Genomic DNA, 57,671 nt, shown 5'->3' with positions numbered 1-57,671 from the left:
ATCGCACCTTGGGGAGTCACCCGCACCATGAACGACGCATTGTGCATCTCGGGGCCGCTGCTGAATGAATAAGAACGCTCCGCGTCGGTTCCGGGGACCTTGAGGTTGACATACTGGCCCGGAAGGAATGCCAACCCATCCCGGTTTTCCACGTCCAAGGTAAAGGAGACCGTGGTTTCCGTGTGCTTGTTGAGCTCCTTCACAGTGGAGATGAAGGTGGTGGCCCCGGTTTTCGCCGATTCCGATGTGGCAGGGATTTGAATGGCCATATCGGACTCAGGCACTGCCTGGCAGGTGAGCATGTAGCCCTTTTCGAGCTCCTCCTCCGTCATGGCGTCGTCAATGTAGTCGCCCGGATCGAAGGAACCGGAATCGCAAAAGGCCTTGCAGGTGCCGCAGGCACCGTCACGACAGTCCGACGGAATGTTGATGCGTGCCTTGTACGCGGCGTCCATCACGGTCTCGTAGTCGCCGACCTTGATGACTTTGGTGACGCCGTCCTCGAAGCTGAGGGCTACTTTGTGGCCCATGATTTCCTCCTGGCTAAAGATCGCGCCGTCGCGACCCTGGAAAGTGTTGATGTGCCCGACGGGCACGGTTTTTGGAACGGTCAAGGCCGGTGCCGGGGAAATGCCCGGCACCGGCACAGGTCCGTCAGATCATGTAGACGTCCACCACGTGGTGGATGTAGTCGTTCTTGAGGACGACCTTCTTCTTCATGATTACCGGCTCCCCGCCGGCAAGATCGATCGTGTAGAAGCTGGTCCCGAAGTATGTGTCCGTAGTGTTGTAGCGGAAGTACAGGGTGAACCAGTTGAAGCGCACCTTAACCTGGTCGCCGTCGCGGTCCACGATCTCGATGTCGGTGATGTTGTGCCCGGTGCGGGGCTCCGGGAGGGAGGTGGCCGAGGACCGGTCCGTTTTGATCCGGAAGACCCGGTCCTCAATGCCTCCGCGGTTGTCGTAGTAAATGAGCGAGATCTCGTTCTGCGGGTCCTCGGTCAGCCGGTCGTCGACGTCCCATGCGGGCATCCAGAACTCGGAGTCCGGGTGGTAGCACTGGAGCCAGTCATCAAATCGGCGCTCATCCAGCAGCCGGGCCTCCCGATACAGGAAGGCGCGGACGGTTTCGAGGGTGGCGATCTCCTCGGCGGTCTTGAGCGCCGCAGCAGGTTTTGTCAGGTTGGTCATGGGTTATGCACTCTCTCTGGTTCGACGTGGACGCGGTCAGGCAGTGACGGGAACGGTATCCACGGCGGAGAGCTCCGCCTCCGTCAGGGCCCGGTCCATGACTTTCTTCCAGTACCCGTGCTGGATTGGGTAGAGCCCCTCGTCCTCGGTGCGCACCCCGGACGCGATCACCTTGGTCATGCCCAGGGCCTGGGCCTGCTCGTCGGGGCCCGCGATCTCATGGGTGGATCCGCGCGTCATGTCGTTCCAAGGCGCGGAGGTTGCCCAGTAAGTCTTGTTGCAGGATCGGAATTCTTCGAGGTCGTCGGGGGTGGCCATGCCCGTGGCGTTGAAGAAGTCCTCGTACTGGCGGATGCGCTTGGAGCGGTTCTCCTGGGATTCGCCCTTGGGTGCGATGCAGTAAATGGTGACCTCGGTCTGGTCCGCGGAGATGGGGCGGAAGTGGCGGATCTGGGAGGAGAACTGGTCCATGATGTAGACATTCGGGTACAGGCACAGGTTCCGCGAGATGTTGATCATGAAGTTGGCCATCTCCTCGCCGTACTTCGCCACAAGCTCCTCGCGCCGGTCCCACAGCGGGCGGTCCTCGGGGTTGGTCCACTCCTGCCACAGCAGCAGGTGGCCGTGGTCGTAGGAATAGAAGCCGCCCTTGACCTTGCCCCATTTGCCGGCGTCCATGGCCTTGGTCTTGTTGGCGGAGTCGCCTGCGCTGCGGCGGGCGGTGGTGGCAGCGTAGTTCCAGTGCACGGCGGTGACGTGGTAGCCGTCGGCGCCGTTCTCCGCCTGCACCTTCCAGTTGCCGTCATAGGTGTAGGTGGATGAGCCGCGCAAGACTTCGAGTCCCTCTGGGGACTGGTCCACGATGGAGTCGATCACCTTGGTGGCGTCACTCAGGTGCTCTACGAGCGGGAGCACGTCCGCCTTCAAGGAACCAAAGAGGAAACCGCGGTAGGAGTCGAAGCGGGCAACCTTGGTGAGGTCGTGGGAGCCCTCCTTGTTGAAAGTCTCCGGGTAGCCGGCGTTGCGGGAGTCCTTGACCTTCAGCAATTCACCGGAGTTCTTGAAGGTCCAGCCATGGAACGGACAGGTGAAAGTGGTGCGGTTGTCCGTCTTGCGGCGGCACAGCATCGCGCCGCGGTGGGAGCAGGCGTTGACGATGCAGTTCAGGTTCTCGTCCTTGTCACGGGTGATCACAACCGGAGTACGGCCGATGTTGGTGGTGAAGTAGTCCCCCACATTGGGGATCTGGGACTCATGGGCGAGATAAACCCAGTTGCCCTCGAAGATGTGCTTCATCTCCAGTTCGAAAATATCCTCATCGGTGAAAATTTCGCGCTTGGCCCGGATGACACCGTTCTCACGGTCATCGATAACGGCGTCGGAAAGGACCCCACGGACATGGGTCAGATTCTCGGTCATGGCTGCTCCTTCATTGGAGAGTGCTGGACAAATTTGGCGGGACGTCCGGGCAGGCCGGGGGCACCGATGTGGGACGTGGTCAGGCAATCCTGTCCCATCGTGACCGCACTCACATCAGGCAAATACCTAGGTTCGACCAAGGGTGTCATTATGTAGGCTTCATGACTAAAAAGCGGCCTAATCGATATTTGTGGCGTCCTTATCGGGAGGCCTATCATGAGACAGACATCACGCGTGGCCAAGTCACCGCGGGATAGAACCCTGGCGCACGGAGGCTCGCACCGGGTACAGGAACCCTTCCTCCCCTGTTCAACGAAGAGTATGGAGATCACCATGACTGACACCCAAACGGACGCCCGTAAAGAGGACGAGGGCACTGCCGTCGAAGCCGGCTCAAAGGCCACCGAGCGCTTTACCGCCTCAGGAAAACTCGCACAGCTGGATGTGCCGAAGGAAAGGGTGAGCCTGCTGGCAGGGGCACTTATCAAGGCCGCCAACGACATCGTCGTCGAACACGAGGTCACCTACGAGGAATACAACGCACTCAAAGCCTGGCTGATCAAGGTGGGCATCGACGGGGAATGGCCGCTGTTCCTGGACGTGTGGCTGGAACACACTGTCGAGGACGTCAACTCCCAGGACCGTCCAGGCACTGTGGGTACCATCGAGGGACCCTACTACGTGCCCGGCTCCCCGGTGCTCCAGAGCCCTGGCACCGTGGAGATGCGCGAGGACGAGGAGGGCACCCCGCTGCACTTCACGGGCCGCTTCACTGATACCGAGGGCAATGCAATCCAGGGTGCCCAGGTGGAAATTTGGCATGCGGACAGCGCCGGGTTCTACTCCCAGTACGCCCCGGGCCTCCCCGAATGGCTCTTCCGCGCCACGGTCAAAGCAAACGACGACGGCCGCTTCGAAATCAACACCATGCGTCCGGCGCCTTACCAGATCCCCACGGACGGAGCTTGCGGTCAGCTGATCAACGCGGCCGGGTGGCACGCCTGGCGCCCGGCGCACATCCACATCAAGGTCTCCGCGCCCGGCTTCCAGCCGGTGACCCAGCAGCTGTACTTCCCCGGCGATCCTCATAACGCCGATGACATTGCCTCGGCGGTCAAGCCCGAGCTGATACTGGCCCCGCGTCCGCGCACGGACGGCCAGGCCGGCGAAGAAGTGGTCTATGACTACGTCCTCGCCAAAGAAGGCCAGCACAAGTAGAGCCAATGCCCGCAATCAGTGCACGCGCCCCGGCTCTTGCACGGACGACGCCCCGGAGTGCCAACTCCGGGGCGCCGGTTTTCTTCCGCCGTTCCCAGGAGCCAGAATGCCGCGATACCGCCAGATCCAGCCCGCCATGCCCCATGCGGAAGCCGCTGCGGCTCCGGAGTCCCAACCGCGGCTGGAACGCCCGGGGGTTCGCCCCGCCGGGTTGCGCCAATTCCTCCGTGATCTGGGCACGCCCTATGTATCGAACGGGTTAATCGGACTCATCTTCGCCGGCTCCGGCCCGATAGCGGTCACACTGGCCGTTGGAACGGCGGGCGGACTTACTGACGGCCAGCTCGCGTCCTGGGTGTTTGCCATCCTATTTTCAGGCGGGGCAGCGACGGTCTTCATGTCGCTCCTCTATCGCCAGCCCCTGGGCTTCGCTTGGTCCATTCCCGGCACGGTACTCCTCGGCCCGTCGCTGCAGCACCTCTCCTTTCCGGAGGTGGTCGGCGCATTCTTCACGTCCGCCATTCTCATCCTCGCCCTGGGTGCCACCGGAATCGTGCGCCGGATCATGGCGGCGGTCCCGATGCCCATTGTCATGGCCATGGTGGCTGCTGTGTTTTTGAAATTCGGCACAGACATAGTCGCCTCAACGCAGGCGAACCCAGTGGTGGCTGCCCCGATGGTGGCCGTGTTCCTGGTCCTCACAGCCGTGCCCACCCTGGGCAGGATTCTTCCTCCGGTGCTCGGCACCCTTGTGGTTGGTTGCCTTGCTGTGGCGGCAAGTGGCCAATTTGCCCTCCGGGAAGGGGGACCGATTCTGGCCACCCCGGTCTTGACCCTTCCCGAGTTCACCTGGGCTGCCCAGCTCGAGCTGGTAGTTCCATTGGCCCTCACCGTGTTGTTCGTTCAGAATGGCCAGGGCGTCGCCGTCCTCCGTGCCGCCGAACACAATCCGCCGATCAACGTCTTCGCCATCGTTTCAGGCGCGTTTTCGTTTCTCAACGCTTGCTGCGGCGCTGTTTCAGCCTGCGTGACCGGCCCCACGAACGCCCTCATGACCTCCTCTGGAAGCCGGCAGCGCCAGTACACAACTGCCGTGGTATATGGCGTCCTGGCCATGGCGTGTGCTCTCCTCGCGCCAGCCCTTACCCGGCTCATGCTCGCAACACCGAAGGAATTCATCCTGGCCCTGGGCGGCATTGCGATGCTGCGCGCTCTCCAGCAGGCTTTTGTGACCGCGTTCGCCACAGCCTTCACCCTGGGGTCCCTGGTGACATTCGTCGTGACAATGTCCGGCATGAGCCTCTACAACATCCACCCGGCGTTCTGGGGTCTCGTCATCGGCTACATGGTGTCCCGACTGCTTGAAAGCGCGGACCACGCCAAGTCCTAACGCCAAAATCACCCGCGGCACGCCTGACTCCTACAGCACCTGTTCCCCGATCTTCGCTCCTAAGTCCTGCTAGGCATCTTCATACAATTACAGCTCAGGTGTTGATCGCTTGCGGAGATCCAAAAACTTGCCAGCCAGCGCCAGGTCATGCCGTGAGCGGCACTATCCGCCATGAACAGGTAACGAGCGACACCGCTACCCACACCCGAAAGGAGGCAACCGGCCGCCAACAAAAATGAACCCCCGAAGGGGCCCATATGTGAACAGTTTGTGCACACTCAAAGGCCCACAAGCCCCTGAACAGGGAAAACACGTGCCCGAGGTGGGACTCGAACCGGGTTCCAGGCCTTGAAATCCGCCGCTCCCCCGAGAACCTCCGCAATCCGGCCCAGTCCGGCGCCGGTACCACCCGATCCGAGGCCCAGGGTGTGCACATTGTGCACACCCTCTTTTTGCGCATTTTGTTGCCGCCCAAAAAGTCTGCTGTGATATTGCGGGCCACGACAATTCCACACTGTGCGTGATGTGGCTGCGCTCCGGCCTAGTGTTTTCTGAAGCGTCCGTGACGACTGCTATCAAACAGCCACAGAGGTGGCATTGCACAGTTTGGGAGTCGACATAGGTCATGGCTGTTCGTTCCTCTTTTCCGAAGATCTCATAGGCAAACGGGTACGTAGCGGCATGACCGACTCTCAATGGCCGCCCGTGCAGAAGAGGGGCACCCAGGGCTCTGCGTTGCGCTGTTGCGCAAGCTTTGGCTGAACCAGTCCGGGGGTTTCGGCCCGCGCCACTCGGCATGCCCAGTTGCTGCCCTGAAGGCGTCGCGGCCAGCCTGCAGAGCTTGGCAGCCGGGTTTCCAAGCAGGACGTCGTGGACAGCCATACCTTAGAGGCGCAAGCTGACGCGGCCGGCCCAGACCCTTGCTGCGAATGGCAAACTGGCCCTTGCGACCGGTGGCTCACGATTGTCCGTCCAGCAGCGGCACTATGCCCGGACCGATCACCGCCGCACAGTCGCGGCGGCAAGTGTGAGGACCATGTATTCCGTCAGCAAATCCTTAGATGTTCAGTACTCGCCCTTGATCACGAAGTAGGAGCCGCGGATAACGCCTGCCAGCTTTGATTTCTGGCGGGCGAACTTGAAACGGGATGCCAGTTCCTCTGGAATCTCCATGCCTTCGGCCAGTTTGAATCCGACCGCGCGCTTCCCGCCGTCCTCGATGCTGTACACGATGTTGATCGACAGCCCCGACTCGTAGAACACGTAATCCATCCGCAAACCGTCGACTTCGAAGGCGGATGCTTCGAGCGGGCGGGAGCCGATGACAATGTCACGGTCTTCCCTGAGGATGCGGTTCACCCGCTCGACCACTTCCGGAAGCTCGCTGGCTGGGCGAACAGTGAAGACGTGGTCGTACTTGTTGCGGTAATACCGGGCTTCGTTGGCGCGTAACCCGGCGAGCGACTCAGCGACCGGAGACGATTCCAGCCCGATAGAAGAAACGTTCTCGGAGTCAACAACGTACGGCATGCGGCCTCCTGACTACTGTGTTGGACCGACGATAGCGTGACGACATGGTCTCGCCGGCGTCCGAATGCTCGTGGGCCGCCACTGGCCCTAAGCGACCCGGCAAAGGACCGGTTATCAGCGTTCCAAATGCGCTCCCGTGTAATGAGAGAATCGCGCATCGGATCCCGTCTTCTTCGGTCCACGTTCGGTGCCGCAGGTGGCAGCGGCACCTACCACGACCTGGCCGGGCACGACGGCGCAGCTGGCCAGGTCAGCGGCTGCCGGTGACTTCTGCGCCCGCCTCAGGGCTAGCCGCCCGGCGGCTGGCTGGCTGGCATGTTCGTCAGTACAGAGCCATCTGCCGGTCAGGTCAGGCGACTTGCAGGCCGTGCCCGAGAACGGCGGCAGCTCCCACCTCGCTGTCCAGCAGAGGCGGACCACAGTCTTGTATCTTATGCGCGGGACCTGCCGCGAACGAAGTGAATGATCAAGACGACCACGGCGATCACCAGAAGTATGTGAATTACCCCGCCACCGATGTTGCCGAGCAGGCCGAGAAGCCAGAGAACTGCGATAATGATAGCTATCCAGAGCAGCATGAGAGTCTCCTTTAATTCCCGCACGGTAATCGTGTGGTGCATATCACCCTATGTCAGTATCGGTGTAGGTAGAAGTCGCAGAGAGATAATGCGTAGGGCACGACCGGTCGGCACCCTGAAGCTTATGCGCGTGTGGTTAGGTTGGCGGAATCTCCCCCAGATAATGCCCAAGTTACCGCGGCGCTTCCGGCAATGGAGTCCTTGGCCCCGCGATCGCACCCATGTCGGCCTACCGGGCCGTGCGACGGGTGAAGATCCGGTGGAGAACAGGTGGAGAACTCCGGATGGGGAAGGGGTCGCTTCGATGTCGAAGCGTTGTTCGAGTCCTTCGAGTCCATCCCAGAGCCGTTCGCCCCGGCCCAGGACGATCGGCACGAGGACGATGTGCATGTGGTCGATCAGATCGGCCTCGAGGAACTGTCGAACCGTGCTGACGCCGCCACCGATCCGGACGTCGAGGTCGCCGGCTAGGGCGCGGGCCTGCGTGAGCACGGAGACGGGATCGGCGTCAACGAAATGAAAGGTTGTTCCGCCTTCCATCTCGAGGACCGGCCGGGGATGGTGTGTCAGAACAACGACAGGGGTGTGGAAGTCAGGGTTATCACCCCACCATCCCTTCCATTCCTTGTCCTCCCAGGCACCGAATTGAGGGCCAATCTTGTTTCGCCCCATGATCTCCACACCGATCCCGGGCCTTCACGTGCCGGCGAACGCCTCGTCGACGCCGAAGGATCCCTCCGACTCCCCGTGGATGCCCATCTCGCGGAAGGTGCTCGTCTCGAAAGCCCTCTCCATTAGCCGTGAGCCTGCGTGACCGAACGGAGCGTCGAGTTGCTGGCCCTCGCCGGTACCGAAGCCGTCGAGGGAGACCGAGAAGTTATGCACGCGGACGAGGGACATGTCATCTCCTGAGCTGCTTGCCGTTCGCAATCTAACGGACAGCAGCAAAAAAGAAACAGGGAAAATGCTTGTGCTGCCCGAGCGCAGCGAGGCCCGATTGCGGGCTTTGTATCGTCTGCACCGCACCCGGGGAAGAGCGCCTCATGCGAAATGGATGACTTGCCGGTCCTCACAGGTGATAGCGGTGTGCGGCGTTCGTCCCACGATTCTTCATGAGCTGGCCGAAGGTTATTCGGGGCGGGGAGGAATCCCGTGAATGTGGCCGGATCCTTCTCCTCGTCTCATCCGTGGAGGATGCGGTGCCGGGCGAACGCCACAGAGGCAACCCAATGTGAAGTGCACTGTTCAGGCCCGGGATCCGGCCGCCGGACGGCTCAGTCTCGTCGATTCACGGGAGTGCATCTGTCGACCGGCCGACCGCTGGCCCCCTACCGCCTCCAAACCCCAGTTTGACCAGCAGAGTGGAAACGAACTCCCGTACACTCGTCTCAGCCAGACCCAATGCCTCACTGATCTGCCGGTTGCTCAGACCCTCGGAAATCCCTGCCAGCACTTCCCTCTCCGCACCGGCCAGGTCACGAAATCCCGGCTCCGCCGCCGCGTTGGCGAACCACGCCCTCGCCCTGTCCACCACGTCAGGGCCCAGGAGCGATTCCCCCGTGGCGGCACGACGGATGGCCCGGGCCAGATGGTTGCCGCGGACTTGCCGGAGCGCATATCCGGCCGCTCCGGCAAGAACGACGCCGCGAAGCACCTCGTCATCGACATAGCTGGTCATCATCAGGCACTGCAGGTCCTTTTCAGCGGAGCGCGCATACCGGCAGACTTCAATTCCGGTCCCGTCAGGCAGACGCCCATCCAGTACCGCCACGTCCGCGCCCTCTTCCACGATCCTGCGGCTGGCCTCGGCCACTGACCAGCAGTCACCGACCACCTCGAGGCCTTCCGCCTCGAGCAGGTCCCTCAGCCCTTGCCGGGCGAGCCCGTGATTATCGACGACAAATACGCGCACCGAACCCTGGGACCGTTCCCGCGCAGCAGCGGCGTCTAAAGGCAAAGCCATCGACAGACTCCTGTTGTTTGAGCGCCACCGACCCGCCACGTCGTGCAGGTCCCTCCCACCCGGGGGTCACCTACGGACAATCGTTCCTCCTGGAAGACCCCGAGGCTAGGGCCAAAGGACCGCGACCGGCCAGAAAGAGCCGTGGTGACGGGCACAGGAGGTTCTGCGTCGCGGCTAACCCGGGTCTGGCCACCTGGATCCGGAGTGGGCTGTCGATGTTGAAGGTTCCGCCGAGGGATGCTGCGCGCTGTTCCATGTTGGCCAGGCCGCTGATTCGTTCAGGGTTTTGGAAGCCGCAGCCGTCGTCGGTGATGAGTAGCTCCGCGTTGTCCTGGTTGGCTGTGAGGCTGATGCTGATGTTTTCGCTCCGGAGTGTCTGATGGCGTTGCTGAGTCCGAACAGGGCACTGGATTCCAGATCGGACCGGGGGTAGGGGTCGGCGCCCCCCGGACGGACCAGAATGAGCAGGCCGATATTGGTTCCGGTGTGGCCCAGGGCGGCGATAAGGACGGGGCCCATCTTCCCGGAGGCACCAAGACCGAAGAGCTGTCCGGGGTCCGGAACCACCGCCGTGTCCCCTGTCTCCAGTACGCCTGTGATGGCCGCGGAGACCGGGATTTCAAATCCGGCCGGCAGCGATTGCTCCCCCAGGGACGCCCGGCACCGGAGGACGCCGTCCGGGCCGGGAACCGCGATGACAGATAACGTGGAGCCCGAAACCGCCCCGGCGCGTTCGGCGACCAGATCGAGGTAGTCCGGGGCGCCCGGATGTGCCGCGGTGATCAGTTTGCCGCTGGTTTCCTTGCTGGCCTCCGGCCAGCCCTGCCGGCGGCGGCTGTCCTCGAACATGCCGGCGTTCTCGATGGCGATGCCGGCGGCCGCGGCCAGTGCTACGGCGAGTTCCTCGTCCTCCTCGGTGAAGTCTGCCCCGTCCTGCTTCTCCGTCAGATACAGGTTCCCGAAGACTGTGTCCCGGACCCTGACGGGGACGCCGAGAAACGTCTTCATGGGCGGGTGGTTGAGCGGGAATCCGGCCGCCGCGGGGTGCCCGCCCAGATCGTGCAGCCGCAACGGCTGCGGATCCCGGATCAGATAACCGAGAAACCCCATTCCCGTGGGAGGCGCACCGATCATCCGGATGCCGTCCCCGTCGATGCCGACGGTGATGAAATGACTCAGCACCTGGTCCCCGCCGATGATGCCCAGCGCCCCGTACCGGGCACCGGTCGGTGCGCACGCCGACTGCACGAGCCGATCCAGGACGGCCTCCAGGCTCAGATCCTCGGTCAGGGACACCACCGCAGAAAGCAGACCCCGCAACCGGTCCTGGGTATGGAGCAGCTCCTCGGCCCGTCCCATGGATTCCCGCAGCAGATCCCCGGCCCGGGGCTTCAGCGGGTTACGCCACTTCAACGGCCATTCCTTGGGCAGCGAGGGGGTCCGGGGCCCCGGCAACCCGCCGGGGGTGTCGTGCTCCGGACAAACCGGCGACATGGCCCGGCTCAGTCGCACCTGCGTCCTTGACCGTCTGCAAGGCCAAGAGTGAGGAACGGGCCGGCAGGTCCTGGCCGTGCTGGCTTCGGGCCCCGCCGCGGGGAAAGGGGTTCGTTCACGGGCCGGCCGTCCGGCCGGAGACGGGTGGCTTCGGAGTGAGGGCCGGTCTGGTCCGAGATGTGAGAGGTGGCAGCGTATTCCCGCAGAGCCTCAGCACCTTCCAGCGCGGCAGCCGTATCCGGAAAGGACGGTGAGAGGGCAAGTACCGCTCCGGTCCCGTCCAGGATCCGTATGAGGATTCTGCCACCCTCGACCCGGACGAGTTCAAGGGCGCCGGCCCCGGAAGGTGCCTGGGCCAGGGCGGCGCTTTGGCGGGCGGGTGCGCGCTGGGCGGCGGAACGAGGAGGGGAAGATTCAGGCACGGCAGCTCCACGATAGAGTTCCATGGCCGCGTCTTGACCGTCTGCTGGCTATACGCCAAGTGCCGTGGACTTCTGTTCAGGGATGGGACGCCAAGTAATGTTCCGTAAAGCGTCCCATCCTGTGTTTTGGCCCAGGTGGTTTTCCCTGGGATCCGGTCTGTAGTCGACCAGCTCGAACCGGTCATCGCCTCTGCTTACCGGTCCGGGCGGCAGCCCTCGTTCGGCGATGAGGCCCCGTCTTTGCCCGCTCTAGAACCGCGCATCTCCGCAGGCTTCCCACACCCGCGCGCGATAGCGGAGCCGGCAGTCCTCGACCCGGGACAGCCTCAGTCGCTTCAGAACCTGTCAGCGGTCCGGGCATGGGCAGAATCCTACACAACATGGTGCCGCTCGCGGACGGAGATCTGCTGATGGCCCAGGACAGTGAAGCCGCCGCGGCCGGTCGATGCAAGATCATCGTCAGGCCGGGCAACCGGATATGAAAAAGGCACACACGGGACCCCGTGCGTCGTATTCTGAGGCCATGACAAGTCCTTCCGATGAATCCGCCGTCTCAGAACTCCAGGACCTCATCACGGAGTCCGGCACCGTCGGGGAGTTCCTGGACGAACTAGCGCTCTTCGCGGCCCGGACCATCAGCCCGGCCATCGGCCATCCGGTCGAGTGCGCCGTGGCGTTGCGGCGGCGCCGGCGCACCATCACGATCGCCGGAAGCAGCGAGGAAGCCCGCGCCCTGGACCAGATCGAGCAAGCCCTCGGTAGCGGCCCCTGCATGCTGGCATTGGAAACCAACACCACGGTCCTGCTCAACGACGTCAACGGCGACCCGCGCTGGCCCGATTTCCAACGCGAACTCACGGCCCGTGGCTACCACGCCGTCCTCGGAATCCCGCTCGAGCTCGGCAAAGATTCCTGGGCCGCGCTTGACCTGTTCGCTCCGGCCGCCGGGGCCTTCACCCCGGCGTCCATCGCCATCGCCGAAGACTTCGCCAGGATCGCCGGCGACGCGTTGCGCCTGGCTGTCCGGATAGGAACAGAACAGCTTCTGGCCGAAGACCTCAAAGCCGCCATGATAAGCCGGTCAACGATTGACCTCGCCTGCGGAGCCATCATGGCCCAAAACCGCTGCAGCCAGGAAGCGGCCTTCGCCATCCTGACCCGGGCCTCAAACAGCCGGAACAAAAAACTGCATCTCGTCGCCGAAGAACTGCTACTCGGGCTCTCCGGCAACGTCCCGCCAGGCGCCCGGTTCGAACCCTGAAAGACAACCCTGACTTCCCCGCTCTTCCAAACAACACGCACCGGGTGTCCCCACGAGTCACCCTGCGCGAGATTTGCCCTCGCCCCGGCCGGCTCTCCCAGGACCCGCGCCGCGGAGAAGTGCGCCATGTCCGGTCAGGGCGGCCGTCGCCTCCCCGGTGTTGACGCAGCGTTGCAGGGATCGCGCCGAGGCGAAGCCCCGGGGATGGTCTGGTGTGATCGCGTACGGTACCTCTGCCCGCGAAGCAATCCGGGCCGCGGCCGGGAAACCGACGATGGTACCGGCTGTCTTCGCTGGCTCAGACCGGGCCTGTGTGAGCGTGGGCTCACGTGACAAAATGGTCGTGTTACACACCACGGCATCTGCGCGCGCTTGCATGAAGGATCGGGAAATGAAGAAGGAGCTGGACGACGCCGCGGACGCGGTCGAGGAGGCATCGAATTCCAGGGCTCTTGTGATCGCCGCCAGGGCAGGTTTTGCCGTCAGCGGCCTGTTGCACGTTCTGACCGGCTCCGTCGCCATCCGGTTGGCCTTCGGCAAGGCCGGGCAGGCAGACCAGGGCGGCGCCGTGGCCCAACTCGCCGGACAGCCCGAGGGACTGCTGCTGCTGTGGACCGGATTCGCCGCCTGCGTGGCTCTGGCGCTCTGGCAAACCGGCAACGCCGTTTACGGCTACGGTCAGCTGGAAGCCAAGAAGAAGGTGGGGAATAGACTTTCCGCAGGCGGCAAGGCGGTCGTGTTCGCCGTCATGGCGCTGACGTTCGCTGCCTCTGCGAGCGGAAACAGCAGGAACAGCGGACAGTCCACCAGCGATTTCACGGTCTCCATCATGAAAGCACCCGGGGGTCCGTTGCTGCTGATCGCCATCGGGGCCGCGGTCGCCGTCGTCGGCATTGTCTTCATGGTCCTCGGATTCAAGGCATCGTTCAAGAAGGATCTGCGGCTGCCGCCCTCGGGCGCCGGCCGGTCCGTTATTACGGGGCTGGGCGTTGTCGGCTACATAGCCGAGGGCATAGCCCTCTTTCTGGTGGGATTGCTGTTCATCATGGCCACCGTTTCCGCCCGCCCCCAGGAGTCCACTGGCCTGGACGGCGGGTTGAAGGCGCTACGCGAGCAACCCTACGGGGTATATATGCTGTCCGCCGTCGGCGCCGGCCTGATCTGCTACGGCCTTTACCTGATGGTGAAGGCCAAATTCGCGCGGATGTAAACCGCCCCGGCGCGGCCGGCTCTTGCGTCATCGATGTGAGGGGGAACGGCCGGGCCGCCCGGGACGGCAACAATCACGAGACCGCCGACAGCCGACGGGGCCGGGCGGCCGGAAGGTCAGCAGGCCTCACCGGAGACGATCTTCGCGATGCAGACGTGAACCGTGCCGATCTTCCGGAACACCGCTGTTCACGCCCCGGATTCAGATCAATGCGGCCGCCGGTGATTCCAGGACGAAGCGGCCCGCATTACTGATATGAGCCGGGCACCGGAAATCTGACAACCGCTCACCTTCGCACTGACATGGACGACTCGACGCCGCACCGTGCCGCACTGGATTCGCCCGTTTTACGGCCCCCGTCATGCGTTCGGATGATGGGCCACCTGGATGAAGGGTGCTAGTCCGGACCGGCAGTCCGTCACGGTAGTCGTATGGGAATGAGCATCGTCGCCCGATTTCCGGTCCGAGGAGTGAATGAGTATCCGGAAGACCCCTGTGACCGCCGCACACATTCAACGCCAGCGGCAGGTCAGGGCGGACCAGCCGCATGCAACTCTTCGCAGACTTCCGCGGCCCGGGGGGTCCCTATGCTTTTGGTCAAGCGGTTTGGGGAGCTTTTTCCTCGTAGAGTGTGCCGTTGCGGAGCATGGCGTGGATGACGTCGCAGCGGCGCCGGGCGAGGCAGATGACGGCGGCGTTGTGTTTCTTCCCTTCGGCGCGTTTCCGCTCGTAGTAGGCCTTGGACACGGGATCGTGGCAGGACGCTATCCAGGCGGATCGGAAGAGTGCGTTCTTGAGTGCTTTGTTGCCGGAGCGGGCAGGGAATTCGCCACGAATGGACGTTCCGGACCGTCGAGTGACCGGTGCGATGCCGGCGTAGGCGGCGAGGTGGCCGGAGGTGCGGAAGCTGCTCCCGTCGCCGATGGTCAGGAGTATGGTGGCGGCGGTCTTGATGCCGACTCCCGGCATGGACATCAAGACTCGGGAAAGAGGGAAGTCGTCCAGGAGCTTTTCGACTTCGTCGGCGACGATCGTGCGCTGGTGTTTGAGTTCCTTGATCTGGGCGGCCACGCGCGGGATGACCAGCTCCACGGCCTCGGTCCCGGCGACGGTTACCGGTTGCTCGCCCAGGACGGCGAACACGGCGTCGATGAGCGCGGCCGGGGCTTTGCGGCTGTGGTTGCGGGCCCAGCGCAGCACGTTCCCACGTCCCGCGGCACGAAGACCGGTCGGGCCCGCATATTTGATCAGCAGTTCTAGGACCAGGGAACGGTCAAGACTGTCCCGGGAAAGGCGCGTTCCAAGGCCGGGAAGATCTGCAGCAGCAGGGACCGGAGCCGGTTGATCGCGCGCGTGCATTCGTGGGTCAGATCCGTATCAAACCCGCAGAGGACTTTCAGTGCGGAGAGGACCTCGCTGTCACGGTCGACCGCCCGCAGGGTGTGCGGCATCGCCCGGGCCGTCTCGGCGATGATGAACGCGTCCCGGGCGTCCGTTTTCGATTTCCCGGGATACAGGTCCGCAGCTTTGCGCATGGCCAGCCCGGGCAGATAGGCGACTTCGCAGCCGCAATCCCTGGCCACTGCCACGGGCAGCGCGCCAATGGTGTTCGGCTGGTCCACGATCATCAGCACGTTCCCGTGCTGCTGCAGCGTCATGAAAAGCTCCCGCAGCCGGGCTTCGTCCTGCGGCAGCGGCTTATCAAAGAGGCGTTCGCCGGCGCGGTTCAGCGCGGTGGCGTGGTGGTCGCTCTTGCCGACATCGAGTCCGCAGCAAACGTCGAATCCCTCATCCATATCGGCGCTCCTTTGCATCACCATATGGCCGCAGTCACGACACCCGATGCCGGCACCCACGTTACAAAGAGACCTGGACCGTTGGTCCGGCCTTGTCCCTATCAGCGGTCAACAAGTGTCTCCGAACCCGGCGACAACACCCCCCGGGTCATCAGTGACAGGGCGAGAAAGTCATACCGGGTCCAGCGACCATGTCCCCGGCGATCGGGGACCCAATAAATGTAACGGGCCGGGCAAAACCTCTGTTCTTGCAGTTGGCACCATCATTTTCGGCACCTCGACGATCCGATTTTCGTTGGGCAACGGGGTGAGTACTGGCGGGACGCGGCCAAGACCCTAAGCATCCCGAACGCTTGCACAACCGCCCGAGTACGTGAATGCGGCTATGGACCTCGTTGAACGCGAACGTTCTCACCAAAGTCTCAGCAGGTCTCTGCCGAAGTTGGCCGGGCCGTTTCCGTAGTCCCCGATTCGTTGCTGCCTTGGGAGCAAGAGCGGGTTCCTCAATGACAGCTATTTCGGCGCCGGGTGGAAGTACCGTCCACCGCAGGCGCGAAGATCGCACCGCGGCCTAGTTTTCCCGTCTGCTCGCCAGTTGCCGTGCGATCAAGCGAATGGATATGCCGACACCGAGTCCAACCGGAACCAAATAGAGTGGGCCTGACCGTGGGAAGAGCTGACCCAATAAGGCGCCGACGACTGCCGCGGAGACAATGATGACGAGGATGTTGAGTGTTAGCGTCAGCTCAGTCACTATGAATTTCCCTTCCAGTGGTGCTCCCCCGGACCACACCCGACCGTCGGTCACGTCGATGGTACGCGTGTCACCTACCGGCCCGCGGACCGGACTGCTCGGCCGGCTCAGAGCCGCGGGTGTACGGCGTGATTGCCCCCGCGAGGCTCCCGAGGCGATATCGGCGAGCTCGCTGACACATCGATCAGCACCTTGCCGATGAAGCTCTCTTCCACCGCCGCGTGGGCAGCAGACGTGTTAGCCAGGTCAAAGCGATGCAGCGGCAGACCTGCGGCTTCTCCGACCGGAAGGGCGCCGTCGGCGATGGCCGCATTGATATTCATGGCGGCGTCGTACACCGCCGCCATGCCGACGGTGTAGAGCAACACGAATTGGTAGCGGACGTTGAGGCTGAAGTGCCTGCGCACGTCCAGGGTCACCTGATCGCCGCCGTTATTGGCGTAGACCGCGATGGAGCCGCGGTTACGGATTACTGCCAGGTCGAGTTCCGCGTTCTGCGCGGGCGCCACCTCCACGATCTGGTCGACGCCCTCGGGAGCGATCCGACGGATCTCCGCGGCCGCGTGGCTTTCCCGGTAATTGACGACGTGATCAGCGCCGGCGGCCGTGGCCAGCGCAGCCTTCGCCGGTCCACTCACGGTCGTGATCACAACGGCGCCGGCCCACTTGGCGAGCTGGATCGCCGCATGGCCCACGGCGCCGGCCCCTCCAGTAACGAGAACTACCTTGCCGTCCAAGGCTCCCGGGCGCAGCCGCCGCGGGCCGTCCTCGGCGATGGTCAGGGCCCTGTGGGCGGTGACCGCGGGAACGCCCAGGCTTGCGCCGACGTCGAACCCGGCATTCTCCGGCAGCGGAAAGACCCGTTCGGCCGGCAGGACGGCGAACTCTTGGGCTGTCCCGCCGTCGGCGCGCTGGTAGGCGGCCAAGGCCACCCAGACCCTGTCACCGACGTGGAGATGCTCGACGCCGGGTCCGACGGCGTCCACCATTCCGGCGCCGTCCTGGTTCGGCACGACCTCCGCGAAGGGCAAGGGCTAGCCCGGCCTGGCGCCGCGGCGCGACTTCCAGTCGGTGGGGTTCACCGCAGAGACCATGATCCGCACGCGCACCTCCCCGAGCCCCGGGTCGCGGATCTCGCGGTCGACGAGTTCGAGAACAGACGGATCACCCGTGGCACAGTACACGATTGCTTTCATACTCAGATCTAACGCCGGCCTCGACCGAAAATTCCCGCATTGTCGCGATAAACTGGACCGATAATGATAGGTGCCCTGCTCCGTATTTTGGCCTGGTTCGTCATCCTAGCGACCCTCCTCTCGGCCTGCGCGCCAACGATCAGACTCGATGAGGCCACCGCCGATCCAACGATCCAGACCTCCTCGGCCCCGCCGGCCGCACGCGATGACGTCCCCGCTCCTCACCGGCCCCCACCCCCCACCCCGACGCCGGTTCCCACGCCGCCCCCGGTGCCCCAGCCGTTCGCCCTCAACCTCTACCAGGAGGGGGACTTCGTGCCGCAGTACACCTTTGACTGGTGTGTGGCGGCCAGCATCCAGATGATGCACAACCTCATCGACGACACCGAGGCCGGCACGTGGACCGATCGCGTCCAGCAGGGGGAGCTCTGGGAGATGGCCCGGGCACGGTCGTTCAACTCGTTCAACGGCGCCAACCCCTTGGGCTGGGCGGAGGTGCTAACCGAGGTCGGGATGGGGCCGTACGCCGTCGTGAGCGTCGCCGACTATGAGGAAGCGCTGCAGACCGCGGCGCGCGCCATTGCCGACACGGATCGGCCGGTCGGGCTGGTCATGTGGCGCGGCCGCCACGTATGGGTGATGAGCGGCTTCGAGTCACTCGGCGATCCCGACCAGTTCCCGGAGTTCCCGGTCACCGGCATCCGTGTCCAGGATCCGCTCTACCCGTACGGCGACAACAAGTGGGGACCGTCCCCCGCGCCCAACGCCCTGCTCACCCCCGAACAGTTGGCAACGCAGTTCGTCGTCCGCGAGCCGCGACGCTGGAGCAGCGATATGCCGACCGGCTACATGCTGGTGCTGCCGATCGCCAAGGCCTGATCAGCCCCAGATAGCCCTAATTCCCTGATGCTGACCCATGAAGGTTCCAAGGACCAAGCGGCCGCTCTTGAAATCTGAAGGGCGCTGGGCGTAGATGGTCGCAGACTAAACACCCGAGGAGGTCACCATGACGGTTACTTTCAACCACACCATCGTCTACGCAACGGACAAACACCATTCGGCGGAGTTCCTGGCCAACGTGCTCGGACTGCCGAAACCCCACGCCATGTGGGCTTTCATGACCGTACCCCTCGACGACGGAGTGGTCCTCGATTTCGCCACGGCAGACCGGCCCATCTCCCCGCAGCACTACGCCTTCCTGGTCAGCGAGGAGGACTTCGACCGAATCTTCGAAAGAATTCAGGCCCAGGGCATCCCCTACTGGGCAGACCCGGGACGGTCCCGCCCGCAGCAGATCAACCACAACGACGGCGGACGCGGCGTCTACTTCGCGGATCCCGACGGACATTTCCTCGAAGCGATCACACGTCCGTACGGATCGGGTGCTGCATGAAGTCCTGGGTACCCAGACGGCCGCCTTGGCAACTCGCCCTATCTTCTGGGAGCAGAGCGCCGTAGTTGCTGCCAGATCTGCCTGATGGGAACGGCCCGAAGACCCGCATCTGTCGTCATTAGGGAAGGCTACGCGCCTGATGCTTGTGTGTAGGGAGACTCTTCCGCGCAGCGCGGGTTGTCCTAAACATTGGATTAGGTACGCGTTGGTCGCGAGTCATGCAGTAGCCCCACGAAAGTCGCCATGAACCTGTGTGCGTACAAGAACCAACCACCAGCAACAAAGGACCTCGGTCCCCTCGCAAACCTGGTCATGTCGCTTGGGCCAGTCTGGACCATGAAGAAGTGAAAAGCGAGAACATCGCCCAGCCCACGAGAACGGAAGCACCGGCCACACGAACGGCCAGCCACAACTGAACAGGACCCCGGCGGAGCGGTTCGGACGTCCCCCAACAAAGGGTGTGGACAGCGTCCACAGGGCTAGAGGCCCTTAAAGCCCCTGAACAGGGAAAACACGTGCCCGAGGTGGGACTCGAACCGGGTTCCCGCCCTTAAATTTCCGCCACTCCCCCGCAAACATCGCCAATCCGACCCAGCCCGGCAGCAGTACGACCCAATCCGAAGCCCAAGGTGTGCACATTGTGCACACCCTCATTTTTGCCCGCTTCGCCGCGCCCATCCGGGCAGCCCTGACGGCCGACCGGGCGGGTCGCTATTTCGCTCCAATATGAAGAGTTGACCCATTCAACCGAACCGGCCCGAATAAGCACCGCACCGCCAGCCGGGTGCCCGTGTTCCGGGTCGCGGGCACGGAACACGGGGTCTCGGCGTCGAGAATCCGGGGCAGCACACCGGCCTATTCGGCGTCGTGGTCGGTCTCGAGGATCTTCGCCAGAGTGTCCAGAGCATCGTCAGCGCCGGCTCCGTCGCCCCGCAGCACCACGACGTCGCCGTGGGAAGCGCCGAGGCTCATGAGCGAGAGGATGCTGGCTGCGTCCAGTGCCTCGTCGGCGGGCTCACCCTCATGGGCGATAGTCACGTCGATGTCCAGCCCCCTAACGGCTTCGGCAAAGATTGCGGCCGGACGGGCATGCAGTCCGACGCGGCTGGCGATGGTGGCGGTACGTTCAGTCATGGCTGCCATTCGTTCCTGTGATTGATGGGTCGTCGATAGGCTCGTCATCCGGGCAGCAAAAAAGGACCCGATCACCGAGCATAGCGACGCTCGGGGTTCGAATCCTGCCTGGCTGACCAGTTACATATCCGCACCCAGTGTGCAGAACCAGGGTGACCGGCGTCAAACCGACCCGGAGACGTCCGGTTAGGGGCGACCGGGCTTCATCGGTAAGATCCCGAATCATGAGCACTAAGCCGAGCACAACTGGAACTGTCCGCGCTGTCTTCCTCGACGTGGACGGCACCTACGCGGACTACGGCGTCGTTCCCGAGGGCCACGTGCGCGCGGTGCGCGCAGCACGGGCAGCCGGCCACAAGGTCCTGCTGTGCACCGGGCGTCCGGTGTCCATGTTGCCCGCCAGCATCCTCGCCGCGGGATTCGACGGCCTCGTCGCCAGTGCCGGCGCCTACGTGGAGGTGGCCGGGAGCGTGCTCGTGGACCGGCGCTTTCCGGCGGACCTGGCCGCCAGAACGGTCAGGGCGCTCGACGCGCACGACGCCGTGTATGTCCTCGAGGCGCAGGAGGCGCTGCACGTTCCGCCGGCGGCGACGGAGCGTTTGAGAGCCATCCTGGAAGCGCACTTCCGGCAGTCACCGGAAGGCCCGGTTGGTTCGTCCGCCATTCTCGATGCGTTGCAGACCACGGCAGACCGCGCGGCTGTCAGGTTCGCCAAGGTCTCCGTGTTCGACTCCCCCGTTGCCATGGAGCGCCTGGTCCGGGAAATCGGCGGGGCGATTGCCGTCGTCGCCAATTCGGTGGCGGACGAGGGCCGGCATGCGGGTGAGTTGTACCAACGCGGGATCAGCAAGGCCGACGGCGTGGCGGCCGTTGTCGCCCATCTGGGTATCGCCCGCGAGGACACCGTCGCGGTTGGCGACGGCGAGAACGACCTGGAGATGATCGCGTTCGCCGGCGTCGGCATCGCCATCGAAGGGTCCCATCCTGAACTGGTGGCGATCGCGGACCGCACGGCTGCGCCCCCGCGGCAGGAGGGTCTCGTGGCCGCCTTCGCCGAACTCGGCCTCCTCTGATCCCGTCTGCGGCCGGTTAATTTTCAACTGCCGGCGACGCGGACCGTTGAAGAGTCAAGTTGCTCGTGACCTGAATCACTGCTAGGGTTGCTCCAGCAGGCGATGCAGCCTGAAGGATTGTTACTCGGATACGAGGCAAGACCTGAGCCACACGGAGACGTGCGGCTTGGGTCTTTTTTTGTGCCCGAAAGACGGAACTGACAGAAAGGACTGCCATGGCTTCCGTGGACTACAAGTCATTGGCCGCAGACATCCTGAAAGGGGTCGGCGGCGAGGAGAACATTGTGGGTGCCACCCACTGCGCAACCAGGCTGCGGCTGCGGCTGCGGGACGAGGCGAAGGCGGACACCGCTGCCGTCGAGAAGCTGCCCGGAGTCATCACCGTCATGAAGGCCGGCGGCCAGTACCAGGTCGTCATCGGCAACGATGTGCCCACCGTCTTCACTGAACTCGGCAGGATCAGCCGCTTCGGCAATGAGGACACCTCCGAGGAGGCGCCCGCCCAGGGCAACCTGTTCAACCGCTTCATCGACATGGTGTCTTCAATCTTCTCGCCCATCCTTTGGCCCCTGGCAGGCGCCGGCCTGCTCAAGGCGTTCCTCAGCATGGCCACAACCTTCGGCTGGGCCGATCCCGCCAACCAGACTTTCGTGATCCTGTCCGCCGCCGCGGACGCGCTGTTTTACTTCCTCCCGCTGTTCCTGGCCGTCACGGCGGCCCGGCGGTTCAAGACCAACCAGTTCACCTCCATGGCAATCGCCGGCGCCCTGGTCTATCCCAGCATCGTGGCGCTTTCAGCTGCGGGTGCGCCGGTCGACTTCGCCGGGATTCCTTTGGTGATGATGAACTACACCAGCTCGGTGATCCCCATCATCGTGGCCGTCTGGCTGCAGGGATACCTGGAGCGCTTCCTGCTGAAGATCCTCCCCTCAGCCTTCCGCAACTTCATGACGCCGCTGCTGTCCATCGCCATCATGGTCCCGCTGACGCTCCTGACGGTGGGTCCGATCACCACCTTCGCTTCCCAGGGAATATCCGCCGGTATCACCGCGATCTTCGGCTTCGCTCCGTGGCTGGCAGGCGCGATCATGGGCGGCTTGTGGCAGGTGTTTGTGCTTTTCGGCCTGCACTGGGGCTTCGTACCGATCATGGCCAACGACCTGGCAACCACCGGGTACTCCCTCCTCATGGGCCCGCTGGTTCCTGCCGTCCTGGCGCAGGCAGCCGCGATGCTGGCCGTTGCCATCCGCAGCAGGAGCGCCAAACGCCGTGAAGTCGCAGCGCCAGCAGCGCTCTCGGGCTTTCTGGCCGGCGTCACCGAGCCCGGCATCTACGGTGTGAACCTGCCACTGAAGAAGCCGTTCTACTTCGGCATCGCGGGCGGCACCGTGGGCGGTGCCATTGCCGCAATGGGCGGCAGTGCGGCCAACGCCTTTGTCTTCGCGTCGCTGCTCTCCCTGCCAGCCTACACCACGGTGGGCAGTTTCGCCATGCAGCTGCTGGGTACCGGCGTAGCCATCGCGATCGCCTTCATCCTGACCTTCGTCTTTGGCCCCCGGGAAACTGCAGAGAACGACGGCGACTCCCCCGCCCCGTCCGCCGGTATCGCTGGCACGGCCCCGGCCCCCGCAGTGGCGGGCAGCGTCAAGGTCCTGGCCCCGGTTTCCGGCGCCGTCATCAACCTGGCCGACGTGAACGACAAGGTCTTCGCCTCCGGAGCGATGGGCGCCGGAATAGGCATCGTCCCCGAAGAGGACTCGATCTACGCCCCGATTTCGGGAACGGTGCAGGCCGCCATGAAGACCGGACACGCCTACGGCATCAAGTCCGATGACGGCGTCGAGGTCCTGGTCCACATCGGCATTGACACCGTCCAGATGGACGGCGAGGGCTTCGAAGCTGCCGTGACACGGGGTCAGCGCGTGGAGGCCGGGGACCTGCTGGCAACCGTGGACCGCGCCAAGATCCTGGCAGCCGGATACGACTCCACCACGCTCATGGTCGTCACGAACACCAAGGCCCTGACCGCCGTCGTGCCCCTGGGCGCCGGGCGCCTCACCCACGGCGCCACCGCCCTCGACGTGGAACTTTGAGAACAAAAGCTGAAACGAAAGGACAACACAACATGAGCCAAGCAGTGGCGAAACCATCAACTGAACCGTTCCCGCAGGGATTCCTCTGGGGCGGGGCAACCGCGGCCAACCAGATCGAAGGCGGCTACGCCGACGGCGGCAAAGGTCTGTCCATCCAGGACGTCATGCCCCGCGGCATCACGGAGCCGCCCACCGAGGGCCCGACGCCGGACAACCTCAAGCAGGTCAGCATCGACTTCTACCACCGCTACGCGGAGGACATCGCGCTGTTCGCTGAGCTGGGCTTCAAGGTGTACCGTTTCTCGATCGCGTGGAGCCGGATCTTCCCGAACGGAGACGACGAGCAACCCAATGAGGAAGGCCTGGCCTTCTACGACAAGGTGCTGGACGAGCTGGAGAAGCACGGCATTGAGCCGATGGTTACGATCAGCCACTACGAGACGCCGCTGAACCTGGCGCGCGGCTACGGCGGCTGGACCAACCGGCAGCTGATCTCCTTCTATGAGCGTTATTGCCGTGTGCTCTTCGAGCGGTTCGGCGGCCGGGTCAAGTACTGGCTGACGTTTAACGAGATCAATTCGGTGCTCCATGAACCGTTCCTGTCCGGTGGCATTCCGACGCCCCGGGCGGAGCTGACCGAGACGGACCTATACCAGGCCATCCACCATGAACTGGTCGCCTCCGCCCGCGCCACGCGGCTGGCCCGGGAGATCATGCCGGGCGCCCAGGTGGGCTGCATGATTCTGGCTCTCCCGGTCTACCCCCTGACCCCTTCCCCGGCCGACGTTGTGCGGGCCATGGACACGGCGCATGCGAGCTATGCCTTCGGCGACATCCACTGCCGGGGCGAGTACCCGGGCTACCTGCTGCGGTACTTCCGGGACAACGGCATTGACCTTGACGTCACGGCCCAGGACCGCGAGGACCTGAAAAACACCGTGGACTTCGTCTCTTTCAGCTACTACATGAGCATCTGCGAGACGGCGGATCCGGACAAGCAGGACAAGGGGCCGGGCAACATCATGGGCGGGGTTCCGAATCCCACCCTGGAAGCCTCCGAGTGGGGCTGGCAGATTGACCCGCAGGGCCTGCGCGTCGTCATCAACGACTACTGGGAACGCTGGCAGAAGCCGCTCTTCATCGTGGAGAACGGCATCGGCGCCAAGGACTCCCTGGTCGAAGTTGACGGTGTCCTGACCGTGGAAGACGACTACCGGATCGACTACATGAACGACCACCTGGTCCAGGTCCGTGAAGCCGTCGCCGACGGGGCAAACGTCCTGGGCTACACCTCATGGGGCTGCATCGACGTGGTCAGTGCGTCCACGGCCCAGATGAGCAAGCGCTACGGTTTTATCTATGTAGACCGCGACGACGCCGGATCGGGCACGCTCGCCCGGTACCGAAAGAAGTCCTTCAGCTGGTATCAGGACTTGATCTCCAGCAACGGCGCAACCCTGCGCTAGCATCGACCGGGCGGGGGCCAGAGCGGCTCCCGCCCGGCCCCTCACATCGAAGGCAGGAGTGACAACGACGTGGAAATCCTGCGCGTATTCAACAACAACGTGGTCCTCGCCCGCAACGGCAGCCGCGAGGTAATTCTCACCGGCCGCGGCCTGGGCTTCCAGGCTAAGCCCGGTCAACAGATTGACCCCTCAAAGGTGTTGCGTACGTTCGTACCCGAGGACGGACGCGACCCCGACCAGTTGGGAGCCATGGTCGCAGCCATCCCGCCCGAGCACCTCGTGCTTGCGGAACAGGCACTCGAAGCGAGGCGGACGGAGCTGTCCATCCCGCGAAGCTCCGTGCTGTCCATCGCCCTGGCAGATCACCTGAGCTTCGCCATCAAGCGTCTCCAACTCGGTATGCCCTTCGACTATCCCCTTCGGGCGGAGGTATCCCACCTTTACCCGGCGGAGTTGCAGGCCGCCCGACGCATCCTCGAGCACATCAATGCCCATCTGGAGGTTCCCCTCGCCGACGACGAGGCTGTGCCGATCACCCTGCACCTCGTCAACGCCGGCTTCGCCACCGGCGACCTCTCGTACACCTATCAGATGACGGGAGTATTCACTCAGCTTTTCGAAGTCCTCGAGCAGGCGTATGAACGCCCCTTCGACAGGAATACCGTCAACGCGGCCCGGTTTATCACCCATCTGCGCTACTTTTTCGTCCGCGCCAACTCCGGCAAGCAGCTCGAGGAGAGCGCCAGCAAACTCCGTGAGGCGATCAGGGGCTCCTACCCCGACGCCTACTCCACCGCCCGCAAGCTGCAGGCCGTCCTCGAGCTCAGGCTCGGCGAACCACTGACCGAGGACGAGGTCACGTACCTCACCCTCCACGTGGCGCGCATGGTGGATGAAGACCGCTTGTAGATTTCACGACGCTTACGCTGGCGCGATCTGACAGGATCGGGCGACAGCCGCTTTCGGCGACCTGGCACCATATGTGGCGACCCTGCTCACCGAGCTGAGAGGGTGGACACTCCTGCCCGGCGCCCTGGCAACCTTGGTGGCGCTGGCGGTGCTCCCTTCCCTGGCCCCGGATGCCGGAAACCTCCGGCAAGCGTTTCTGATCCCAGGAGTCGATCCAGGAATACTTGACCGCGAATGATGGTTGAAGCTTCAAGTAGACTCAATTCCAACGAACCGAGCAGGAGCCATCATGCCAGTCCCCGATCAGCCTACGGCTGTGGAAGAACCATCCCAGACCCCATCACATGTGGTGGTAACCGCCGGCTCCTCCGATCCGGCGGCGCCTCTGGTGGTGCTGTTGCATGGCCGCGGCTCAAGCGAGCGAGAGATCATTGCCCTCGCCGATCAGTTGCCGCCAGGCCCCGCCTACGCCGCAGTGCGGGCGCCCATCGCCGAGGGCGGCGGCTTTGCATGGTTTGCCAACCGTGGCATCGGCCGCCCGATTGCGGAGTCGCTGACTGCTTCCATGGCGTGGTTCCGAAACTGGCTCGATACTGCCGCCCCGGACGGACGGCCTGTCGTGCTCGTCGGCTTCAGCGGGGGCGCAGCATTCGCTGGTGGGCTGATTCTTGCAGATCCGCAACGCTTTTCCGGTGCGGCCATTCTGTATGGCACGTTGCCGTTCGACGCCGGGGTCCCCGTCACGCCGGCCCGACTGACTGGCCTTCCGGTCTTCGTCGCCCAGGGCGACCAGGACAGGGTTATCCCGCCGGAGTTGCTGAATCGCACGTGGCAGTACCTGCTGACCGAATCTGCAGCCCCTGCCTATGCCCGCCGCGACCCCGGGGGGCACCAGATTAGCGCTCAGACGCTCGGTGAACTCGGGGGCTGGATTCACGAGCGCTTTTCGTTCCTTACCCGCCCAGAGGCAGATGACCGCAATGCTGACAGCGTTCTCTGGACGGCGCTGCCGGAGGGGCACCTGCCTCTCCGGGCCGGTCAGCGTCCCGCCGTGTCGTGGACAATCCCGCAGGAACAGCTCAATGACAACGCGCCACGGCAGCTCCAGGAAAGCTTGTTCGCCCGGATCCGTTTGCTCGCCGGCGTCTCAACCTCGCAGTCAGCAATCTCCGTCCCAGGTGCGCGGGGCCTCATGGTAAAGCCGGCGCCCGAAGCCCCCGTCGATTCGTTTCTGGTTCCCTCAGCCGGTGAGTTCGCCCACCAGCACCCTTCCCATGACGGTTCGCTCCACCTTGCACTGCCGCCGGACCTGGTCGCGGACGCCGTCGCCAAGGGCTGGGCGACGGCCCACCCGCTGGCCGGGATCCGATTGGCTCGAGGCATGGTCATGGTCTACGGGCCCCGCGACGAGAATGAACTGCACGTGGTTGCCGCAATGGTAGAGACCAGCCACGCATACGCCACAGGGGCCAACGCCGATAGTTTGTAATACCTTCCGGCGTGGCCCCGCGCGTTGCCCCACCAAGTCGTCGTCGCATCTCCGACCAAAAAGCCCGGCCGGGACCCTCCCAGCCGGGCTTTTTGGCATCCACTGCTCGGCATCTGGCCAGCGGACGTCTCAGGAACGCTGGGGACCGCAGGCTCCGAGGTCCCTGTGACTCGTCAGAAGATGATGACCGGCTTGATCGTCTTGCCGCTCCTGGAGTCTTCGAAGCCCTGATTGATGTCGTCAAGCGTGTAGTCACTGACGAGCTTTTCGAACGGGAAACGGCCGTCCTTCCAGAGCTGGAGCAGCCGGGGAATGAAGACCTGCGGCACGCAAGCGTTACCTTCGGCACCACAGCCGACGCCCCGCAAGGTGACATCGTGGTCCTGGCTGTCCCCTTCGACGCCGCCAAGTCCGTCGTTAGCGCTTATGGCGACGCTTTGGCGGGCAAGACCGTCGTCGACATCACCAACCCGGTGAACTTCGAGACCTTCGATTCCCTGGTGGTTGAGCCCGGCAACTCCGCCGCCGAGGAAATCGCACAGCTTGCCCCGGCAGACGCCAACGTGGTCAAGGCGTTCAACACGACCTTCGCCGGCACCCTGGTGGCCGGGGAGTCGGGCGGACAGCCGCTGGACGTTTTCATCGCGGGGGACAACGCAAAAGCCAACACTGCTGTCAGCGGCTTCGTCAGCACCGGCGGCATGCGCCCCCTGGTCGTCGGTCCGCTTAAGCGCGCCCGCGAACTGGAAGGGTTCCAGTTTGTCCTCATGACGATGCAGGCCAACCCGGAGTTTGCCGACTTCAACTGGGACACCGGACTTCAGGTCACCAAGTAGCAGCGGTCCGGCAATAGCCGACACCCGGTTAGCCAAGAGGACGACGGCGGGAACTCTCCCGCCGTCGTCCTCTTTTGTCCAAGATGATCATGGCCAGAGTGCATCCGAGTGAAAACCAGTCGGTGCCTAGTAGACGATGACAGGCTTGATGACGGTGCCCTTGGCTGAGTCTTCGAACCCCTGGTTGATTTCGCTCAGACTGTAATTTTGCATCAGTTTGTCCATGGGGAACCGGCCGTCCTTCCACAACTGGATGAGCTTGGGAATGAACACCTGCGGTACGGAACTTCCCTGGATTACCGTTTTGAACGTCCAGCCTCTTACCAGCGACAGACCGATCTCAAACGAGACCTCGGTTCCGGGTGCTGCGGCGCCAACCAGCGCCAGCGTGCCCCGGAGGGCCAGCGCGTCAGCTGCCTTGCGGAGCAGTTCCGGCCGGGCGGTCGTGTCGACCACGTAGTCAGCTCCACGGCCGTCCGTCAGGCGGAGGATCTCGTCGGTCAGGTCGGCTTCCTTCGTGTTGATGACGTCCGTCGCTCCCAGTTCTTTCGCGAGGTCGAGCCGGGACGTGTGGATGTCGACGGCGATGATACGGGCGCACCCGGCGATCCCGCCGGCCATGATGGCACCCGATCCGACGGCGCCGGTCCCGATGACCACGAGCGTGCTGTTCAGCGTGGGCTTGAGTTCGTTGAGGACGGCCCCGGCTCCGGTCTGGATGCCGCAACCGAGCGGGGCGACGATCTCCAGGGGAACGTCGGAGTCGATACGGACCACGCTTTCCTCGACGACGTTGGCGTAGGTCGCGAACGACGATTGGCCGAAGAAGTGGGAGGAGATCACTTCCCCGTCCCTGCTCAGTGCCGTGGTCCCGTCGGGCCTCCGGCCCCCGAAGTCGGCGGCGAAGAGGTTCTCGCAGTACGCCATCTGGCCGGAGCGGCAGCGGTCGCACTTACCGCAATAGGCGGCCGCGAGGAGGACGTGGTCGCCCGGCTGCACAGTGGTAACCGAATCCCCGATCCTCTCGACAATCCCGGCCCCCTCGTGTCCAAGGACGGCCGGCAGGGGTGTGGGATAAACCTGGTCACGCACGATGGCATCCGTGTGGCAGACACCTGAGGCCACCATTTTTACGAGCACCTCGTTAGGGCGGAGTTCGTCCAGCTCAAGTTCTTCGATTGTGAGGGGTTGCCGTGGCTCCCGGGCCACTGCTGCGGTTACCTGCATAGTCGTTTCATTCCTTTTTTCGGATGCCTCGGGCTCGGATTTAGAAGGGGTACTGCTGGTCGGACTGCTCCACAGTGATCCACTTCAGCTCGGTGAACTCGTTGATGACGGCCCTGCCATCGAACCTGCCGTAGCCACTGTTTTTCATGCCGCCGTAGGGGGCCTGGGCTTCGTTCTGGACGGTTGCCCCGTTGACGTGCACGTGTCCTGCTTGGATTCGCATCGCAACCTGCAACGCCCGGGTGCTGTCGGCGCCGAAAACGGCCGCAGCGAGACCGTACTCCGTATCGTTTGCGACCTGGACTGCCTCTTCGACGCCGGAAACGCGGACCACCGTGGTGATCGGTCCGAAGGTTTCCTGATCGTAGATGGACATTTCGGGCCGCACTTTGTCGATGATGGTGGCTGGCATCGATGCACCGTCGGCACGGGCACCGACGACAAGTTCCGCGCCCTTAGCGAGTGCATCATCGATCAGTCCGTTGATCCTGGGACCCGACTCTTCGCGGATCATGGGGCCGACGATGCAGGCTTCGTCGGTCAGCGGGTCTCCGGCGGCCAGCTGCCCTGCGCGTGCGGCGAACTTGGAAACGAACTCGTCGGCCACGCTCTCGTCAACGACGAAACGTTCGGTCGACATGCAGATCTGACCCTGGTAGAGGAAGGAGCCGAAGACGGCCGCATTGACGGCTCCGTCGATGTCGGCGTCATCGAGGACGACAAACGGTGCCTTGCCGCCAAGCTCGAGCAGCACCGGTTTGAGGTACCGGGCCGCCTTTTCGGCGATGATGCGGCCCACTGCCGTCGAACCGGTGAAGTTGATCCGGCGAACGGCCGGGTGCGCGATGATGGATTCCACGACCCGGTCAGAATCTTCCGCGGTGCTTGTCAGGAAGTTCAGCACGCCGGCCGGAAGTCCAGCCTCGTGCAGGACCTCGGCAATGATCGCATGGGTCTTCGGACTGGTCTCCGACGCACGGAAGACCACCGTGTTGCCGCAAACGATAGGGTACGCAATGGCCCGGGCCGCAAGCACGCCTGCTCCATTCCAGGGGGCCATGCTTAGAACAACCCCGGCGGGCTGCCGGACCGTCATCGAGAGTGTCCCCGGCTTGTCCGTCGGGAGGGTCTCCCCCTGAATCTGGGTGGCGAGCCCGGCTGCTTCGCGGAAGAGCTGCGCGGTGAGGAAGACGTTGAACCCGGCCCAGAGCTGGGCTGCACCAACTTCAGACATCATTGTCTCGATGAACTCCGGGCCGCGCCGCTCCATGATGTCTGCGGCTTTGAGCATCACAGCCCGCCGTTCCGTGGGGCCGGAAGTGGACCAGGTACTGAAGGCCTGTGATGCCGACTCAACAGCGTCGAGTGCGTCGTCGACGCCGGCTGCCGCGCTTTCAGTCACGAGCACGCCTGTCACTGGGTTGCGCCGCTCGAACGTCTTGCCTTCACGGCCGTTCCGGGGCTGGTTGTCAATGATGAGTTGCGTTTGCAAGTGGACTCCTTAGTTGGATTCTGCCGGGTAAGCCGGCAGTCGGGCTTGGCAATACGGTTCTTAGTGCTTGGGCGTGCTGCTGGATATGTGAGGCTCAGACGTCGCTGAAGCGGTGTCCGTGGATGCGGCGCCAGGGAGGCGCGGTACGGTCAGGACCGCGACGACGCCGATTGCTGCTGCTATCGCCCAGACGGAGAAGTTGATGAAGTTGCCCAGTGAGGCGGCCACCAGCACGCCGCCGCCGGAGATGGCCAGGACGGCGCCGATCCGTCCGACGCCGAGTGTGATGCCCAGTGCGGTGGCCCGGGTTGCGCCGGAGAAGTACGTTGCGACAAATCCGTTGACCAGGATCTGGGCGCCCACTGACCCGAAGCCGACGACCGCGACCAGCAGGTACATGACCGGGAGCGGCATGACGCCTGTTCCCATCAAAACCAGCGCTACTCCGGAACTGGCGAAGGCCGTTGCGGTAACGGGCCGGGGGCCGAAGCGGTCGGCAAGGCGGGAGGAAACGAGCACTCCCACGACGGCGCCGATGTTGACTGTCAGGAGGAATGTCAGGGAGGAGGCCAGCGAGTATTTGGCGATGACCATGAGTTGCGGCAGCCAGGTATTGAGCCCGTACACGAGGGTCTGGCCACAGACACCGGCCAGGCTGAAGAGGATCATCGCACGGAGCAGACGCCCGGTCAGCAGGGTGCGGAAACGGCCCTGCACGGGCGCGCCCCCTTGTGCTGCCGCTGCGGGCAGCGGCTCCAACCCGTATTCGGCGGTGATGCGTTCCGCCTGTACCCGGTCTCCCCTGGCGGCGAGGAATGCTGGGGACTCGGGAAGGAACTTGTACAACAGAGGCACGACGGCGATGAGTGGTACGCCACCGAGTGCCAGCATGCCGCGGAATCCGAGCGTGGGCAGGAAGGCGAGGGCGAGGAGCGCGGCGAGGATCCCGCCGACAGCGTATCCGGAGAACATCAGTGCGTTATTGAAGTTACGTTGGTTCGACTTGGAGAACTCCACGGTCAGTGCAATCGCCGTGGGGATCACCCCGCCCAGTCCGAGGCCCGCGAGGAAACGGAACAAGCCGAACAGCTCGGGGGTTGGCGCCCAAGCGGTCAGCAGCATCAGCAGCGAGAAAGAGGCGATGGAAACCATCATGACCTTCCGGCGCCCTACGATGTCGGTCAGGTATCCGATCAGGATGGCGCCAATGAACATTCCGGCCAGCGCATAGCTGCCGATGGCGCCGGTCTGCACCGGAGTCAGGCCCCAGGGTTCGTAGGCCAGGAGCTTGGGGACGATGGCACCATAGACGACCAGATCGTATCCGTCGAAGACGATTGCCAGGAAGCAGAGAAAGATGACAGCGGCTGCCGATTTGCGAGGGCGAACCGGAGATGAGACAGGCGATTGAAAAGCCATTGAGGACTCCAGGTGATATACACGACGTTGTGGCTGTGCAAAAGATGAGGGGTCGTTCGGCTGTGATCTGACCCACAACTGAATGTAACATAAATGTGTTGTGCGTCAACAGTGGTGTTGCACATTCCCCTAGTGGACAACCCGCCCGTGCACGCAAGTATTGGAGAAGCCTTATGCAGTGGAAGCCCAGAGCCCTGATCCTGGATCTTTTTGGGGACTACCTCCGGTATGCCGGGAGCGAAGTAAAGCTCGCTGACATCACGGAACTCCTCGCGGTCTTTGATATTGAGGCGGCCACGGTCCGCGTCAACCTCTCGCGCATGCGCAAGGAGGACTGGTTCACTACCCGGCGCGTCGGGCGGGAAACGGTCTACTCCCTGACCCCCCACATGCTGGAGATCCTCAACGAGGGCCGCGAACGGATCTTCCGGCGGCGGGACGAAATGTGGGAGGGGCGCTGGACCATGGCCATCTACCAGGTTCCGGAATCCGAACGCGCCGTCCGTGAACAGCTCCGGAAGCAGCTCGCCTGGCATGGTTTCGGCCAGCTGTCGCCGTCGACCTGGCTGAGCCCGCACGATCTCATCTCCGCGGTCCGTGAAATCGCCGCCGAATATCCGCTGGCCAAAGTTGATGCCCTCTGGTGCGGGACAGGCGACCTCGAGGAGGACAGGGACCTTGCCGCACGGTGCTGGGATCTCGAGCAGCTCGGCGCGGACTATCGGCAATTCATCCGCACCTATGCCGCCCTTGATGATGAGGCAGCCAACGCCGGCAAGGACGGGCGAACGGCACTCATCGAGCGCATGCAGATTATCGGCGACTTCCGTCGCTTCCCTTTCCGGGACCCCCACCTGCCCCTCGAACTGCAGCCCCAGGGCTGGCCCAGCAGTGAGGCGTACAGCCTGTTTGGTGCAATCCACCGCCAGCTCGGTCCTGCCGCCACGGAATTCGTCTCCGGCATCATTGGTCAGCCCGTCGGGCAAGGCCAGGAGGTCGTCGCTTAACTCGTCGAGGACCGGAAGCCGGCCGTGGTTTGTCGAGGCAATCATCGGAAGGCCCGTTGCCCCGGTCCAGAGGAGGATATGTAACAAATACTTGACGAGGCGCAGGGAACCGTTACATAATGAGAACGAGACGTAGCACACGTCCTCCCCCAAATCTCTAAAAGGTGGCATCGATGGCACTTCGCGTAGCCTGCATTGGCGGCGGTCCCGGCGGACTGTTCTTCTCAACCCTGTTCAAGCAGACCGTTCCCGACGCCGACGTCGTGCTCTTTGAGCGGAACCAGGCAACTGACGCCTTCGGCTTTGGCGTGGTCTTCTCCGACGCAACGCTGAACCGGATCAACGACGCCGACCCCGTAGTCCGCAACGGACTCCGGGACCACGGCACCCACTGGGATGACATCGAGGTCTGGCTCAAAGGCGAACAGAAGTCCTTCGCCGGCAACGGCATGGCCGCCATCTACCGCAAGACCCTCCTGAAGCTCATGCAGGACCGGGCAGCAGAAGTCGGCGTCGATATGCGCTTTGGCCAGTACGTCCCCGACCTGTCCCAGCTCGATGACTTCGACCTGATCGTAGGCGCTGACGGCGCCAACTCCTCCACCCGCGAACAGCTCGGCGACGGCTTGGGTCACACCGCCGAGACCGCGACGGCCAAGTTCATCTGGTTCGGCACCACCTACAAGTTTAATGGGCTCACCTTCGTTCACCGGCAAAGCGAATTCGGCAACTTCGCGGTCCACGGATACCCGATCAGCGACGACCTGAGCACCTTCATCGTGGAAACCGACGAAGACACCTGGCGGAAGGCCGGCCTCGACGAATTTGATGCCAGCCAGCCCCCGGGACCCTCCGATCTCAAGACCCAGCGTTTCCTCGAGAAACTGTTCGCCGAAGACATCGCCGGTGAACCGCTGGTGGCCAACAACTCCCGGTGGGCGAATTTCCGCACCCGCCGCACCCGCTCCTGGCACAAGGGCAACGTCGTCCTGCTCGGGGACGCTGTACACACCGCCCACTTTTCCGTCGGTTCCGGCACCAAGATGGCCATGGAAGACGCCATCACACTGGTCCGTGAAGTCGCGGCGCACCAGGACGACCTCGAACTGGCCTTCACAAATTACGAAGCCGAACGCCAGCCGCAGGTCGCCAAGATCCAGAACCAGGCCCGCGGGGGCCTGAGCTGGTGGGAACACTTCGCCCGCTACTACAACTCCTTCGACCCGACCCAGTTCACCTTCCACTTCTTCTCGCGCAGCATCGACATCGACAAGATCCGCCAGCGCGACCCGGAGCTCGTTGCGTCTGCGGAACACGACTGGCTGGCCAGACACGGCAACTCACCGCTGGAGACGCCGCTGATCGCAGGATCCGTCGAGTTCGCGGGGCGCCAGCTCTCCCTGGCAGAGCAGAAAGGCCAGGTGGCTTTGACCGGCCCCGGCGGCAGTATTGCCCTGAGTACCAACCCGGCCGACGCCGACGCTAACACCGGGCTGCTGCTCACCGCGCCTGATACCGAAGCGGGGCTGGCGGCTGCCTTCGAGCACCTGCCTGCCCGGGCTGCTGCCGTTGTCATCCGGGGCGGCAATCCGTTCACACGGATCCTCCTCTCAGAGGAAGCCCGCCTGGGCCGCGGCCTGACAAGCGTCATCGTCGATGACCGGGGGCCGGTGTCGGCCCTGACCCTGGTGCTCTCCGGCCGCGCCGATGCCGTTGCAACGGCAGGCACGGAGGCAACCAATGCATAGCCTCACTCCGTTGTTCGCACCCCGCGGCATCATCGTCGTGGGCGCCTCGTCCACTCCGGAAAAGCTCGGCGCCGTCATGGCACAGTCGCTGTCCAACTACCCGGCTCCCGTTGAACTCGTCAACAGCCGCGGCGAAAACGGCATGCACACCAGCATCGCCGACGCCGCAGCAGCAATTCCGGACGGTCCCGATCTGGCAGTGCTCTGCGTACCCGCTGCAGCCACCGCCCAGGCCCTACGCGATAGTGCAGCAAGCGGCGCCAAGGCCGCCCTTGTCTGCGCCGGAGGATTCGCCGAAGCCGGCGGTCCGGGCGTCGAATTCGCCCTCCAGGTGGAGGCAGCGATCCGGGACACCGGCATTCGGCTCCTCGGCCCCAACACGTCCGGCTTCTTCGTGCCCCGCCGCAACCTGCGCGCCAGCTTCGTCCCCGGCGTCGCGGAACTGGAACCGGGTTCGGTGGCCGTCGTGGCGGCAAGCGGCGGAGTCAACCACGTCCTGGCATTCCACCTGCAGCGCGCCGGCGCGGGCGTCAGCCTCGCCGTCGGCATCGGCGCGGGCACAGACATCAGCGCACCCGATGTCCTCGACTACCTGATCTCCGATGAACAAACCAAGGCAGTCGCCCTGCACCTCGAAACCGTCGCCGACGGACCAGCACTCCTCGACGCCGTTTCACGCCTCAGTGCCATCAAACCGGTCGTGGCGTTGGTGGTCGGGCGAAATGACGTCTCGGAGTTCGCCCAGTCCCACACGGGTGCCCTGGCCACATCCTGGCGCACCACACGGGCGGTCCTGAAGCAAGCCGGCGCTGTGATCGTCGACGACGAGAACCAGCTGGTGGCCGCTGTCACCGCCTTGGCCGGGCGCCGGCTTGCCCCGGCGGCAAACCCCGGAGTCGGACTCATCACGGGGCAGGCAGGCCCCGGACTTTTGATCGCCGATGCCCTCAACAGCGCCGGCGTGACGCTGCCGCGCCTGGCCCAGGCCAGCCAGGACACCATCGGCACGCTGCTGCCGCCGTTGACCTTCCAGGCCAACCCCGTGGACACCGGCCGCCCCGGTCCCGGCTATGAAAAGGTCGTGGCCGCCGTTGCCTCCGACCCGGCCATTGATGTCGTAGCGGTGTACGGACTGACCGAACCCGTCACCGACCTTCCTCTCGCCGTCGCCAGTTCCGGAGTGGCTGGCACAATGCCGTTCCTGATCGGCGTGGACGGGCCCGACGGCGACCTCGAACGCGCGAAAAAGTCAGCGCAGCAGCACGACCTGCCACTGATCAGCGGACCGACCTCGCTGGCCCATGGCATTGCCGCCCTGGTCAACGACGCCCGCGGGCAACACCAGCGCGCCGAAGCACCCGCCGGAACCTTCACCTGGCCGGCAATTGAAGGGCCCTGGGACGAGAACCGCGCCAAGGAACTCCTCGGCGCACTCGGCATCGCCACCCCCGCCCGGCGAAGCTGCAGCACCCGCGCCGCGGCTCAAGACGCTCTCTCCGAGCTGGGCGGTCCGGTTGCGGTCAAACTGCTCGACGCCGCGGTTCTGCACAAGACCGAGATCGGTGGTGTGCACCTGGGGGTGGACTCCCCCGAGACCATGGACCGGGCCCTGGACGGCCTCGAGGCCGCCGGTGCCCGCGAATTCCTGGTCGAGGCAATGGCCCCATCCGGTATCGACCTGGTGGTCGGCGTCCGCCGCGACCCTGTCTTCGGTCCGATCGCCGTGCTGGGCCTGGGTGGCACCACCGCGGAGATTTTCGCCGATATTTCCATCCGGTCCGCTCCCCTGTCCGCCCGTGTGGCGGAGGGCATGCCCGGTGATCTGCAGGCTCGCGAGCTCTTGTACGGGTTCCGTTCCGGGCCGATGCTGGAGACGGAGGAGTTGGCGGCCCTGCTGGTCAGGCTCGGCGATGCGCTTGATTCCAATGACGCAATCGCAGAAATCGAAATCAACCCCCTGCGCCTGACCCATGATGGGCTCGTGGCCCTTGATGCAGTTGTTATCAATGTCGAGGAGGACATGAAATGACCAGCCACACCAGTGAGGGAACCATCCCCTGGCCGGCGGACCTTGCGGCAGAGTTCCGCAGCAAGGGCTACTGGGAAGACCGACCGCTCGGCGCATACATCCTCGAAACGGCCGATCGGCTGCCGGAAAAAATCGCGATAGTGGACGGAGACGTCCGCCTCAGCTACGCCGAAGTGGCCAACAGAATGGACGCGGCCGCGGGACGCCTCCTGCAGTTGGGCCTGAAAGCGGACGACCGCATCATGGTCCAGTTGCCCAACGGCTGGCAGTTCACGGTGCTGACCCTGGCGTGTTTCCGGGCCGGCATCATCCCGGTGATGGCGCTGCCGGCGCACCGGCAATATGAGCTGTCGTTCCTCACTGAACTCTCCGAATCGCGGGCCATCGCCGTACCGGACGTGATCAAGGACTTTGACCACCAGGCGATGGCCGAAGAACTTGCCTCACGCATTCCGTCGCTGGAGATCATCCTTGTTTCCGGTGCAGCGAACCCCTTGAACGTACGTCTCGAGGAAATCCTGGCACCGGGCAAGGATGTGTCGGGGGCCCGCGCACGGCTGGACGCCGCTGCACCGTCGCCTGACTCACCAGCCCTGTTTCTGCTCTCGGGGGGCACCACCGGGCTGCCCAAACTGATTACCAGGACGCATAACGACTACGCCTACAACATCAAAGCTACGTCAATTCCCACCGGAGTCACCGAGGACACTGTCTATTTGGGCACCCTTCCGGCCAGCCACAACTTTCCGCTGGCCTGCCCTGGCATCCTCGGAATCCTGTTCGCCGGTGGGCGCGTGGTCATGCTACCGAGCCCCGAACCGCGGAAGGCCTTCGCCGCTATCGAACATGAGGGTGTGACACTTTCAACCGCGGTCCCCGCAGTGGCCCAGCGATGGATTGAGTACCAGCTGGAAGCAGGCACCAAGCAGCTGGCCAGCCTTGAGGTGCTTCAGGTCGGCGGCTCGCGCCTTCCGGACGAGATTGCCCGGAAAGTGAAGCCGGTCCTGGGCGCGACGCTGCAGCAGGTCTTTGGCATGGCCGAGGGACTTATCAACACCACCCGGCTGGACGATCCTGAAGACGTCATCTGCACCACGCAGGGCCGCCCCGTGTCCGAAGCCGACGAGGTCCGCATCGTCGATGAGGCCGGCGAGGACCTGCCGGACGGCGTCCCCGGCTCCATCCTGACCCGCGGATCCTACACTCCCAGGGGCTATTACCGCGCCCCCGAGGCCAACTCCCGGGCCTTCACCGCCGACGGCTGGTACGCCAGCGGTGACATTGTCGAGCGGCGTCCCGACGGGAACCTGATCGTCCAGGGTCGGGACAAGGACATGATCAACCGCGGCGGAGAGAAAATCTCGGCCGAGGAAATCGAAAGCCTGGTTTACCGGATCGATGACGTGACCATGGCAGCCGCGGTCGCCATGCCGGACCCGATGCTTGGTGAACGGCTCTGCCTCTACATCACGGTCAAACCCGGACGTGAAGTAACTCTCGCCCAGATCCAGGACATGCTGCGCCGCACCGGCGTAGCGGCCTTCAAGATTCCCGAACACCTGGTGGTCCTCGATGAACTGCCCACAACCAAGGTGGGCAAGATCAACAAGAAAGACCTCCGCGCCGACATCGCCGACCGCCTCGCATCCGCGGGCGCCCACGCAAAGTAGAGGATTGCCATGACTGAGAACATCACCCATGAGTCAGTTGCTGCCAGCCACGCCCTGCCGGAGCCGACGCCCGAGGAAGCCGCCCAGCTCAAGGAGCTGTACCGGGATTTTGACCGGGAGAACCTGATCCCGCTCTGGACCGAGATCGGGGACCTGATGCCGATGGTCCCGACGCCCAAGGCGGTGCCCCACGTGTGGCGGTGGAGTGACCTGTATCCGCTGGCTGCCCGCGCCGGCGACCTGGTTCCGGTGGGCCGTGGTGGGGAACGCCGCGCGATCGCCCTGGCCAATCCGGGCCTCGCCGGGACGCCGTATGCCACTCCGACACTGTGGGCAGCGATCCAGTACCTTGGCGCCCGCGAGACCGCCCCGGAGCACCGCCACTCGCAGAACGCGTTCCGCTTCGTTGTCGAGGGCGAGGGTGTCTGGACGGTCGTGAACGGGGACCCGGTCCGGATGTCCCGGGGCGATTTCCTGCTGACCCCGGGCTGGAACTTCCACGGCCACCACAACGACACCGATGAGCCGATGGCCTGGATCGACGGCCTGGACATCCCGTTTGTGCACTACGCTGACGCCGGATTCTTCGAGTTCGGCACCGAGCGGGTCACCGACGAGGCCACCCCGGACATCTCCCGCTCCGAGCGGCTCTGGGCCCACCCGGGCCTGCGCCCGCTTTCGGGCCTGGATGACACCACGAGCTCCCCGATCGCCGCGTACCGCTGGAAATACACGGACCGGGCCCTGGCCGAGCAGCTGCTGCTCGAGGACGAGGGGCACCCGGCCACCGTCTCCCAGGGCCACGCCGCCGTCCGCTACACCAACCCGACCACCGGCGGGGACGTGATGCCGACCATCCGGGCTGAATTCCACCGGCTCCGCGCCGGCGCCTCCACCGAAACCCTCCGCGAGGTCGGCTCCAGCGTCTGGCAGGTCTTCGAAGGGACCGGCTCGGTGGTCCTCAACGGCGAAACCAGGACCCTGGAGAAGGGCGACCTGTTCGTCGTCCCGTCCTGGGCTGCCTGGTCGCTGCAGGCGGAGACCGAATTTGATCTCTTCCACTTCAGCGACGCCCCCATTTTCGAACGGCTGAACTTCAACCGGACCTACATCGAAGGACGCAACAACAAATGAGACTCCTCACCCTCCGCACCGAAAACGGCACCAAGGCTGTCCGCCAGGACGGGACCACCCTGACCGAGATCGACGGCTTCGCCGACGTCGGAGCGCTGCTCCGCTCATCCAACTGGGAAGCGAACGCGCAGGCCGCCACGGGTGCCACGCACCCGCTCGAGGGCGCGGACCTGGCCGCTGTCGTCCCCTCCCCCGGCAAGATCATCTGCGTGGGCCACAACTACCGCAACCACATCAAGGAAATGGGCCGGGAAGTCCCCGAGTTCCCCACCCTGTTCGCCAAGTACCAGGAATCCCTGATCGGCCCGAACGATGACCTGGCCCTGCCGCAGGAATCCGACACGGTCGACTGGGAGTCCGAGCTCGCCGTCGTGATCGGCAAGAAGGGCCGCCGGATCGCCGAGGCCGACGCCGCGGACCACATCGCCGGTTACGCGGTCCTGAACGACGTGTCCATGCGCGACTACCAGTTCCGCACCGTCCAGTGGCTGCAGGGCAAGACCTGGGAGAAGTCCACCCCGTTCGGCCCGGCCCTGGTCACCCGGGACGAGTTCAGCGGCGGCCTCATGACCACCGCCCTCGACGGCGAGATCCAGCAGCAGACGCCCACCACCGACGTCGTCTTCACCCCGGAGTTCCTGGTCTCCTACATCTCCACCATCATCACCCTGAACCCTGGCGACGTCATCGCCACCGGCACCCCGGGAGGGGTGGGCCACGCCCAGGACCCGAAGCGCTACCTGCAGGAAGGCCAGCTCCTGGTCACCACCATCGAGGGCCTGGGAGAGCTGAAGAACCGCGTGGTCAAGGAAGCCTGATGGTTGCCCGCCACGACCAGACGACCGACCCGGAGCTGCTGGCGGCCCTGCTGCAGGCGCGCCGGGGCACGGCGTTCTTCGCCCGCAAGCTCAACGAACTCACCGACGCGGAGCTCGACGGCGATTCGCTGCTGCCGGGCTGGACCCGCCGGCACATCACGGCGCACATCGGCTACAACGCCCGGGCTATCGCCCGGCTCGTCGAGTGGGCAGCCACCGGGGTGGAAACCCCGATGTACGCCTCCACCGCGGTCCGGGACCACGAGATCGACTTCGGGGCAACCCTGAGCCCGATCGCGCTGCGGCACCTGTTCGACCACTCCGCCGTGCACCTGAACGTCGAATGGCGGGACCTGCCCGAGGACGCCTGGCACCACAGAGTCCGGACCATCCAGGGCCGCGAAGTGCCCGCCACCGAAACCGTCTGGATGCGCACCCGCGAAGTCTGGATCCACGCCGTCGACCTCGACAACGGCGCCAGTTTCCAGGACATCCCGGAACCCGTGCTGGAACGGTTGCTGGCAGACATCACCGGCGCCTGGCACACCCGCGGCACCGATGAGGGCCTCCTCGTCAAGGCCACAGACCGGAACCTCACCCTCGGGGACACGGCGTCGGCGGCCCCCACCCTGGTCTCCGGCCCGCTCGCGTCCGTCGTCGAGTGGGCCGCCGGACGCGGCAGTGCCGGCGTGACCGCCGCCGGTACCGGCATCGCAGCCACCAACGGCACGGTTCCGGCCGCCCCGAAATGGATCTGAGCCACAGCGCCTGACCCCATCATGACAAGGAAAGCCCCCTCAAATTCGAGGGGGCTTTCACAATCGCGCTCAGCCGAGTCGACAGACCGTAATTCAAAGACGCTATGAGTGAGTCCGAGAAGTTGTCCGCCAGGCCTCTTCCGATCTGGATCCTCGAGGCAGGTTGAGGCCCGGGGCGGTCGGCCCGCAGCGTCACGGCCGTTGGTGGCACCGATGGATCGTTTGCAGGTGCAGTGTCTTCTGGACAACGCTTCGTTGGATGTGGCGCCCAGCTGAAGGCTTTCCTGCGCACCATCACGACGCAGGAGTTCAAGCGGCCAGTGAGGCCCTAGGGTCACCACTACCGCAGGGACCGCCGGAGGAAAGCGAGCAGTTCCCGGTTGAAGTCCTCGGGTTCGTTCCAGTGAGGGCAGTGCCCACCGTTTTCAAACACGGAACGGGACGAGTCGGGCAGGGACTGCGCAAACCACTGCATCCCTGCTAGCGGGAATGACGGCGAGTAACGGCCGGCGGCTACCCAGGACGGCACATTGACCGTCGGAACGACGTCCCGCCAGTCGGCGGTGAAGTGATCGACCATCAGTTGAAGCACGGCCCCTTCGGGGAAATCGACGAGGCCCCCGACTTCGGTGAGGAGCTGTCCGACGTGGGGCGGCATTGGGGGCTATAGGGAGCCGTGATCGTCATAGACAAGACGAACGCCGTCCGTGGTTCGAAACGACTTTTCATGACCAGTCAATTGCGCCTCCTTGGGCAACGAGGTTTGTACGTTTTTCGCGGTGCGTGCCGTCATGCTCCGTAGCGTCGATTTTCGCTAGGGTTTCACCCTGAACCGGCCCAGAGCGTCGCTTACCTTTTATTTGACGACTCTGGCTGGTGGGCCAAGGTCGTCGCGGACACTGTATTCACAAGGTCTTGATTGTCCTCAGATTGGATTCGATCCGACTGTAAGTCCGCCACAGACATACAGCGTCTGGCCCGTTACGAACCCGGATCGCTCGTGGAGGAAGAAACCGGCAGCGTTGGCGATGTCATCGGGCTGGCCGAGCCTGCCGACGGGAACGGACGAAATGATGGCTTTGGTCTGCGGCGAGTCTTCCGGATTTGCGTTCATGAACAACTCGGTGGCGATCGGTCCAGGCCCGATCGCGTTGACCGTAATCCCGGCTCCTCCGAGTTCTAGGGCCCATGTCCGGGTCAAGCCAATAAGGCCAGCCTTAGCGGCAGCATAGGCGGTGCGTAGTTCCTTGCCGAGAGCAGCGCGCGAGGACATGTTGACGATGCGACCGAATCCAGCTTCTGTCATGCCTTCGAGGACACTTTGGGTGCACTGCACGGCACATCGGAGGTTCAGTGCGTGTGATTGATCAAGTTGGCCCAGAGTCTGCTCCCGGAGCGGAGCCGGGAAGACGGCGCCAACGTTGTTGACCAGGCGTGTAATAGGACCATCCAACAGGGCCGTTTCCAGGGCTTCCGCGGTGCTGTCGACGTCGGAAAGGTCCGCGATAATCGAGCGACCGACGCTTGCGTGCTGCCTGTCGAGGATTACAACCTCCCATCCCTGTTCGAGTCCGTGCAGTGCGATTGCGCGTCCGATTCCTGACGCGCCGCCGGTGACCAAAAGACGTTCGACCATGAGATTTCCTTCCTCCGCACACATCGGCATGAGCGGAACGCTGTTGCTTCGGCGCAACACACGCTCTCTAGTATCCGTCCAAAGAGGCTGGGATAGTACCTGACTTTCATACTAATTGGGGCTAATCTGATTCCTAGAACAGAATAATCAAATTAGGGAGCACAGCGTCGTGGATATCAAGGATCTTGAGGCTTTCGCCGTTGTAGCCGAAGAACTCCATTTCGGCAGGGCGGCCGCCAAGCTGCACATCTCCCAGCCGCCGCTTAGTGCGCGCATTAAGCAGCTCGAACAAAGTCTCGGCCTCCAGCTGTTCGAGCGAAGCACGCGCAGCGTTGCGCTGACTGATGCAGGTTCAAGGTTGCTGGTTCCGGCACGAAAGGTGCTCAGCCAGGTTGTCGCGGTCCAGAATCTCGCTGAATCAATCGCCGCCGGAGACCAGGGGCGGGTGCGGATCGCCTTCGCCGGCGCCTCGAGCCAGCGCGCCCTTCCGCTATTGACCCGGGCGGTGCGGGAGTCGCATCCCGGAATCGAGTTGCAGCTGGAATCACAGACCTACGTGTATACGGCGCTGGACAAGCTCCTTGAGGGCTCGCTGGATCTTGCTTTCGCGCGCCTTCCTACGCCGCACCCGGAGCTCGAATCGCGCGTGGTCGAAGTCGAGCAGATTCTATGTGCACTGCCGGAGGGGCATCCACGGGCCAATCAGCCCAATCTTTCGCTGGCGGACCTACACGACGAAGATTTTGTCAGCCTTCCCTCTGACACCGGATCAATTCTCCAGGCCACCATGTTTGCCCTCTGCATCACAGCCGGGTTCAGGCCACGGGTGGTCCAGGTGTCGCCCGACTCGGCGACCGCGCTTGCCCTTGTAGCTGCCGGGGCGGGCATCACCATCACCCTGAGTTCCGTGACGCCGGCGCAGTCCGTCGGAATCGTCTACCGGGAACTGGTCGACATTAACCCCAGCCATATGTTCGCAACGCTGACCTGGCGCAAGGATGACCAGTCCCCCGCGCTTGCGGCAGTCCTGAAGGTCTCGGAGTCGGCTCTACCCACCCCTGATCTTTCTGGTTTCGCTCTCAAATGAGAGGCAATTGGTATTTCTATTGAGAAGAATCTGTAGCTAGTCTCTTGAGAAGGCACCAAATCACACGCCCTCAATGAAGAGAGACAATTGCGATGACAACAACACCTGTGGCGGTAGATCCGGGCATCGAGGCCCGTGTCTTCCGAAAAGTGACGGTCAAGGTTCTTCCGCTCCTAATGCTCGGGATGTTCATCTCCTATATAGACCGCGCCAATCTCGGCGTGATCGCAGGCCCGCTGTCTAAGGACCTGGGCCTGACTGCTGCGACATTCGGCCTCGCGGCCGGTTTCTTCTACATCGGCTATCTGTTGTTCGAGATCCCCTCGAACATGTTCCTCGTCAAGGTGGGCGCACGAATCTGGCTGGCGCGGATCATGGTCTCTTGGGGCATCGTGACCATCGCCATGGCATGGATGCAGAACGATGTCACCCTCTACATCATGCGGTTCCTGCTCGGATTGGCTGAGGCGGGCTACTCTCCCGGGGCGATGCTCTTCCTCGCTCTCTGGTGCCCGGCCCGACTGCTGCCGAAAGCAATTTCGTGGCTCAACCTCGCTGTCCCTGTCGCCTTGGCGACCGGCTCCGTAGTGACGTCATCGATCCTTCTCATGGATGGCGTCGGCGGCATCGCCGGGTGGCGTTGGGTTTTCGTCCTCGAAGGCCTGCCGGCAATCATCCTCGCCGTCGTCATCTTCTTCCTCCTGCCGTCCTCGCCGGCAAAGGCGCCTTGGCTGGACGAAAAAGAAAAGGCATACCTTGCGCAGAACGTCACACAGCGAACGGATTCCGGAGCCCATGAACTCAAACAGCTCCCGGCAGCGCTGCGGAGGCCGTCACTCTGGGCGTTCGCCGTCACGTACTTCTTCATCCTGATCGGATTCTGGTCGATCACGTACTTCCTCCCCACAATCGTCAAAGAGCAATTCCACCTCGACCCTGTCGCATCCGGTTACGTCTCCGCGCTTCCGTGGATCTTCTCGGCGATCGTCATGTTTGTTATCCTCCGCAGCATCTCCCGGACGGGTGAACGTCGTTGGCACCTCACCATCCCGATGGTTGCCGCCGCGCTGGGACTTCTCATCGGAGTTCTCTCGGGGAACCCCTTCCTGTCACTCATTGGCGTGAGCGTCGCCGCTGCCGGCTTCTTCGCCGTCCTGTCCACGTTCCAGGCGACCGTCGCGCAGGTCTATGCCGGCGCACTGGCCGCCGTGTCCATTGCCCTGGTCAACTCTGTCGGTAACACCAGCGGACTCGTCGGCCCCTACATTCTGGGGTGGCTTACCGACCTCACCGGAACGACCTCCGCAGGGCTCCTGGTCATGTCCGGCTTCTTCGCCCTCGCGGCAATCTTGCTCTACATCCTGATCGGATGGGCTGACCGCCACACAGGGGGCCTCCGCGGGACTTTGAATACCGAAATGGCTGCACGGACAGCCGACAAACCGCACACCGAAGGATGACCGAGACTTTGCCTGTTCAAACAGCCACCCATACAGCGACTCCGGGCCATGAGCCGTCAACGGCGGCACGCATCCTCGACGTACGCACCGTGCCGTATGCGATCCCCTATCGCAAACCGCTTCGGTTCGCGAGCGGATCGATCGACCTTGCAGACAACGTTCTCGTGGAGATCGTCACCAGCGACGGGGTAGTCGGAATCGCCGAAGCACCCCCGCGCCCCTACACCTACGGTGAGACGCAAGCGTCGATCGTCGCCGTGATCGAGCAGATCTTCGCACCCGCCATCATCGGACTCTCAATCCTCGACCGCGAACAGGTCCGGTCACGGCTCGCACGGACAGTCGGAAACCCCACCGCCAAAGCCGCAATCGACATGGCCATGTGGGACGCATGGGGCAAGACGATCGGAACCCCGGTCCACAGCCTTCTGGGAGGCTTCACCGACCAGCTCCAGGTCAGCCACATGCTGGGATTCGATGATCCCGAGGTCGTGGCCGCCGAGGCCATCCAACTGCGCGAGACGCTCGGCATCTCGAGCTTCAAAATCAAGGTCGGACGCCGGCCCATCCCCCTGGACGTGGCCGTCTGCAAAGCCGTCCGCGAAGCCCTGGGGCCCGAGGCCGAACTGTACATCGACGGGAACCGCGGATGGACAGCAGCGGAATCCGCCCTTGCGGTCCGTCAGCTCGAAGACGTGGGTCTCAGCCGCGTCGAAGAACTCTGCCCCGCCGATGACGTACTGGGCAGACGCTGGCTCGTCTCGCAATGCCCAATCCCGTTCGTCGCCGACGAGAGCGCTCCGACGCCCGCAGACGTCACCCGCGAAATCCTCTCGGGTGCAGCGACCGCAGTGAGCATTAAGACAGCCCGGACAGGATTCTCCGACTCGCTCCGTGTCTCCCACCTTGCCGAGGGTCTCGGGATCGATGCAGTCATCGGTAACCAGATCGACGCGCACCTCGGCACCGTCTGCTCGCTCGTGTTCGGCGCATCCCAAGAGATCACCTCACGCTCCGCCGCGGAACTGTCCAACTACCTGGACATGGCCGACGGACTACTCCAGGAACCACTCCTGATCGAGAATGGGCACATGCGTGTCCCTGACGGGCCCGGCCTCGGCGTCCGACTCGATCCGGAGAAGGTTGCCCGCTACCGCGTGGACCTCTGACACCGTTCAAAAACCCGCACTTCCAATCCCAACCCATCAATCAATCAATCAAAGGATCCATAATGGTTTACCTCCGTCTTCACCACGTCAATGTCACCTCCGATGACATGTCGCTGCTGACCGACTTCTACGGAAAGGCCCTGGGACTGAACCAACTCCCCTCACCTGCGATGATCGCGACGTCCAAGAACGCGGACAAGGACATCGACGGCGACGCCGAGTGGGACTCCGCCGCAAAGTTCTTCGACGCCGGCGACCCCAATGAGCTTCAGATCCACGCCACCCAGCGCCAGCCATATCTGGCGGCGCAGGAAGGGCATTCTGTCAACCCGCTCATCGGGGGGCACTTCGCATTCCGGACCGATGACATTGAGGCGATCAAGGCGCGTTTGACCGAGCACAACATCCCGTTCGACGACTGGGGCATCTGGTCGGTCGAGGGCTGGCACCAGATCTTCTTCACCGACCCCGCCGGCAACATGATCGAGATCCACCAGGTCATGACCGAGGGCGAATCCTGAACCAGCCGATGACGACTCCTCAAGCCTTTCCGCATACCTCAGGGTGTGAGTTCCCCCGGTTCGACCTGCTGCTCGATCGCCCCGGGCGGCTGCGGGGAACGGCGTGGGGCCTGTGGGGCCCGGCAGATGAGCTCGGCACGCTCAACCACCTCACTCCCGAACGCGTGCTCGCCGCACGCGGGAGCATCGTGACAGGCGACGTCGTCCCGCTCAACCTTCCGTTAACCGAGTTCGACCCGCCGATCATCGCCCACCGCGGATCAATTGAACACACCGTGTTCGGTTTGAATGACTTTCACCGCGATGACCGAATCGACAACCTGTTCCTGCAGGCGTCCACGCAGATCGATGGGCTTCGGCACTTCGGGCACCCGGACCGCGGTTTCTACGGCGACGCCGATCCCACGCGGCTGGTTGCCGGGCAACCCGACCTCGGCATCCAGGCGGTCGCGCAACGCGGGATTGCAGGAAGAGGATTACTCATCGATGTGGGCGCCTACCGCGAGGTGGTCGGCCGTCCCATCGACCAGACACGAAACGAACAAATTCCCGTCGAGGACCTTGACGCGACGCTCGAGTGGCAAGGGAGTTCGATCCATCCCGGCGACATCATCATGATCCGCACCGGATGGCTGAAGTACTTCCGGCAGGGCCCTGATCGTTCCGATGGTGTCCTTCGCTCGCCGGGCCTTCGCCAGTCGGAAGACACGGCGGCCTGGCTTTGGGATCACCAGGTCTCGGTGGCGGCGTCGGACAACATCGCGCTCGAGGCTTGGCCGGCGACAGATTCGAACGTCACCGTCGACGCAGAACTCACCGGTACGATGCCGAAATCCAGCCACAGCGGGATGCTGCACCGCATCCTCATCCCGCTGCTGGGACTCACCATCGGTGAACTTTGGGTACTCGACGAACTTGCCGCTGCCTGCACCCTGCGTGGACGGTACGACGTATTCCTCACCGCACAGCCGCTGAACCTGTTAGGTGGCGTCGGCAGCCCCGCCAACGCAATGGCAATCCTCTAAGAACTGAACATCAGGAGCACGTAACGTGAATCAACCCCACTTATTGAAAGCCGAAGCTGTCCTCATCACCGGTGGCGCATCGGGCATCGGCCTGACTTGCGCACGCCAGGCTGCGGCCAGAGGTGCCCGGGTAGCCATCGTCGATATCAACCCCACGGCCGCCGCAGAAGCAGTAGCGACGCTGGATGGAGACGGACACCTCGCAATTGCCGCCGATGTGACCGACGCCGACGCCATGCGGCGCGCCGCCGACCAATTTGCCGAAGGGGGAAGCTTGACGGGCGTCGTCGCCGCCGCCGGCATAGTCAGCCGGTCACCGTTGCTCGACATCGATGTCGCCGAATTCCGGCGGGTGCTCGACATTAATGTGATCGGGGTCCAGAACACGATTTCCGCCGCGGGGCCGCACCTCATCCGCTCCGGCGCCTTGGGAAGCGTGGTCGTCCTGGGCAGCGCCGCCGCATTCACCGGAGGCGGCCTGATGGGAAACGGCGCCTACGCCACCTCTAAAGCCGCTCTCATCGGACTTGTTCGCGGATACGCCCGCGAACTCGCCCCCCACCGTGTACGCGTGAACATGGTCGCCCCCGGCGCGACAGAAACCCCCATGACCGATGTCCTGAGCGACACTGATCGCGACCGGATCGCCGGAATGTCGCTCCTGGGACGTCTCTCAAGGCCGGAGGAAATTGCCGCAGCCATCGCCTTCCTGCTCACGCCGGACGTCGGCACCATCACTGGACAGATCCTCCACGTCAACGGTGGGGTGGTCTTCGGCTGAAACACAGCCCCCTCCCACGCGAAGTCGGAGATCCACAAAATCAGCTCTATCTGCGCTGAGGGCAGATGAACAGACCCAAGCCAACTAGTGTACGGAGCGACTGAATGTCCAAGTTCTCTACAACCGCCGTCCACGTCCAGTGGTCCGCCCCCATGTGGTCGCGGAGCCGAGGCGTGATTGCCTTCGCGCGTCATGCCATGGTGCGTGAGGGTTTGGTAGGGCCCGCCCTCGGTGCTCAGCAGATCCAGTTCACCATCGCGAAAGACAACGGGTCATGAAAACACGGGTCACGCAGATTCTCGGAATCGAGCATCCCGTGGTGCAGGGCGGCATGCAGTGGGTTGCAACGGCTGAACTTGCCGCCGCCGTCTCCAACGCCGGTGCGCTCGGCATAGTCAGCGCCCTGACCACCGGCTCACCAGAGAATCTGGCACGTGAAATCAGGCACGGCCGGGAACTGACTGACCGACCGTTTGGAGTGAACCTGACCTTATTGCCGTCCATCAACCCTCCCCCGTATGACGAATACCGGGACGTGATCGTCGGGGAAAGAGTGCCGGTGGTGGAAACAGCCGGCAACAACCCGGCTCCGTTCGTCGATATTTTCAAAGCCCACGGGATCACAACCATTCACAAATGCACCAGTGTGCGGCATGCCCTGAAGGCCGAGTCGCTGGGGGTGGACATCGTCAGCATCGACGGTTTCGAATGCGCCGGCCATCCGGGCGAAGACGATGTTCCCGGCCTGGTCCTGATTCCCGCGGCGACCGCCCGGCTCCGGATCCCCGTATTGGCTTCCGGCGGCATCGCCGACGGGCGCGGCCTGGTCGCGGCTCTCGCGCTCGGAGCGGAAGGAATCAGCATGGGGACGCGGTTCATGTGCACCCGGGAATCCCCGATTCATCAGCACATCAAGGACGCGATTGTTTCGGCAAGCGAATTGGACACCGAGCTCATCTTCCGGCCACTTCGCAATACTTCGCGCGTGGCGAGCAATTCGGTCAGCCGCGAGGCCGTGGAGGTCCTGGCCAAAGGCAGCCTATTCGAGGACGTCAAGGAATTGGTGGCCGGTGCCCGAGGTAGACGAGTTTATACCGAGGGCGATCCCGAGTCAGGTGTCTGGACCGTTGGTATGGTCCAGGGGCTGATCCACGACGTGCCAGGCTGCTCGAAGTTGGTGGCCAGGATTGTCCAGGAGGCCGAAGAACTGATCGAATCCCGCTTGGGCACGGGGATGGCCGCCCGCGCATGACACCTGGCGGTCACCACAGAAGGCACCGGCGTCGTAGCGAGGATCGACGATGAAGAACCGGGCTTCTACCGAGCCGACGGCGGCACCTCCTTTCACAGCAACATCCCCAACAGACAGGTTTTGACAATGACGTCCCTTCAAGAACCCGAGACAGAAGCCGCCCACGCAGGCAGCACCATGTGTGCCGTGGTCAAGACAAGGCCCGAAAGCGGGATCGAATTCGTCACCGCCTATCCCGAACCGCAAGTCTCCGCAGGTAAGGTGAAAATTCAAATCGCTGCAGCCTCGGTCTGCGGAACCGACCGCGCACTCTACGAGTATTCGTCCATGGCGCAGGCATTTAACCTCAAGATCCCCGTCGTTCTGGGGCATGAGTGCGCCGGCACCATCATTGAAGTCGGCTCAGGTGTCGAATCCCTCAACGTTGGCGACAAGGTAGCGCTCGAGTCCCACGTCGCCTGCTGGGACTGCTACCCCTGCCGAACCGGTGACGCCCACAATTGCCTAAACATGGAACTGCTCGGTCTACATTTGGACGGCGGCTTTGCCGAGCGGCTCGTAGTACCGGCCACGGCCTGCTTCAAGCTGCCCGAAGACTTCCCGCTGGAACAGGGTGCCCTGCTCGAGCCGGCCGGGGTCGCCATGCACGCCATCCAACGATCCAAGATCGACCTCGCCGGGGCTGACGTAGTCATCAGCGGCGGAGGGCCCGTCGGACTATTCATCGCTGCAATTGCCGGCGCCGTAGGTGCCGCCAACGTAGTCGTAGTGGAACCGAACGCCTACCGCAGAGGTCTCATCGAAGCCCTCGGCGCAACAGCCCTTGCCCCCGAAGATGATGTCGTGGGGACGTGTAGGAAGCTTTCGGGGGACAAGATTGGTTTTGACGTCGCCTTCGAAGCTTCAGGAGTGCCGGCCGCTCTGCCGCCGCTCCTTGAAGCCCTCCGCCGGGAGGCGACGGTAGTCGCCGTGGGTATTCCAGGAAGGCCGATTGAATTGGACGTCGCAGCGTACCTGATCAAGAAGGGGCTGACTTTCACGGGCAGCTTCGGGCGCGCTCTCTGGGGAACGTGGGAGCAGATCGCTGAACTTGTCGCTAGCGGCAAACTGGACCTTTCCAATTTCGTCACCCACCGCCTTCCACTTTCCGCTCTCGACGAAGCCATCGAACTCCTCTCCCAGGACTCCTGCAAGATTCTGCTCATTCCGACCCTTCCCAACCGCCCGGGGAACGACTACCAGTAGGTTGGCAATAGCCGATTCGTACCGTCCCGACCGTGACTGCATTGGGAACTGCCCGGCAGGCATGGGTCAGTCACATGATTTCAAGGACGACTCATAACGTGGCGCAGCTTCTCCCCGATGCCAATACGGGGATTTGTTGATCTTGATGAACCGGCTCTGTGCTTCACTTTGTGGCCATATGCCCAGTTACGCGTACGGAACTGTCCTCGACATCTTCGGCCGACGCAACATCCGAAAAACCCTTCCCGGACCTGAAACGGCCGGTAGAACAACGAGGAAGTATGAATCACGCATTTATTTACGATGCCGTCAGGACCCTGTTCGGGAAGTTCGGCGGCGGGCTCGCCGGGGTCCGCCCGGATGACCTCGCGGCCCATGTGATCGGCGAGGCCGTGAGGCGCGCCCCGAAGCTCGATGTGGAGCGGATCGATGAGGTGGTGTTCGGCAACGCCAACGGCGCGGGCGAGGAAAACCGGAACATCGCCCGGATGGGCACGCTCCTGGCCGGTCTGCCGGTCTCGATCCCGGGCACCACGGTGAACCGGCTCTGCGGGTCCTCCCTGGACGCCGCGATCATCGCGTCCCGGCAGATCAACACCGGCGACGCCGAGCTCATGCTGGTCGGCGGCGCCGAATCCATGTCCCGCGCTCCCTGGGTGCTGCCCAAGACGGAGAAGCCCTACCCGGCCGGAGACATGACCCTGGTCTCCACCACGCTGGGCTGGCGCCTGGTCAACAAGGCCATGCGCCCGGACTGGACCGTGTCCCTGGGCGAGGCCACCGAACGGCTCCGCGAAAAGTACGGGATCACCCGGCAGGCGCAGGACGGGTTCTCCGCCACCTCCCACAACCTGGCCGCCGCGGCCTGGGACGAGGGCTTCTACGACAACCTCGTCACCCCGGTCCCGGGCACGGACCTGGTCCGCGACGAGGGCATCCGCGCCGGCTCCTCGTCCGAGAAGCTCGCCGGGCTCAAGACCGTGTTCCGGACCGGGGACGGCACCGTCACCGCCGGGAACGCCTCCCCGCTCTCGGACGGCGCGTCCGCGGCCTGGCTGGAATCCGAGGACGCCGCCGGGATCCTGGGCCTGGAACCGCTGGCCCGCATCGCCGGCCGCGGCGCGCACGCGAACGATCCCCAGTTCTTCGGCTACGCCCCCGTGGAGGCCGCGAACAAGGCCCTCGCGAAGGCCGGCATCGGCTGGGACCAGGTGGGCGCCGTCGAACTCAACGAGGCCTTCGCCGCTCAGTCCCTGGCCTGCATCAACGCCTGGGGCATCGACCCCGCGATAGTGAACCGGCACGGCGGCGCCATCGCCATGGGCCACCCGCTGGGCGCGTCCGGCGGGCGCATCCTGGGCACCCTGGCCCGGTCCCTGCAGGCCTCCGGGCAGCGCTGGGGCGTCGCCGCGATCTGCATCGGCGTCGGCCAGGGCCTCGCCGTCGTCCTCGAAAACGTCACGGCAACCGCCGCCCCGGCAACGACTCGGCCGGCAACAACTCAGCCGGCACAAACAGCGACAGTAAAGGGTTAGGACATGCTGAACTTCGTAGACAGCGTCGGCGAGGCTGTCGCCGGCATCAAGGACGGGTCCACCGTCATGATCGGGGGCTTCGGCAACGCCGGCCAGCCGTTCGAACTCATCGACGCGCTGATGGACTGCGGCGCCACGGACCTCACCGTGGTCAACAACAACGCCGGCCAGGGCGACAAGGGCCTCGCGCTGCTGATCAAGGAAGGCCGGGTGAAGAAGATGATCTGCTCCTTCCCGCGGCAGCCCGACTCCTGGCACTTCGACGCGAAGTTCCGCGCCGGCGAGATCGAGCTGGAACTCGTCCCGCAGGGCAACCTGGCCGAACGGATCCGCGCCGCGGGCGCCGGGATCGGCGGCTTCTTCACCCCCACCGGCTACGGCACCATGCTGGCCGAAGGCAAGGAAACCCGCATCCTCGACGGCCGCGGCCAGGTCTTCGAGACCCCCATCCACGCCGACGTCGCCCTCATCAAGGCGCTCACCGCCGACGGCAAGGGCAACCTCGTCTACCGCAAGACCGCCCGGAACTTCGGCCCGATCATGGCCGCCGCGGCCAAACACACCGTGGCCCAGGTCTCCGAGATCGTCCCCACGGGAGGCCTTGATCCGGAGATCATCGTGACCCCCGGAATCTACGTCAACAGCATTGTGAAGGTGGCCTGAGATGAACAGCCAGTCCAACAGCCACGCGGGACTTCAGACATCCGACAAGCCGCTGGGCCGCGATGACCTGGCCCGCCTCGTGGCCCGGGACATCACGCCCGGCTCCTTCGTGAACCTCGGCATCGGCCAGCCCACCCTGGTCTCCAACTACCTCGAGCCGGAGCAGAACATCACGCTCCACACCGAGAACGGGATGCTCGGCATGGGCCCGGAAGCCACCGGGGACCAGATCGACGGGGACCTCATCAACGCCGGCAAGATCCCGGTCACCGAACTCCCCGGCGCGTCCTACTTCCACCACGCCGACTCCTTCGCGATCATGCGCGGCGGGCACCTGGACATCTGCGTGCTCGGGGCCTTCCAGGTCTCCGCCACCGGCGATCTCGCCAACTGGCACACCGGCGCGCCGGACGCGATCCCGGCCGTCGGCGGCGCCATGGACCTCGCCACCGGGGCCAAGGACGTCTTCGTGATGATGACCCTCCTGACCCGCGAGGGCGTCTCCAAGCTCGTCGAGACCTGCACGTACCCGCTGACAGGCATCGGCTGCGTGACCCGGGTCTAAACGGACAAGGCCGTCTTCCTCACCGGACCCAACGGCGTGCAGGTCCGCGAGACCTTCGGCTGCACGCTCGAGGAACTCCAGGCCACGGTTCCCGTGCCGCTCACGGCCGCCGATTGACTGCGCTTGAAGCACCTCGTGGATTCACCGGGACCCTGGCGTTCACCGCCATGGGCCTTCAGCCCGTGGACTCATTCGGCGGTGCCCGCCTTCGCGGCGTAGGCGGTGGCTTGGGTCCGCACCTGGCGAATGTAGGGATCGGACTGGTTGTAGGAGTAGATGGCGTCGGTCCATCCTTGGGCGGTTGAGAGGTCACGGCCGTGGGCGCACAGATAGGTCGCCGCGCTGAGGGCGGCGTCGTCGATATTGAACGGGTCCGCCGTTCCGTCCCCGTTCCCGTCCCGCCCTGCAAGCTGCCAGGTGGAGGGAATGAACTGCATGGGTCCGACGGCGTGGTCCCAGCGGGCGTCGCCGTCCAGGACACCCGCATCCGTGTCGGCGATGGCGGCGAATCCGGCGCCATCGAGACTCGGGCCCACAATGGGGCCGCTCGACTGCCCTGCGGTGTTAAGGCTGCCGCCCCCGTAAGTTCCGTGCGCGGATTCTACGAAGCCGACAGCTGCCACGGTGTTCCAACCGATCCCACAAATTAGAGCGGAATCGTTGGCCGTGGCTGCAGCAGCAACATAGGCCCGGAGCGCGCGGGCAGGGATTCCGGTCTGCGCGGCAGCCCGGATGAGCCACTGGGCATCCGGGCTCGGGGTCACGTTCACGGCGGTGGTGATGCCGGTGGACAACATTTCAAGTTTCGCCCCCGCCCGCGGAGGAGCAGAAAGGGCCCCTCGGGCGTCTGCGCCGGGCTGCCGGGCTGCCCAGAACGAGAACGCGGTGATGACGCCAACCGCGAACAGGCTGAAAACCATAAGGCGTTTTAGACGGAGCACGGACTAATCAAACCATCCAAGCTCCGTTACCGGTCGACGAAACGGTTCTCATCGGATCACGGAGGCCGTCGGGTCGGTCGCAGGTGCGTTGGCCGGCCACGCGGACCTGACACCAAACGCTCCATGGCATGCCATCGGAGGCTAGGTTCCAAGGTCCTCTGCGCTTCACGTGGGCCTTCAGTACCGGGCTACCGGTCCGCAGGCCGGACTGCTCGGCCGGCCCAGCGCCGCGGCTGTACGGCGTGATTGCCATCGCGAGGCTCCCGAGGCGTTATCGGCTAGCTCGCTGACACATCGATCAGCACCTTGCCGACGATGCTCCTTTCCACCGCCGTGTGGGCTGCAGCCGTGTCAGCCAGGTCAAAGCGGTGCAGCGGCAGGCCTGCGGCCTCTCCCACCGGAAGGGCGCCGTCGGCGATGGCCGCATTGATGTCCTCGGCGGCGGCGTGCACCGCCGCCATGCCAACGGTGTAGAGCAACACGAACTGGTAGCGGACGTTGAGGCTGAAGTGCCTGCGCACGTCCAGGGTCACCTGATCGCCGCCGTTGTTGGCGTAGACCGCGACGGAACCGCGGTTGCGGATCACAGCCAGGTCGAGTTCCGCGTTATGCGCGGGTGCCACCTCCACGATCTGGTCGACGCCGCCGGGAGCGATCCGGCGGATCTCCGCGGCCGCGTGGGATTCCCGGTAATTGATGACGTGATCGGCGCCGGCGGCCGTGACCAGCGCAGCCTTCGCCGGTCCGCTCACGGTCGTGATCACAACGGCGCCAGCCCACTTGGCGAGCTGGATCGCCGCATGGCCCACCGCGCCGGCCCCTCCAGCAACGAGAACCACCTTGCCGTCCAAGGCTCCCGGGTGCAGCCGCCGCGGGCCGTCCTCGGCGATGGTCAGGGCCCGGTGGGCAGTGATCGCGGGAACGCCCAGGCTTGCGCCGAGGTCGAACCCGGCATTCTCCGGCAGCGGAAAGATCCGCTCGGCCGACAGGACGGCGAACTCCTGCGCTGTCCCGCCGTCGGCGCGCTGGTAGGCGGCCAAGGCCACCCATACCCTGTCACCGACGCGGAGGTGCTCGACGCCGGGTCCGACGGCGTCCACCATTCCGGCGCCGTCCTGGTTCGGCACGACCTCCGCGAAGGGCAAGGGCTCGCCCGGTCTGGCGCCGCGACGCGACTTCCAGTCGGTGGGGTTCACCGCAGAGACCATGATCCGCACACGCACCTCCCCGAGCCCCGGGTCGCGGATCTCGCGGTCGACGAGTTCGAGAACAGACGGATCACCCGTGGCACGGTACACGATTGCTTTCATACTCAGACCCAACGCCGGCCCGGACCGAAAATTCCCGCCGCGTGCCGGACCAGACGTGGCCAAAGGTCCCTCCTGGACGTCGAAACCACCACGTCAGGTGCGTGAGGAGCAGCAGGAGCTAGAGCTCGAAATTGCTGCAGCCCGCCGGATATCTTGTGACAGAAAATCCACTATGAGCGTTTGAAAAGCCCCGGAGACAAGGGGTGTTGGCGCCGGCTGCATCCAATTTCACGGACAGTGAAGGAGCCAGACAGCAATCCCGATGGCGGACCAGCTCGTTTGAGAAGTACTACTGATGTAAGACACGTCAGCTCAGCGAGCCCATGATCAGCTCCGGATCAGTTGACATGTCATGCTGTTCGTCCCGCATTCCTGCATGAAAAGGTATCAGAGCGGCAATTCCGGACCGGCCGCAACCCAGGCCATATCTAAAGAACGATCAGCAAGTCATGTTGTAGGCGGCCCTGGCCACCATGAAGTGGTGAACGCGAGAAACCCAACGGAAGGACGAACAAGGATGAACACCCAGAACGCACCCCGCAGGGCGGTACCCGATCTGCAGTAGAGAGCCGCTCCCCCACACAACCGAATAGGTCTGTCCGGGACCCCACACACCCGGAACATCAGATCAGAGGCGAGAGTGTGGACACTGTCCACATGAAAAAAGCACTAAAAAGCCCCTGACCTGCGGAAACACTGTGCCCGAGGTGGGACTCGAACCGTGTTCCAGCCCTTGCAAACACTGGACTCCCGCCGAAACATCCCGAATCCGGGCCAGTCCGGCACCGGTACGGCCCAGTCCTTGACCCAAAGTGCGGACACTGTCCATACCCCCCTTCTCCCCACCGAAGGCCTCCCCTAGCACCAAACAGCCGCACCCTGCATCGACAGGATGCGGCGCTTCTTTTGCCCTGAAGAACTTGATCTTGCTGGAGAACTACAACCGCGGCTTCAACCGGGTCCTGCCCGCGGCTGAAACTGCGATTCATCAACCGGCGAGCCGCGAAGTGGGCTCAACTCAGACTGTAGAATCGGTCCCCACTCAAACTGCCATAATCAAAAATGGTGGCTTTCCAGATGCTCGCTACGGCCGAGACGACAGCAACCTCTGTATTTACTATCTGCTGTTCGTCATCGTTGCTGTGCCATGTGGCCTGCCGTCCCGCCGCGACGCAAGGCGGACCCGCTCGGACCCCTGAGGACTACGGAGCCCGCTGGCAGAGACGGCAAGAGGACCGGGAGTGTCTGAATAACGGTGGATCCGTGGTTGGCCTGACACGCCAGGCCGTGCCTGGCGGGGAGGACCGATTATGAGCGAAACACTGGATCCCATGGCGACTGATGTGGATCAGCAAGAGTTGGCG

Annotated in this window: 45 protein-coding genes and 4 pseudogenes (1 of these 49 running past the window's edge); 30 read left to right on the top strand and 19 right to left on the bottom strand. The window is 64.0% G+C overall.

Going from position 1 to position 57,671, the window contains the following annotated elements; translation table 11 throughout:
* The 3 genes in view from benC to benA are tightly spaced (at most 40 nt apart) and all read right to left on the bottom strand, a layout consistent with a single transcriptional unit that may run on beyond the window.
* On the bottom strand, positions 1 to 614 hold the start of the coding sequence (gene benC / locus ACZYZE_RS17235; protein WP_463909127.1) for a benzoate 1,2-dioxygenase electron transfer component BenC. 1,042 nt of this gene lie to the left of the window's left edge; the window shows 614 of its 1,656 coding nt (coding positions 1–614); it begins with the start codon at positions 612 to 614; the stop codon falls past the left edge of the window.
* Between the two features lie 40 nt (positions 615 to 654).
* The gene (gene benB / locus ACZYZE_RS17230; protein WP_463909125.1) at positions 655 to 1,191 is read right to left on the bottom strand and encodes a benzoate 1,2-dioxygenase small subunit; all 537 of its coding nucleotides are present in this window, start codon (positions 1,189 to 1,191) and stop codon (positions 655 to 657) included.
* Between the two features lie 36 nt (positions 1,192 to 1,227).
* Positions 1,228 to 2,610, bottom strand: a complete 1,383-nt coding sequence (benA, locus tag ACZYZE_RS17225; RefSeq protein WP_463909123.1) for a benzoate 1,2-dioxygenase large subunit — start codon at positions 2,608 to 2,610, stop codon at positions 1,228 to 1,230.
* A 321-nt stretch (positions 2,611 to 2,931) separates the two neighbouring features.
* Between benA and catA the strand changes: the two genes are divergently transcribed.
* On the top strand, positions 2,932 to 3,828 hold the full coding sequence (catA, locus tag ACZYZE_RS17220) for a catechol 1,2-dioxygenase (protein ID WP_463909121.1): 897 nt from the start codon (positions 2,932 to 2,934) through the stop codon (positions 3,826 to 3,828).
* A gap of 106 nt (positions 3,829 to 3,934) precedes the next feature.
* Positions 3,935 to 5,218, top strand: coding sequence for a benzoate/H(+) symporter BenE family transporter (locus ACZYZE_RS17215; RefSeq protein ID WP_463909119.1), 1,284 nt, complete (start codon positions 3,935 to 3,937; stop codon positions 5,216 to 5,218).
* A 1,065-nt stretch (positions 5,219 to 6,283) separates the two neighbouring features.
* Here ACZYZE_RS17215 and ACZYZE_RS17210 read toward each other — a convergent pair.
* The 5 genes and pseudogenes from ACZYZE_RS17210 to ACZYZE_RS17190 all read right to left on the bottom strand — a co-directional run bounded on the left by ACZYZE_RS17210 (position 6,284) and on the right by ACZYZE_RS17190 (position 10,702).
* Positions 6,284 to 6,748, bottom strand: coding sequence for a DUF8821 family protein (locus ACZYZE_RS17210; RefSeq protein WP_463909116.1), 465 nt, complete (start codon positions 6,746 to 6,748; stop codon positions 6,284 to 6,286).
* Between the two features lie 431 nt (positions 6,749 to 7,179).
* Positions 7,180 to 7,326, bottom strand: coding sequence for a lmo0937 family membrane protein (locus tag ACZYZE_RS17205; protein WP_463909114.1), 147 nt, complete (start codon positions 7,324 to 7,326; stop codon positions 7,180 to 7,182).
* Positions 7,327 to 7,584: 258 nt separating this feature from the next.
* Positions 7,585 to 8,226 (bottom strand): annotated as a pseudogene (locus tag ACZYZE_RS17200) (dihydrofolate reductase family protein); the annotation flags it as partial.
* A 388-nt stretch (positions 8,227 to 8,614) separates the two neighbouring features.
* On the bottom strand, positions 8,615 to 9,289 hold the full coding sequence (locus ACZYZE_RS17195) for a response regulator transcription factor (protein WP_463909112.1): 675 nt from the start codon (positions 9,287 to 9,289) through the stop codon (positions 8,615 to 8,617).
* A 174-nt stretch (positions 9,290 to 9,463) separates the two neighbouring features.
* A complete protein-coding gene (locus tag ACZYZE_RS17190; RefSeq protein ID WP_463909110.1) occupies positions 9,464 to 10,702 on the bottom strand; it encodes a GAF domain-containing protein in 1,239 nt (412 codons plus the stop codon).
* Between the two features lie 1,026 nt (positions 10,703 to 11,728).
* On the opposite strand from ACZYZE_RS17190, the gene ACZYZE_RS17185 reads away from it, so the two are divergent.
* Both ACZYZE_RS17185 and ACZYZE_RS17180 read left to right on the top strand, forming a co-directional pair.
* Positions 11,729 to 12,466: a GAF and ANTAR domain-containing protein gene (locus ACZYZE_RS17185; RefSeq protein ID WP_463909108.1), complete on the top strand. Its 738-nt coding sequence runs from the start codon at positions 11,729 to 11,731 to the stop codon at positions 12,464 to 12,466.
* A gap of 391 nt (positions 12,467 to 12,857) precedes the next feature.
* Complete coding sequence (locus tag ACZYZE_RS17180; protein ID WP_463909106.1) at positions 12,858 to 13,676, top strand: DUF1206 domain-containing protein; 819 nt, start codon at positions 12,858 to 12,860, stop codon at positions 13,674 to 13,676.
* Between the two features lie 597 nt (positions 13,677 to 14,273).
* Here ACZYZE_RS17180 and ACZYZE_RS17175 read toward each other — a convergent pair.
* Together ACZYZE_RS17175 and ACZYZE_RS17170 are read right to left on the bottom strand one after the other, a co-directional pair.
* A pseudogene (locus ACZYZE_RS17175) lies at positions 14,274 to 15,472 on the bottom strand (IS110 family RNA-guided transposase).
* 861 nt (positions 15,473 to 16,333) lie between these two features.
* Positions 16,334 to 17,422 (bottom strand): annotated as a pseudogene (locus ACZYZE_RS17170) (NADPH:quinone reductase).
* A 270-nt stretch (positions 17,423 to 17,692) separates the two neighbouring features.
* Between ACZYZE_RS17170 and ACZYZE_RS17165 the strand changes: the two are divergent.
* Together ACZYZE_RS17165 and ACZYZE_RS17160 are read left to right on the top strand one after the other, a co-directional pair.
* Positions 17,693 to 18,301: a hypothetical protein gene (locus ACZYZE_RS17165; protein ID WP_463909104.1), complete on the top strand. Its 609-nt coding sequence runs from the start codon at positions 17,693 to 17,695 to the stop codon at positions 18,299 to 18,301.
* Between the two features lie 127 nt (positions 18,302 to 18,428).
* On the top strand, positions 18,429 to 18,815 hold the full coding sequence (locus tag ACZYZE_RS17160) for a VOC family protein (RefSeq protein WP_463909102.1): 387 nt from the start codon (positions 18,429 to 18,431) through the stop codon (positions 18,813 to 18,815).
* An 855-nt stretch (positions 18,816 to 19,670) separates the two neighbouring features.
* Here ACZYZE_RS17160 and ACZYZE_RS17155 read toward each other — a convergent pair.
* Positions 19,671 to 19,949 (bottom strand): HPr family phosphocarrier protein, encoded by a 279-nt coding sequence (locus ACZYZE_RS17155; RefSeq protein ID WP_463909100.1) that lies wholly within the window; start codon positions 19,947 to 19,949, stop codon positions 19,671 to 19,673.
* A 224-nt stretch (positions 19,950 to 20,173) separates the two neighbouring features.
* Here ACZYZE_RS17155 and ACZYZE_RS17150 point away from each other — a divergent pair, with 224 nt between their 5' ends.
* The 5 genes from ACZYZE_RS17150 to ACZYZE_RS17130 all read left to right on the top strand — a co-directional run bounded on the left by ACZYZE_RS17150 (position 20,174) and on the right by ACZYZE_RS17130 (position 26,979).
* Complete coding sequence (locus ACZYZE_RS17150) at positions 20,174 to 21,022, top strand: HAD-IIB family hydrolase (protein ID WP_463909098.1); 849 nt, start codon at positions 20,174 to 20,176, stop codon at positions 21,020 to 21,022.
* A gap of 215 nt (positions 21,023 to 21,237) precedes the next feature.
* Positions 21,238 to 23,115 carry a beta-glucoside-specific PTS transporter subunit IIABC gene (locus ACZYZE_RS17145; RefSeq protein ID WP_463909096.1) on the top strand — a complete coding sequence of 626 codons (1,878 nt, stop codon included), beginning with the start codon at positions 21,238 to 21,240 and terminating at the stop codon, positions 23,113 to 23,115.
* 32 nt (positions 23,116 to 23,147) lie between these two features.
* Complete coding sequence (locus ACZYZE_RS17140; protein WP_463909094.1) at positions 23,148 to 24,581, top strand: glycoside hydrolase family 1 protein; 1,434 nt, start codon at positions 23,148 to 23,150, stop codon at positions 24,579 to 24,581.
* Positions 24,582 to 24,650: 69 nt separating this feature from the next.
* The gene (locus tag ACZYZE_RS17135; RefSeq protein ID WP_463909092.1) at positions 24,651 to 25,490 is read left to right on the top strand and encodes a PRD domain-containing protein; all 840 of its coding nucleotides are present in this window, start codon (positions 24,651 to 24,653) and stop codon (positions 25,488 to 25,490) included.
* A 289-nt stretch (positions 25,491 to 25,779) separates the two neighbouring features.
* The gene (locus ACZYZE_RS17130; RefSeq protein WP_463909090.1) at positions 25,780 to 26,979 is read left to right on the top strand and encodes a luciferase domain-containing protein; all 1,200 of its coding nucleotides are present in this window, start codon (positions 25,780 to 25,782) and stop codon (positions 26,977 to 26,979) included.
* Between the two features lie 173 nt (positions 26,980 to 27,152).
* Here the strand turns inward: ACZYZE_RS17130 and ACZYZE_RS17125 are convergent, their stop codons facing one another.
* On the bottom strand, positions 27,153 to 27,308 hold the full coding sequence (locus ACZYZE_RS17125) for a hypothetical protein (protein ID WP_463909149.1): 156 nt from the start codon (positions 27,306 to 27,308) through the stop codon (positions 27,153 to 27,155).
* On the opposite strand from ACZYZE_RS17125, the gene ACZYZE_RS17120 reads away from it, so the two are divergent.
* Positions 27,276 to 27,815, top strand: coding sequence for an NADPH-dependent F420 reductase (locus ACZYZE_RS17120; RefSeq protein ID WP_463909147.1), 540 nt, complete (start codon positions 27,276 to 27,278; stop codon positions 27,813 to 27,815). The two genes, ACZYZE_RS17125 and ACZYZE_RS17120, sit on opposite strands and share 33 nt — an antisense overlap.
* Before the next feature lie 126 nt (positions 27,816 to 27,941).
* Here the strand turns inward: ACZYZE_RS17120 and ACZYZE_RS17115 are convergent, their stop codons facing one another.
* Genes ACZYZE_RS17115 through ACZYZE_RS17105 form a run of 3 tightly spaced genes read right to left on the bottom strand, consistent with a single transcriptional unit; the run spans position 27,942 to position 31,953 of the window.
* Positions 27,942 to 29,042 carry an NAD(P)-dependent alcohol dehydrogenase gene (locus tag ACZYZE_RS17115; RefSeq protein WP_463909088.1) on the bottom strand — a complete coding sequence of 367 codons (1,101 nt, stop codon included), beginning with the start codon at positions 29,040 to 29,042 and terminating at the stop codon, positions 27,942 to 27,944.
* A 40-nt stretch (positions 29,043 to 29,082) separates the two neighbouring features.
* Entirely contained in the window at positions 29,083 to 30,534 is a 1,452-nt protein-coding gene (locus ACZYZE_RS17110; RefSeq protein ID WP_463909086.1) for an aldehyde dehydrogenase, read from the bottom strand.
* 60 nt (positions 30,535 to 30,594) lie between these two features.
* The gene (locus ACZYZE_RS17105) at positions 30,595 to 31,953 is read right to left on the bottom strand and encodes an MFS transporter (protein WP_463909084.1); all 1,359 of its coding nucleotides are present in this window, start codon (positions 31,951 to 31,953) and stop codon (positions 30,595 to 30,597) included.
* Between the two features lie 173 nt (positions 31,954 to 32,126).
* Between ACZYZE_RS17105 and ACZYZE_RS17100 the strand changes: the two genes are divergently transcribed.
* From ACZYZE_RS17100 to ACZYZE_RS17070, 7 genes are all read left to right on the top strand, one after another.
* A complete protein-coding gene (locus ACZYZE_RS17100) occupies positions 32,127 to 32,960 on the top strand; it encodes a PaaX family transcriptional regulator (protein ID WP_463909082.1) in 834 nt (277 codons plus the stop codon).
* Positions 32,961 to 33,133: 173 nt separating this feature from the next.
* A complete protein-coding gene (locus ACZYZE_RS17095; protein ID WP_463909080.1) occupies positions 33,134 to 34,708 on the top strand; it encodes an FAD-dependent monooxygenase in 1,575 nt (524 codons plus the stop codon).
* Positions 34,701 to 36,737, top strand: a complete 2,037-nt coding sequence (locus tag ACZYZE_RS17090; protein WP_463909078.1) for an acetate--CoA ligase family protein — start codon at positions 34,701 to 34,703, stop codon at positions 36,735 to 36,737. Before ACZYZE_RS17095 ends, ACZYZE_RS17090 begins: the two co-directional genes overlap by 8 nt.
* A complete protein-coding gene (locus ACZYZE_RS17085; RefSeq protein ID WP_463909077.1) occupies positions 36,734 to 38,407 on the top strand; it encodes a (2,3-dihydroxybenzoyl)adenylate synthase in 1,674 nt (557 codons plus the stop codon). Before ACZYZE_RS17090 ends, ACZYZE_RS17085 begins: the two co-directional genes overlap by 4 nt.
* 9 nt (positions 38,408 to 38,416) lie before the next feature.
* Complete coding sequence (locus ACZYZE_RS17080; protein ID WP_463909075.1) at positions 38,417 to 39,541, top strand: cupin domain-containing protein; 1,125 nt, start codon at positions 38,417 to 38,419, stop codon at positions 39,539 to 39,541.
* A complete protein-coding gene (locus ACZYZE_RS17075; RefSeq protein ID WP_463909073.1) occupies positions 39,538 to 40,359 on the top strand; it encodes a fumarylacetoacetate hydrolase family protein in 822 nt (273 codons plus the stop codon). Before ACZYZE_RS17080 ends, ACZYZE_RS17075 begins: the two co-directional genes overlap by 4 nt.
* Positions 40,359 to 41,117: a maleylpyruvate isomerase family mycothiol-dependent enzyme gene (locus ACZYZE_RS17070; protein ID WP_463909071.1), complete on the top strand. Its 759-nt coding sequence runs from the start codon at positions 40,359 to 40,361 to the stop codon at positions 41,115 to 41,117. The genes ACZYZE_RS17075 and ACZYZE_RS17070 overlap by 1 nt, the downstream gene beginning before the upstream one ends.
* 340 nt (positions 41,118 to 41,457) lie before the next feature.
* Here the strand turns inward: ACZYZE_RS17070 and ACZYZE_RS17065 are convergent, their stop codons facing one another.
* Positions 41,458 to 41,775: an alpha/beta fold hydrolase gene (locus ACZYZE_RS17065; RefSeq protein WP_463909069.1), complete on the bottom strand. Its 318-nt coding sequence runs from the start codon at positions 41,773 to 41,775 to the stop codon at positions 41,458 to 41,460.
* A gap of 267 nt (positions 41,776 to 42,042) precedes the next feature.
* Entirely contained in the window at positions 42,043 to 42,753 is a 711-nt protein-coding gene (locus ACZYZE_RS17060) for an SDR family oxidoreductase (protein ID WP_463909068.1), read from the bottom strand.
* Between the two features lie 169 nt (positions 42,754 to 42,922).
* Here ACZYZE_RS17060 and ACZYZE_RS17055 point away from each other — a divergent pair, with 169 nt between their 5' ends.
* The 11 genes and pseudogenes from ACZYZE_RS17055 to ACZYZE_RS17005 all read left to right on the top strand — a co-directional run bounded on the left by ACZYZE_RS17055 (position 42,923) and on the right by ACZYZE_RS17005 (position 54,173).
* Positions 42,923 to 43,840, top strand: coding sequence for a LysR substrate-binding domain-containing protein (locus tag ACZYZE_RS17055; protein WP_463909066.1), 918 nt, complete (start codon positions 42,923 to 42,925; stop codon positions 43,838 to 43,840).
* 92 nt (positions 43,841 to 43,932) lie between these two features.
* On the top strand, positions 43,933 to 45,300 hold the full coding sequence (locus tag ACZYZE_RS17050; RefSeq protein WP_463909064.1) for an MFS transporter: 1,368 nt from the start codon (positions 43,933 to 43,935) through the stop codon (positions 45,298 to 45,300).
* 8 nt (positions 45,301 to 45,308) lie between these two features.
* On the top strand, positions 45,309 to 46,469 hold the full coding sequence (locus tag ACZYZE_RS17045) for a mandelate racemase/muconate lactonizing enzyme family protein (RefSeq protein WP_463909062.1): 1,161 nt from the start codon (positions 45,309 to 45,311) through the stop codon (positions 46,467 to 46,469).
* 62 nt (positions 46,470 to 46,531) lie between these two features.
* Positions 46,532 to 46,990, top strand: a complete 459-nt coding sequence (locus ACZYZE_RS17040; RefSeq protein WP_024368561.1) for a VOC family protein — start codon at positions 46,532 to 46,534, stop codon at positions 46,988 to 46,990.
* Positions 46,991 to 46,998: 8 nt separating this feature from the next.
* The gene (locus tag ACZYZE_RS17035; protein ID WP_463909060.1) at positions 46,999 to 48,015 is read left to right on the top strand and encodes a cyclase family protein; all 1,017 of its coding nucleotides are present in this window, start codon (positions 46,999 to 47,001) and stop codon (positions 48,013 to 48,015) included.
* 25 nt (positions 48,016 to 48,040) lie between these two features.
* Positions 48,041 to 48,796 (top strand): SDR family NAD(P)-dependent oxidoreductase, encoded by a 756-nt coding sequence (locus tag ACZYZE_RS17030; RefSeq protein ID WP_463909059.1) that lies wholly within the window; start codon positions 48,041 to 48,043, stop codon positions 48,794 to 48,796.
* Between the two features lie 274 nt (positions 48,797 to 49,070).
* A complete protein-coding gene (locus ACZYZE_RS17025) occupies positions 49,071 to 50,048 on the top strand; it encodes an NAD(P)H-dependent flavin oxidoreductase (protein ID WP_463909057.1) in 978 nt (325 codons plus the stop codon).
* Positions 50,049 to 50,174: 126 nt separating this feature from the next.
* The gene (locus ACZYZE_RS17020; protein WP_463909055.1) at positions 50,175 to 51,293 is read left to right on the top strand and encodes a zinc-dependent alcohol dehydrogenase; all 1,119 of its coding nucleotides are present in this window, start codon (positions 50,175 to 50,177) and stop codon (positions 51,291 to 51,293) included.
* Between the two features lie 281 nt (positions 51,294 to 51,574).
* Positions 51,575 to 52,828 (top strand): thiolase family protein, encoded by a 1,254-nt coding sequence (locus ACZYZE_RS17015; protein ID WP_463909053.1) that lies wholly within the window; start codon positions 51,575 to 51,577, stop codon positions 52,826 to 52,828.
* A 3-nt stretch (positions 52,829 to 52,831) separates the two neighbouring features.
* The gene (locus tag ACZYZE_RS17010; RefSeq protein ID WP_463909051.1) at positions 52,832 to 53,491 is read left to right on the top strand and encodes a 3-oxoacid CoA-transferase subunit A; all 660 of its coding nucleotides are present in this window, start codon (positions 52,832 to 52,834) and stop codon (positions 53,489 to 53,491) included.
* A 1-nt stretch (position 53,492) separates the two neighbouring features.
* Positions 53,493 to 54,173 (top strand): annotated as a pseudogene (locus ACZYZE_RS17005) (3-oxoacid CoA-transferase subunit B).
* A gap of 71 nt (positions 54,174 to 54,244) precedes the next feature.
* Here ACZYZE_RS17005 and ACZYZE_RS17000 read toward each other — a convergent pair.
* Positions 54,245 to 54,976, bottom strand: coding sequence for a lytic transglycosylase domain-containing protein (locus tag ACZYZE_RS17000; protein ID WP_463909050.1), 732 nt, complete (start codon positions 54,974 to 54,976; stop codon positions 54,245 to 54,247).
* 299 nt (positions 54,977 to 55,275) lie between these two features.
* Positions 55,276 to 56,307: an NADPH:quinone reductase gene (locus ACZYZE_RS16995; protein WP_463909048.1), complete on the bottom strand. Its 1,032-nt coding sequence runs from the start codon at positions 56,305 to 56,307 to the stop codon at positions 55,276 to 55,278.
* Positions 56,308 to 57,671 lie beyond the last annotated feature (1,364 nt).

The sequence above is a fragment of the Pseudarthrobacter woesei genome (genome assembly GCF_055412745.1).
The sequence above is the reverse complement of the archived record's forward strand: the minus strand, read 5'-3'. Positions and strand labels throughout refer to the sequence as shown.

What these genes read in the sequence shown, in the direction of transcription:
- ACZYZE_RS17150 (WP_463909098.1), top strand. Translation starts at nt 20,174, where the DNA reads ATGAGCACTAAGCCGAGCACAACTGGAACTGTCCGCGCTGTCTTCCTC.
- ACZYZE_RS17040 (WP_024368561.1), top strand. Translation starts at nt 46,532, where the DNA reads ATGGTTTACCTCCGTCTTCACCACGTCAATGTCACCTCCGATGACATG.
- ACZYZE_RS16995 (WP_463909048.1), bottom strand. Translation starts at nt 56,307, where the DNA reads ATGAAAGCAATCGTGTACCGTGCCACGGGTGATCCGTCTGTTCTCGAA.
- ACZYZE_RS17215 (WP_463909119.1), top strand. Translation starts at nt 3,935, where the DNA reads ATGCCGCGATACCGCCAGATCCAGCCCGCCATGCCCCATGCGGAAGCC.
- benA (WP_463909123.1), bottom strand. Translation starts at nt 2,610, where the DNA reads ATGACCGAGAATCTGACCCATGTCCGTGGGGTCCTTTCCGACGCCGTT.
- ACZYZE_RS17070 (WP_463909071.1), top strand. Translation starts at nt 40,359, where the DNA reads ATGGTTGCCCGCCACGACCAGACGACCGACCCGGAGCTGCTGGCGGCC.
- ACZYZE_RS17130 (WP_463909090.1), top strand. Translation starts at nt 25,780, where the DNA reads ATGCCAGTCCCCGATCAGCCTACGGCTGTGGAAGAACCATCCCAGACC.
- ACZYZE_RS17095 (WP_463909080.1), top strand. Translation starts at nt 33,134, where the DNA reads ATGGCACTTCGCGTAGCCTGCATTGGCGGCGGTCCCGGCGGACTGTTC.
- ACZYZE_RS17025 (WP_463909057.1), top strand. Translation starts at nt 49,071, where the DNA reads ATGAAAACACGGGTCACGCAGATTCTCGGAATCGAGCATCCCGTGGTG.
- ACZYZE_RS17160 (WP_463909102.1), top strand. Translation starts at nt 18,429, where the DNA reads ATGACGGTTACTTTCAACCACACCATCGTCTACGCAACGGACAAACAC.
- ACZYZE_RS17085 (WP_463909077.1), top strand. Translation starts at nt 36,734, where the DNA reads ATGACCAGCCACACCAGTGAGGGAACCATCCCCTGGCCGGCGGACCTT.
- ACZYZE_RS17000 (WP_463909050.1), bottom strand. Translation starts at nt 54,976, where the DNA reads ATGGTTTTCAGCCTGTTCGCGGTTGGCGTCATCACCGCGTTCTCGTTC.
- ACZYZE_RS17050 (WP_463909064.1), top strand. Translation starts at nt 43,933, where the DNA reads ATGACAACAACACCTGTGGCGGTAGATCCGGGCATCGAGGCCCGTGTC.
- ACZYZE_RS17185 (WP_463909108.1), top strand. Translation starts at nt 11,729, where the DNA reads ATGACAAGTCCTTCCGATGAATCCGCCGTCTCAGAACTCCAGGACCTC.
- ACZYZE_RS17065 (WP_463909069.1), bottom strand. Translation starts at nt 41,775, where the DNA reads ATGCCGCCCCACGTCGGACAGCTCCTCACCGAAGTCGGGGGCCTCGTC.
- ACZYZE_RS17105 (WP_463909084.1), bottom strand. Translation starts at nt 31,953, where the DNA reads ATGGCTTTTCAATCGCCTGTCTCATCTCCGGTTCGCCCTCGCAAATCG.
- ACZYZE_RS17180 (WP_463909106.1), top strand. Translation starts at nt 12,858, where the DNA reads ATGAAGAAGGAGCTGGACGACGCCGCGGACGCGGTCGAGGAGGCATCG.
- ACZYZE_RS17035 (WP_463909060.1), top strand. Translation starts at nt 46,999, where the DNA reads ATGACGACTCCTCAAGCCTTTCCGCATACCTCAGGGTGTGAGTTCCCC.
- ACZYZE_RS17015 (WP_463909053.1), top strand. Translation starts at nt 51,575, where the DNA reads ATGAATCACGCATTTATTTACGATGCCGTCAGGACCCTGTTCGGGAAG.
- ACZYZE_RS17080 (WP_463909075.1), top strand. Translation starts at nt 38,417, where the DNA reads ATGACTGAGAACATCACCCATGAGTCAGTTGCTGCCAGCCACGCCCTG.
- ACZYZE_RS17100 (WP_463909082.1), top strand. Translation starts at nt 32,127, where the DNA reads ATGCAGTGGAAGCCCAGAGCCCTGATCCTGGATCTTTTTGGGGACTAC.
- ACZYZE_RS17145 (WP_463909096.1), top strand. Translation starts at nt 21,238, where the DNA reads ATGGCTTCCGTGGACTACAAGTCATTGGCCGCAGACATCCTGAAAGGG.
- ACZYZE_RS17060 (WP_463909068.1), bottom strand. Translation starts at nt 42,753, where the DNA reads ATGGTCGAACGTCTTTTGGTCACCGGCGGCGCGTCAGGAATCGGACGC.
- ACZYZE_RS17205 (WP_463909114.1), bottom strand. Translation starts at nt 7,326, where the DNA reads ATGCTGCTCTGGATAGCTATCATTATCGCAGTTCTCTGGCTTCTCGGC.
- ACZYZE_RS17115 (WP_463909088.1), bottom strand. Translation starts at nt 29,042, where the DNA reads ATGCAGGTAACCGCAGCAGTGGCCCGGGAGCCACGGCAACCCCTCACA.
- ACZYZE_RS17020 (WP_463909055.1), top strand. Translation starts at nt 50,175, where the DNA reads ATGACGTCCCTTCAAGAACCCGAGACAGAAGCCGCCCACGCAGGCAGC.
- ACZYZE_RS17075 (WP_463909073.1), top strand. Translation starts at nt 39,538, where the DNA reads ATGAGACTCCTCACCCTCCGCACCGAAAACGGCACCAAGGCTGTCCGC.
- ACZYZE_RS17155 (WP_463909100.1), bottom strand. Translation starts at nt 19,949, where the DNA reads ATGACTGAACGTACCGCCACCATCGCCAGCCGCGTCGGACTGCATGCC.
- ACZYZE_RS17010 (WP_463909051.1), top strand. Translation starts at nt 52,832, where the DNA reads ATGCTGAACTTCGTAGACAGCGTCGGCGAGGCTGTCGCCGGCATCAAG.
- ACZYZE_RS17090 (WP_463909078.1), top strand. Translation starts at nt 34,701, where the DNA reads ATGCATAGCCTCACTCCGTTGTTCGCACCCCGCGGCATCATCGTCGTG.
- ACZYZE_RS17140 (WP_463909094.1), top strand. Translation starts at nt 23,148, where the DNA reads ATGAGCCAAGCAGTGGCGAAACCATCAACTGAACCGTTCCCGCAGGGA.
- benB (WP_463909125.1), bottom strand. Translation starts at nt 1,191, where the DNA reads ATGACCAACCTGACAAAACCTGCTGCGGCGCTCAAGACCGCCGAGGAG.
- ACZYZE_RS17195 (WP_463909112.1), bottom strand. Translation starts at nt 9,289, where the DNA reads ATGGCTTTGCCTTTAGACGCCGCTGCTGCGCGGGAACGGTCCCAGGGT.
- ACZYZE_RS17210 (WP_463909116.1), bottom strand. Translation starts at nt 6,748, where the DNA reads ATGCCGTACGTTGTTGACTCCGAGAACGTTTCTTCTATCGGGCTGGAA.
- catA (WP_463909121.1), top strand. Translation starts at nt 2,932, where the DNA reads ATGGAGATCACCATGACTGACACCCAAACGGACGCCCGTAAAGAGGAC.